The organism is Micrococcus sp. Mcc28, assembly GCF_024519775.1.
GTDB classification, from domain to species: domain Bacteria; phylum Actinomycetota; class Actinomycetes; order Actinomycetales; family Micrococcaceae; genus Micrococcus; species Micrococcus luteus.
This window is the reverse complement of sequence record NZ_JALJRH010000003.1, coordinates 55,443-113,113: the sequence shown is the minus strand read 5'-3', so window position 1 is coordinate 113,113 and position 57,671 is coordinate 55,443. Positions and strand designations below refer to the sequence as shown.

The following is a 57,671-nucleotide window of genomic DNA, read 5'->3' as shown; positions in this document are numbered from 1 at the left end:
GTGAAGACGGGCACGAGCATGAAGTGCTGGTGCACCATGCCGATGCCCGCGCGCATGGCCTCGCCGGGGCCGGAGAACCGGACGGGCTCGCCGTCGAGCAGGATCTCCCCCTCGGTGGGCTCGTAGAGCCCGAAGAGGACGTTCATCAGGGTGGACTTGCCGGCGCCGTTCTCGCCGAGGAGGGTGTGCACCCGCCCCGACTCCACGGTCAGGTTCACGTCCTCGTTCGCGGCGAACGAGCCGAAGCGCTTGGTGATCCCGCGCAGTTCGAGCCTCATCGAGGGCCTTCCGTCTGGTCGATGCTCGTGGTGCCGCGCTCGGCGGCGGGGGCGGGCCGGGCGCCCGCGCGCCGCGGGGCCGGTCCGGAGGGGTCCGGGCCGGCCCTGCGGCGGTGGCGAGGCGGGTCAGGCCTCCGGGGAGTACTCCGAGCCGACCTTCAGCTCGCCCGAGACGATCTTGGCCTCGAGGTCCTTGAGCTCGTCCTTGAGCTCCTGCGGCACCGTGTCCTCGAAGTCGTGGAACGGGGCCAGCTCGACGCCCTTGTTCTCCAACGTGCCCACGTAGGGCTCGGCCGAGAACTCGTCCTTCAGGTCCGCGGCGATCACGTCGGCGACGGACTGGCCCATGTTCTTCTTCACCGAGGTGAGGATCAGGTTGCCGTCCTTGGTGGACTCGTAGCCGTCCGAGTCCGGCCAGATGACCTTGACGTCCTTGCCGCCCTGGTTCGCCTCGCGGACGGCGTCCAGGGTGCCCAGGCCCACGGGGCCGGCCACCGGCATCACGATGTCGGCGCCCTCGTTGATGAAGTTGGCGGTGTTCGTCTTGCCGTTGGCCACGTTCTTGAAGTCGCCCGTGAAGGAGCCGGTCTTCGCGTCCTTGTCCCAGCCCAGGACCTTGACGTCCTTGTCCTTGACCTCGTTGTAGTGCTCCACGCCGCGGGCGAAGCCGTCCATGAAGATGGTGACGGTGGGGATCTCCATGCCGCCATAGGTGGCCACGGTGCCGGTCTCGGTGGTGCCCGCCGCCAGGTACCCGGCCAGGAACGCCGCCTGCGCCGTGTCGTAGGTGAGCTTCTGGAAGTTGTCGGAGAAGCCCTCCGCGGTGACGTCCACGCCGAAGAAGTGGGTGTCCGAGTGCTGCGCGGCGATCGGCTTCATGGCGTCGCCGAGGAGGAAGCCCACGCCGATGACGGCGTCGCAGTCGGCGTTGACCATGGCGGTCACGTTCGGGGTGAACTCGCTGGGCTCGTTCGACTCGGCCTCGCTGGTGGTGATGCCGTAGGCCTTCTCGGCGGCCTTGAGGCCCTCGTAGGAGGACTGGTTGAAGGAGCGGTCGTCGAAGCCGCCCTCGTCCGAGACGATGCAGGCCTTGTAGTCGTTGTTGTCCGAGCCGACGCCGTCCACGGTGGCGATGGCCTCGCTCTCGGCGGCGCCGGAGCCCGAGGCCTCGGACTGCTCCGGCGGGGCGCCGCACGCGGTCAGCAGCAGGCCGGAGACGCCGAGCGCGGCGACGGGGAGCAGGAGACGACGACGGCGCGCGGCCGACGGGGTGGCGATGCCCATGGGGTCCTCATTTCGGAAGGCACGGTGCGAGGCCCGCGGCCGGTGGCCGCGGAAAGACGGGGCCCGTGCGGGCGGCCCCGTCCGGATGAGCGCGAGTCTACCGAACGGTGGGCCCGTCCCCTCCGGCGGGTGCGGGCGGCGGGGTCAGTGGTGGTCCTCGCCCGTGAGCACCTGCAGCGCGGCGGCGGTGAAGACCCGCATGCCCACGCCGATGGCCCGCTCGTCCGGCGCGTAGTCCCCGCGGTGCAGATCGTAGATGGGGCCACCCGGGGACCGGGTGCCGAGGCGCAGCATGGAGCCGGGCACCTTCTGGGTCATCCAGGCGAAGTCCTCGCCGCCCATCGACTGCGGGGTCAGGACGATCGCCCGCGAGCCGAGCTCCCGCCGCGCCGCGGTCTCGATCAGCGCCGTCTCGCCCTCGGTGTTGTGCACCGGCGGGACGCCGCGCACGTGCTCGAGCTGCACGTGCACGCCGTACGGCGCGGCCACCTGCCGGACCACCTCGTCGAGCAGCGCACCGGCCTCCTCCCACACGTCCGCGTCGAGGCAGCGCATGGTCCCGGCCAGGTAGCCGGTGTTGTCGATCGCGTTGGGCGCGCTGCCGGCGGCGATCTGCCCCCACACCACCGAGACGGCCGAGCGCACGTCGATCCGCCGGGAGAGCACGGCGGGCACGTTCACGGCGATCTGGGACAGGGCGAAGACCATGTCCTCGGTGAGGTGGGGCCGCGAGGTGTGCCCACCGCGTCCGGTGAGGGTGATCCGGATCGTGTCCGCCGCCGAGGTGATGGCGCCGATGCGGGTGCCGATCGAGCCGACGTCGACCTGGGGGTCGCAGTGCGCCGCCAGGATGCGGGGCACGTCGTCGAGGATCCCCTGGCGCAGCACGGCCAGGGAGCCGCCGGGCAGCCGCTCCTCCGCGGGCTGGAAGATGACGCGGACCGTGCCGTGGACCCGCTCGCCGGCCGCGCGCAGGTCGGCGTCGGCGGTGGCCCCGCGGAGGATGCGGCCGAGGGCGACGGCCACACCCGCCATGACGGCGGTGTGCATGTCGTGGCCGCACGCGTGCGCGACGCCGTCATTGACGGACACGTAGGGCAGGCCGGTCTCCTCCTCGACCGGCAGCGCGTCGATGTCCGCGCGCAGGGCCAGCACCACCGGCCCCTCCCCGACGTCCACGTAGGCGCCCGTGGACTCCATCCGCACGGGCGAGAGCCCGTAGCCGGAGAGCAGCTCCACGATGCGGTCGGTGGTGCGGTACTCCTCATAGGAGAGCTCGGGATGCCGGTGCAGGTCCCGGCGGAAGGACACGATCTCGTCCTCGAGCTCGGCCACCACGGGGCCCACCGAGGGGACGGAGGTCGGACGGGGCCCGGTCAGCACGGAGTCGGAGGTGGTCATGGCCCAGCACCCTACTCCGGGGGTGCCGGTCGGTGCGGGCCGGACCCGGCCCAGGGCGCGGTCAGAGGACCTCGTCCACGCCCTCCGCCTTGAGCGCCTCAACGGCCTTCTTGACCTCCTGGGCGTGCTCCGTGGTGGTGACCAGCAGCGCGTCCTCGGTGTCCACGACGACGACGTCCTCGATGCCGATCAGCGCGATGACGCGCTTCGTGTCCGTCACCACGACGCCGGACGCGTCGTCCGAGTACACGCGCGGAGTGTCGCCGATCACCGTGATGCCGGAGGCGTCCCTGACCGGGTTCAGGCGGGCGATCGCCGCGAAGTCCCCCACGTCGTCCCACGTGAAGGAGCCGGGGATCACGGCCACGTCGCCGACGGCGGCGGCGGGCTCGGCCACGGCGTAGTCGATGGCGGTCTTCGTCAGCTCGGGCCACACCCGGGCCATGACCTCGTCCCGCTCCGGCGTCTCCCACGCGCGGGCGATCTCCATCAGGCCGGCGTGCAGCGCGGGCTCGTTCTCCTCGAGGTGGGCCAGCATGAGGCCCACGGGCGCCACGAACATGCCCGCGTTCCAGAGGTAGCGGCCGGACTTCACGTACTGCTGGGCGACCTTCAGGTCCGGCTTCTCCACGAACGCGGCGACGTCGTGCGCGTCCGGGGCGCCGGCCACGCGGAGACGGCGGCCCCGGCGGATGTAGCCGAAGCCCGTGGCCGCGTGCGTGGGCTCGATGCCGATGGTCACGATCCGGCCCGTGGCCGCCGTCTCGACGGCCTGCCGCACCGCGTCCTGGAAGACCTCCACCGGGGAGATCACCTGATCCGCCGCGAACGAGCCCATGATCGTGTCCGGGTCGCGCAGGGAGAGGATCGCCGCGGCCAGGCCGATGGCGGCCGCGGAGTCCTTGGGCGAGGGCTCGAGCACCAGATCCGTCTCCGCCAGGGCCGGCAGCTGCGTGCACACCGCCTCCCGGTGGGCCTCCCCGGTCACCACGAGCATGCCCGCGGCCAGGGGCGCCAGACGGTCCCACGTGGCACGGATCAGGGTCTGGCCCGAGCCGGTGAGGTCGTGGAGGAACTTCGGCGCGGCGGCCCGCGAGAGGGGCCACAGGCGGGTGCCCACGCCCCCGGCGGGGATCACGGCGTGGAAGCGGGACAGGGCCGTGCCCGGCGCGGCCTCGCGCGGGGCATCGGTCAGGTTCGGATCGGTGCTCACCGGGCCAGACTACGGAACCGTCCGGACGGGGGACCACTCGACGCGTCCCAGGCGGGGCACAGCCCAGACCGAACAGGACGGCGGCGGGGCGCCGCACGCGTCACAGTGGTCGCCCGGGTCCCGGTCGGGCACGGAGGCGCGGGAAGGGTCTACCCTAGGTGGAGGAATCCACTCGCACACGCCCCTGCCCGTCGTCGTCCCACGGCGGAGGACCGGGATCGTGCATTCCCCCTGGAGGTATCAACCGTGTCTAGCGCCACTGCGCAGGCCCCGGCCAAGAACGGCCGCGGAACCCTGTACCGGGGCCACGGCGGCATGTGGTCCTGGGTGGGCCACCGCGTCACCGGCGTCGTCATCTTCTTCTACCTGCTCGTCCACGTGCTGGACACGGCCCTGGTCCGGGTCTCCCCCGAGGCCTACAACGCCGTGATCGGCTCGTACAAGACGTGGTACTTCGCGCTCGGCGAGGCCGGCCTCGTCGCGGCGATCATCTTCCACGCCCTGAACGGCCTGCGCATCATCCTGGTCGACTTCTGGAAGGGCGGCACCCAGCACCACAAGACCCTGCTGTGGATCGTGCTGGGGCTGTGGGTCGTCCTGACCCTGGGCTTCGCCATCCGTCACTTCAGCCTCGCACTCGGAGGTCACTGAGCCATGAGCACCACCGCTGAGACCACCATCGCGGCGCCCCGCAGCCGCCGTCTGGACCCCAAGTACACGCGCGACGGCGGCGGCCGCGGCAACTTCGAGATGCTCGCCTGGCTGTTCATGCGCATCTCGGGCGTCTTCCTCGTCGTGCTGATCGCCGTGCACCTGACCACCAACCTGCTGGTGGGCGACGGCATCCACGCCATCGACTTCGGCTTCGTGGCCGGCAAGTGGGCGCACCCGCTGTGGCAGTTCTGGGACCTGGCCCTCCTGTGGCTGGCCATGCTGCACGGCGCCAACGGCGTGCGCACGATCATCAACGACTACACCCGTCGCGGCAGCGCCCGCTTCTGGCTGACGATGATCCTGTACATCGCCACGGCCGTGATCATCATCCTCGGCACCCTGGTGATCTTCACCTTCGATCCCTGCATGGTGGACGCCTCCGGCGCCCTGCTCGAGGGCTCCCCGGCCTTCTGCGGCTGACCTCGGAAACGCTCACCCTGCGGTGCGGCCGGCCCGAGCGGCCGCCGCGTCACAGACACCCAGAAAGAGAGACCTGAATGCAGGTGCACAAGTACGACGTGGTGATCGTCGGCGCCGGCGGCGCGGGCATGCGCGCGGCCATCGAGGCCGGTCAGCGCGCGCACACCGCCGTCCTCACCAAGATCTACCCCACGCGTTCCCACACCGGCGCGGCCCAGGGCGGCATGTGCGCGGCCCTCGCCAACGTCGAGGAGGACAACTGGGAGTGGCACACGTTCGACACCGTCAAGGGCGGCGACTACCTCGTGGACCAGGACGCCGCGGAGGTCATGGCCAAGGAGGCCATCGACGCGGTGCTGGACCTCGAGAAGATGGGCCTGCCCTTCAACCGCACCCCCGAGGGCAAGATCGACCAGCGCCGCTTCGGCGGCCACACCCGTGACCACGGCAAGGCGCCCGTGCGCCGCGCCTGCTACGCCGCGGACCGCACCGGCCACATGATCCTCCAGACGCTGTACCAGAACTGCGTCAAGCACAACGTGGAGTTCTTCAACGAGTTCTACGTGCTCGACCTGCTGCTGGTGGAGGAGGACGCCGTGCGCGAGGACGGCACCGCCTACAAGCAGAAGCGCACCGCCGGCGTCGTCTCCTACGAGCTGGCCACCGGCGAGATCCACGTCTTCCAGGCCAAGTCGGTCATCTTCGCCACCGGCGGCGCCGGCAAGGTGTACAAGACCACCTCGAACGCCCACACGCTCACCGGAGACGGCATGGCCATCGCCTACCGCGCGGGCCTGCCGCTGGAGGACATGGAGTTCGTGCAGTTCCACCCGACCGGCCTGGCCGGCCTGGGCATCCTGCTCTCCGAGGCCGCGCGCGGCGAGGGCGGCATCCTCCGCAACGCGGACGGCGAGCGCTTCATGGAGCGCTACGCCCCCACCATCAAGGACCTCGCCCCGCGCGACATCGTGGCCCGGTCCATGGCCGAGGAGGTCCGTCAGGGCCGCGGCGCCGGCCCCAACAAGGACTACGTGCTGCTCGACCTGACGCACCTGGAGCCCTCGCACATCGACGAGAAGCTCCCGGACATCACCGAGTTCGCCCGCACCTACCTGGGTGTCGAGCCCTACACGGAGCCGGTGCCGGTGTTCCCCACCTGCCACTACTTCATGGGCGGCATCCCCACGAATATCAAGGCCGAGGTCCTCCAGGACAACGACACCGTCGTGCCGGGCCTGTACGCCGCCGGCGAGGTGGCCTGCGTGTCCGTGCACGGGTCCAACCGCCTGGGCACCAACTCGCTGCTGGACATCAACGTGTTCGGCCGCCGCGCCGGCATCTACGCCGCCGAGTACGCCGTGCAGGCGGACTGGGTGGAGCTGCCCGAGGGCGGCGAGCTGCCGACCGTGGAGCACATCGAGAACCTGCGCTCCGCCACCGGGTCCGAGCGCGTCGCGGACATCCGCGCCGAGCTCCAGGAGTCCATGGACGCGGACATGCAGGTCTTCCGCGACGAGGACTCGATCCGCCGCGCACTGGCCAAGATCGAGGAGCTGCGCGGCCGCTACGAGAACGTGTCCGTCCAGGACAAGGGCCACCGCTTCAACCTCGACCTGCTCGAGGGCATGGAGCTGGGCTACCTCCTGGACATCGCCGAGGCCATGACCCTCGCGGCCCTGGGCCGCAAGGAGTCCCGCGGCGGGCACTACCGCGAGGACTACCCCGACCGCGACGACGAGAACTTCATGGCGCACACCATGATCTACCGTGACGAGACCGCGGAGATGGAGGGCGTCAAGGGCATCCGCTTCGAGACCAAGCCCGTCGTCGTGACCCGTTACCAGCCGATGGAGCGTAAGTACTGATGAGCCACTCAGCAACCGAGACCGAGGCCCCCGTGGCCCAGGCGCAGACCCAGTCCGCCGGTGGCGGCGCAGGCGAGGTCGAGAGCTTCGACATCGTGCTCAAGGTCCGCCGCTACCTCCCGGAGTCCTCCGAGGAGTCCTACTGGGACGAGTGGCGCCTGACCATGTACGGCACCGACCGCGTGCTGGACGCCCTGCACAAGGTCAAGTGGGACCACGACGGCACCCTGTCGTTCCGCCGCTCCTGCGCCCACGGCGTGTGCGGCTCCGACGCCATGCGCATCAACGGCCGCAACCGCCTGGCCTGCAAGACGCTCCTGAAGGACCTCGACCTGTCCAAGCCCATCCTGGTGGAGCCCATCAAGGGCCTGCCGGTGGAGAAGGACCTGATCGTGGACATGGACCCGTTCTTCCAGTCCTACCGCGAGATCATGCCGTTCCTGGTCGCCGAGGGCCACGCGCCCACCAAGGAGCGCTACCAGTCCCAGGCCGACCGGGCGATCTACGACGACACCACGAAGTGCATCCTGTGCGCCGCGTGCACCTCGTCCTGCCCGGTGTTCTGGACGGACGGCCAGTACTTCGGCCCGGCCGCCATCGTCAACGCGCACCGGTTCATCTTCGACTCGCGTGACGAGGCCGGCGACATGCGCCTGGAGATCCTGAACGACAAGGAGGGCGTGTGGCGTTGCCGCACGACCTTCAACTGCACCGACGCGTGCCCCCGCGGCATCCAGGTGACCAAGGCGATCTCCGAGGTGAAGCGGGCCATCCTGGCCCGCCAGTTCTGATCCCCCGCACCACGACGGCGGCCCGTCTCCTCGCTCGAGGAGGCGGGCCGCCGTCGTCGTGGAGGGGTGCCCCTCCCGCCGAGGCCCGCAGACGCGCCGTCACCGGCCCGGTGTAGCGGCGTGTCTGCGGGCCTCGGCGTGGGGACGGGGGCGGGACCGGAGGCGGAGGCGGTCCGAGCTCAGACGTCGAAGGCGTCGCGCGTCTCCCGCCGGTGCGCCACACGCAGCCACACCGCGCTGGACACGAGCATCCCGACGACGGCACCCAGCACGACCGGCCCCCCTCCCCCGTCCTGCACCATCCGTCCACCGTCGACCATCCAGAAGGCCGCCGTGAGCATCCCCAGCACCACGAGCACGCTCCCCACGGGGCGCACGGCCCGGATGCGGCGGGTGATGCCGGCCAGGAGCACCAGGGTCAGGACGACCACCGCCGCGGCGGCCACCGGCCACGCCCCCGCCGGGGTGAGGAACGCGGCGACGTCGGCGTCGGTGACCTCGCTCGCGCCCCAGGAGCGCGCCTCCAGCACGGCGCGGGCGTAGCCGGGCGTCGACTGCAGCGCGAGCACGCCCCCCACGCCGGCCGCGCTCAGTGCGCCCGTGACGGCCGTGACGGTCTGGAACAGGCGCAGGGGACGCAGCGACGCGAGATCGGGGGCGGGGTCCGTGGTCTCGTGGGGATCGTCGTCGAGGGGGTGCATGCCCCCATCATGCCCGGCGGCGCAGGAAGGTCGTTGCGAGGCCCGGGTTGAAGGCGCACACGAGCCAGGCCGCGTTCACGAGCGCGAACAGCCCGCCCAGGACCAGGGGCAGCACCACGTCCCCGGCGGGGAAGACGAACAGGCGGATGGCCCCCAGCAGCGTCACGAAGATGGCGATCGAGGCGAACAGGGCACCCATGATGCGCGCCGTGTTGCTGTGCCGGGTCAGCCCGACGAGGACGATCGCGTAGACCGCCAGACCCAGCAGGGTCGCGAACCAGGCACTGCCGGTGAGGGCGCCCTCGATGGCCTCGGCGGTCATCGCGGGCGACTGCGCGCCGCCCTCGGGCAGCGAGTCCGCGATGTCCTGGGCCGCGCCCGGGAGGAGGTTGCGCAGGATCGACGCGGCATAGAGGACCGCGGATGCCACCGTCAACCCGAGCAGCGCCCGGAACACGCCGGGGGTGCGGGCGTCGGGGCGGATCAGCGGGCGGGCGTCCGGGCCGGAGTGCCCGGCGATGCGCCGCCGCGCCTCATCCGGGCCCACCACGGGCCGCCCGCCGCCGTCCAGGTCGTCGGGGTGGGGGGACACGGGATGCGGGGGTCGATGATCGGAGGCCATGTCGCCATGGTCTCCGCTGGCCGACGCCGGGGCGAGGGCTGGCGACCCAGGACTCGCCGCCGGCGAACGGCGTCGGGGTCAGGCGCGGCGGCCCTGACGGGTGTAGGCCGCGACCTGCGGGTTGAAGGCCTTGACCAGCCACAGGATGTTCACGATCACCAGCGCCAGGCTGAGCACGGAGGCCAGCACGCCGCCGATGCCGGGGTAGGTCACGAAGGAGAAGATGCCGCCGACGGCGCTGAGGGTGCCCAGGATCCCGACGACGATGCCGAGGATGCGGGCCCAGTTCTTGGCCCCGCGGAGGTTGAAGTACACCAGGGCGTACAGGGCCACGCCGATGAGCAGGACGATGATCGTGCCCACCGTCACGGAGGCGCCCACGACAGGCGCGATCTCCTCCACCTGCTCGGGGGTGAGGCCGCTCTGGCGAAGGGAGTCCCGCATGCGTTCGATGCTCTCCTCGCCGCCGAACAGGGCCGGCAGGGAGGACAGCACGTACAGCGCGAGCGACGTGAGCGTCAGCGTCAGGAGCGCGGGGAACGCGGCCGGCTCCGGGACGATGCCGTACGGGCTGCCCGGCTGGGCGCCGTAGCCCGGGGCCGCGTAGGGCTGCGTGCCGTAGCGGGAGCCCACGGCGGGCTGCTCCGGGTTCGGGTCCGGGTTCGGTCGATCGGTGGTCATGGTGAGCTCCTCGGTGTCGTGGGTGACGGTGATGGTGATGACGGGCGCGGCGGCAGGATCACTCGTGTCGCAGTGCCTCGATGGGATCCTTCCGGGCCGCACGCAGGGCGGGCAAGGTGCCGGCGATGAACGCGATGGCCACGATCAGCAGCAGGATCAGCAGCAGGGCGAGGGGGTTGACCGCGAACAGGACCAGGCCGGTGACGCCGCTGAGGGGGCCGGTGGTCAGCACCTGGTTCGCGATGAGTCCGACGGCGACGCCCAGGCCGATGCCGATCAGCGAGCCGAGCAGGCCGATCACGACGGCCTCCATGGTGAACAGGCCGAAGATCTTCCCGCCGGTCATGCCGAGGGCCTTCATGAGGCCGATCTCCCGGGTGCGCTCCTGCACCGCCATGAGCAGGGTGTTGATGATGCCGAAGCTGGCGGCGAGCAGCGCGATGAGCGCGAAGCCGGTGAGCACCCACGTGACGGCGTCGATGATGCCGCGGATCACGCCGAGCTGCTCCTCGAGGGTCTGCGCCAGCAGGCCCTGGTCGGCCAGCGCCTGCTTCACGGCGTCCTCGTTCGCCTCCGGGTCCTCCACGATCGCCGTGGCCTGGAAGTAGGTGTTCCGCTGCGACTCCGGCAGGCCCTCCGTCGTGATGTCGTAGATCTCCTGCTCGAGCGACTCCGACGGCGTCGGGGCGGTGCCCGCACCGGACGCGGCCGCCTTCGTCACACCGACCACGGTGGCCGTCACGGACTTGTGCTCCTGCAGCGGGGTCGCCGCCACGACGGTCAGCTCCGTGCCGACCAGGTCCTCGGCGTCGCCGGCGCCCAGGTCCTCCACCCACGACTCGGGCATGACGATCTCCGCGGCGCCGGCCTCGGGGGCACGGCCGGCCGAGAAGGTGAGCATGTCGATCTCGCCGGAGCTGCCCATGAAGCCGGTCTGCCACTTGCGGTCGTCCGGGCCCTGGATGTACTCCGGCTCGGCCACCCGATAGGTCTTCACCTCGGTGACGTGCTCGGTGTCCTCGATCGCGGCGAGGTCCTCCTGCGTGAGCAGCGGCATGCCGAACATCTCGCCGCCGGCGGCGTCCTGCTCCGTGTACTCCTGGGGCGAACCGCTCGCCGCACCGGCCGAGGACATGTCCTGCTGCTTCATCACGGTCAGCTCGCCGGGCTTGCCGAAGCCCTCGACCACGTTGTCCACGTACTTGTTGATGCCCGCGCCGAGCCCCGTGGTGAGGGTCAGCGTGAATGCGCCGATCACGATCGCGACGACGGTGAGGAAGGTGCGCAGCTTGGAGCGCATCGTGTTGGCGAGCGCCGTGCCCGCGACGTCGGTGGCCTTCATGCCCGCGCTCCGTCCCGCTCGGTGCCGACGCGCTCGTCGGCGATGACCACGCCGTCCTGCAGCTCGACGCGACGGTCACACTTCGCGGCCAGGTCGTCGTCGTGCGTGACCACCACGAGGGTGATGCCCTCGTCGCGGTGCAGGCCGAAGAGGATGTCCTCCACGGCCGCCGAGGTGGCGGAGTCCAGGTTGCCCGTGGGCTCGTCCGCGAACAGCACCGTCGGGTTGTTCACGAGCGCACGGGCGATGCACACGCGCTGCTTCTGGCCGCCGGAGAGGTCCGTGGCCTTGTTCTGCGCCTTGTCCGCGAGCTCGAGCCGCTCGAGCACCGCCATGCCGCGGCGGGTGCGCTGGGCCCGGCCCACGCCGGCGATCTTCAGCGGCAGCACGGTGTTCTCCAGGACCGTCTGGTTCGGGTTCAGGAAGAACTGCTGGAACACGAAGCCGAACCGCTCGTTGCGCAGCTGGGAGATCTCCGCGGCCTTGAGCTGGGAGACGGGACGGCCGTCCATCGCGACGACGCCGGCGGAGGGCTGGTCCAGCAGCGCCAGCAGGTGCATCAGGGTGGACTTGCCGGAGCCGGACTTGCCGACGACGGCCAGGGACTCGCCGCGCTGGATCTGCAGGGTGATGCCCTTCAGCGCGTCGAAGCGGGACGCCCCGCGACCGTAGACCTTGACGAGGTTCTCCGTCTCCAGGACGGGTTCGGCGCCGGGCGGGACCTCGGCGACGGCGGGGATGGGGACAGCGGTGGACATGGCTCCGGCACTCCTCTGTCGGTGGGGCTCGCCCCCGCTGCGGCAGGAGCGGAGGCGGTGCCTCCATCCTGACAGCCGCGCACGCACCGCCGCCTCCACCTCGAGTCGGAGAAACACGACGGCCCGCGCCCCCACAGGTCGGGGGCGCGGGCCGTCGTCGGGGGGCCGGTGCGGCCCTGCTCAGCGCAGCGGCGGCAGGAAGCCGACCTTGGCGTAGACGTCCTCGAGCACGGGCGTGGCCACGGCGCGGGCCTTCTCGGCGCCGGCGGCGAGGATGCGGTCGAGCTCGGCGGGGTCGTCCAGCAGCGCGAGGGCGCGCTCACGCACGGGGGCCAGGCGCTCGACGACGGCGTCCGCCACCGCGACCTTGAGGTGCCCATACATCTTGCCGACGAACTCCTCCTCGAGCTGCGGGATCGGTGTGGCGGACACCGCGGAGAGGATGGTCAGCAGGTTGGAGACGCCGGGCTTGGCCTCGCGGTCGAAGCGCACCTCAGTGCCGTCGTCGGTGACCGCGGACTTGATCTTCTTGGCGGTCTTCTTCGGCTCCTCGAGGATGTTGATGAGCCCGTTCGGGGACGCCGCGGACTTGGACATCTTCGACGTGGGGTCCTGCAGGTCGTAGATGCGCGCGCCGGTCTCCGGGTAGAAGCCGGTCGGGACCACGAACGTCTCGCCGTAGCGGTGGTTGAAGCGCTGGGCGAGGTCGCGGGTGAGCTCCACGTGCTGGCGCTGGTCGTCGCCCACGGGCACGCCATGCGGCTGGTAGAGCAGGATGTCCGCGGCCATGAGCATGGGGTACGCGAGCAGGCCGACCCCGGCCGCGTCCGCGCCCTGCTTGGCGGACTTGTCCTTGAACTGGGTCATGCGCATGGCCTCGCCCATGCCGGTCATGCAGGTCAGCACCCAGGCCAGCTGCGCGTGCTCGGGCACCTGGGACTGGACGAACAGCGTGGAGCGCTCGGGGTCGATGCCGCCGGCGATGAACTGCGCGGCGGCCACCCGCGTGCGCTCCGCGAGCGCGGCCGGGTCCTGCGGCACGGTGATGGCGTGCAGGTCGGGGATGAAGAAGAACGCCTCGAAGTCGGCCTGGGTGCGCTCCCAGTTCACGAGGGCGCCGAGGTAGTTGCCCAGGTGGAGGGAGTCCGCCGAGGGCTGCATGCCGGAGAGCACGCGGTGCCGGGCGGACGCGCCGGCCAGGTGGGCGGTGGCGGCGGCGTCCTGGGCCAGGACGTCCTGCACGGAGTTCTTCTTCATGGTCATCTCAGCCTCGGGTCTCTCCTGCACGGTCAGAACTGGTAGTCGACCACGAGCGGGGCGTGGTCGGAGAAGCGGGTGCCCCAGCTGGGGGCGCGGTCCACGACGGCGGTCGTCGCCCGCTCGGCCAGGCCCGCGGTCGCCATGTGGTAGTCGATGCGCCACCCGGCGTCGTTGTCGAAGGCCTTGCCGCGCATGGACCACCACGTGTACGGGCCCGGCACCGGCCCGGCGAGGGCGCGGTGCACGTCCGTGAAGCCGAGCTCGCCGAAGAACCGGTCGAAGTAGGCGCGCTCCTCGGGCAGGAAGCCGGCCTTCTTCACGTTGCCCTTCCAGTTCTTGATGTCCAGCTCGGTGTGGCCCACGTTGAGGTCGCCCGTGACGAGGGCGTGCCCCTCCCCCGCAGCCAGCTCGGAGAGGCGGCGGACCATCTCGTCGAGGAACCGGTACTTGTCCACCTGCTTCGGGGTGTCGACCTCGCCCGAGTGCACGTACGCGGAGACCACGGTCAGCGGCGAGCCGTCCGGCAGGCGCAGGTCGGCCTCGATCCAGCGGCCGGCGTCGTCGAAGTACCCGTCGGCGTCGGCGATGCCGGTGCGGACCTCGCCGAGCGGGAACCGCGAGGCGATCGCAACGCCGGCCCGCCCCTTGGCGGCGGCCACGGCGTCCGCCAGGTGCACCTCGTCCCAGTCCTCGCCCACGATCTCGCGGACCAGCTGCGCCGTGACGTCCGCGGGGGCGCGCACCTCCTGGAGGGTGAGCACGTCCACGCCGCGGCCGGCGAACCACTCCCGCATGCCCTTGCGGTGCGAGGCGCGGATGCCGTTGACGTTCACGGTGGCCACGCGCACGGCGCCGTCGGCCTTGGGCGCCCCGGCGTTGGCGTGCACCACGGGCTCGCCCTCGGCGGGCTCGGGGTACTTCCCGGTGACGGGGTCCTTCTCGGGCAGCGCCGTCATCAGCCGATCACCGTCCCGCTCACCGGGCCCTCGGCGCCGCCGGCCCGGGACTCCTTGATCATGTCGCGGGCGTTGGAGGCCGTGATGTCGATGGTCTCCAGGGCGCGGTCCACCATCTCACGGTCCATGCCCTGGCCCGCGGCGAGCTGCTCGCGCACGACGCGCACCTGCACCTGGGCGATCTTGAACGAGTGGTCCAGCTTGGTGTCCCGCAGGGGGTCCGCGGCCGGTGCCGGCGGGACCACCGCGGGGGCGGCGGCGTCGGCGTCGCGGCCGCGCAGGGCGGCGACGTCGGCGCGGGCGTTCTGCATGGCGGTGTCCACCTTGCGGCCCGCGGCCTGGACGCCACGGCGCATCTGCAGGTACACGACCACCGCGAACACGAGCCAGCCGGCGGCGACCGCGACCACGAGCCACCCGATCACGTCGTTCTGGTTCGCGGCGAAGATGATCGCCACGATCAGGATGACGATCATCGCGACGAAGCCGAGCGATCCCACGCGCAGGCCGGCGCGGGGGCCGCGGCGCGCGCCGTCGGGACCGGGGGTCAGGGACTGGGACATGGGTGCTCCTCCGGAGGGGCTCGTGGGGTCTGCCCTCCATCATCCCGCATCGCGGGGTGCGCTCCGAATCGGGCGGCCCGCGTCGGTACCTATCCTGAGGCGATGACCCCCCGCCCCCCGCACCCCGCCGACCCCGCGTCCGGGGCCTTCACCCCTGACCAGCGCCGCATCCTCACCGCACTGCTCATGCCGCTCTTCCTCGCGCTGATGAGCGTGTCCGTGGTGAACGTGGCGCTGCCGGCCATCGAGTCGGGCCTGGACGCCACGAGCGCGGATCTGCAGTGGGTGCTGGCGGGGTACACGCTGACGTTCGGCACCGTGCTCGTGGCCGCGGGCCGCGCCGGCGACCTGTGGGGCCGCAAGAGCCTGTTCCTGGCGGGCATCACGCTGTACATGCTCGGCTCCCTGCTCTCCGGCCTGGCCGGGGACACTCTGCTGCTCAATGCCGGGCGCCTGCTCACGGGCCTGGGCGCGGGCGTGTTCAACCCCCAGGTCATCGGGTTCATCCAGTCGAACTTCCACGGCCGCGCCCGCGGGCGGGCCTACGGGCTCTTCGGCACCGTGGTGGGCCTCGGCGTGGCCGTGGGGCCCCTGCTCGGCGGGCTGTTCCTCGGCGCGTTCGGCCCCGAGTGGGGCTGGCGCTCCACGTTCCTCATGAACGTGCCCGTGGGCCTGGCCGCCGTCGCGATGGGCGCCCTCTGGCTGCCGCCGCCCACCCGCGTGCACGGCCTGCCCCCCGCCCCCGGACCACGCGGGATCGCCGCGCTCGACCCGGTGGGCGCCCTGCTGCTCGGCGCCGGCGGGGTGAGCCTCATGGTGCCGTTCATCGTCCCGGGCACCGCCTGGCTGCTGGTGCTCGCCGCCGCGCTCGTGACGGCGTGGTGGCTGTGGGAGAAGCGCGTGAAGGCCCGGGCGTCGGCCACCGGCGTGCAGCCCATGGTGGACCCGGCACTGTTCCGGCGGCCGTCCTTCACGATCGGCGCGCTCGAGTCCACCATCTACCTGGCCACCATGCCGGCGGTGTTCGCGATCGTGGCGATCTTCCTGCAGCGCGGCATGGGGTTCACGCCGCTCGAGGCCGGCCTCGTGGGTCTGCCCGGCGCCGTCGTCGTGGCCTCCCTGTCCCCGTGGGTGGGTTCGATGGTGCAGCGGCGGGGGCCCGTGCTCGTGCTGCTCGGCGCTCTGGCGGGCCTCGTGTCGCTGGGGGTGCTCGCGCTCGCGTTCGAGCGCAGCGCGGCCGGCGCGTGGTCGCCGTGGATCGTGGGGGTGGGGCTGATCGTGCAGTCGGCCTCGCAGGCCCTGCTGCTCACCAGCACGCAGGTGCTGATGATGGACGACGTCGCCGGCCACGAGGCGGGGGCGGCCGGCGGCGTCGCCCAGACGGCGCAGCGTCTCGGCACCGCCCTGGGCCTGTCCGTGGTGACGGGCGCGTTCTTCGCGGCCCTGGCCGGCGCCGCAGCCGAGAGCGCCGGTCCGCCGTCGGCCGCGGCGTACGCGCACGCGGCCTCGACCGCCATGGGCATGGTGGCCGTGTGCTGGGCGCTCACCGCCGCGGTCGCGGCCCTGGACGTGGTCCGGCGGCGCCGCGCCGCGCGCGCGGCCTGACCGGCCCGCGGGGGCCTCAGCGCAGGAACAGCGCGCCGAGCCGGCGGGCGGCGAGCCACACCCCGACGCCGGCCATCACCACGAAGTAGAGGACGTGGCCGGCGGTCGCCCAGCTCAGCACGCCCACCGCGAGGGCGCGCATCATCTCCACGGCGTGCCACAGCGGGAACACGCGGATCACCCACTGGATCGGCTCCGGGTAGACCGCGAGCGGGAAGAACGTGGCCGAGAACAGGAACATGGGCATCAGCACGATCTGGACCCAGTCCATGTGCTGGAACGTCTTCATCCAGCTCGTCACCGCCATGCCGAGGGAGGCGAAGCCCAGCGCCACGAGCAGGGCGCCGGGGATCATGAGCAGCGCCGTCCACGAGGTGACGAGCCCGGCCACGGTCATGACGATCAGGAAGCCGACCGCGTAGATCAGCCCGCGCAGCAGCGCCATCGCGATCTCCCCGAGCGCCACGTCCAGCGGGCCCAGCCGCGTGGAGAGCATGGTCTGGTACGTCTTCGCGTAGCGCAGCTTGAAGAACACGTTCCACGTGGAGTCGTAGATGGCGCCGTTCATCGCCGAGACCGCCAGCAGTGCGGGGGCGAGGTACATGCCGTACGGGACGGGGGTGCCGTCCGGGCCGGCCACGTCGCCGACCAGCGCACCGAGACCCAGTCCCAGGGAGGCCAGGTAGAGCACGGGCTCGAAGAACCCGGAGAAGAACACCACCCAGTTGTTGGACTTCAGGGAGAGGAACGCCCGCTCCATCACCGCGCGCACGTTGCCCGAGTACGCGCCGGCCAGCGGGCCGCGGCGCACGGGGATCTCGGGCATGGGCGGCACGGCGACGGCGTGTTCCCGCACCACCGACGACGACGGCGCGGCCGGGCCCGCCTGCGCGGTGGCGGGTGCGACGTCGGCGCGGGCGGCCCCGGTGCGCGCGGCACGGCGGCCCAGGCGCGGGGCACGGTCCCGACCGGCGGCCGTGGCGGCGTCGCGGTCCGGGGTGCCGCGGACCCAGCCGAGGCGGCGCGTGTAGATCCGCACCGCGAGCCAGGCCCCGCCGAGCGCGAGGGCCAGCAGGAACGCCACGTGCAGCACGGTGAGCCAGGCCGGCTCGGTCATCCCGTAGGAGAGCACGCGGCCGAGCTGGGCGGCATGCCACTGCGGCGAGAGCCAGCCGATCCAGCGCAGCCACACCGGCAGCGCCTCGAGCGGGTAGAAGGTGGCGGAGAACAGGAACAGGGGCATGACCACGAGCCGCTGCAGGGTGGCGAACTGGCCCTTGTCCTCCTTCAGGGAGGCCGCGAACGCCATGATCGGCGCGCCGACGGCGAGCCCGCCGAGCGTGGCGGTGAGGACCTGCACCCACGCCCACGGGCTCGAGACCACGCCGAACGCCAGCATCACCAGCAGGAACACGGCGGCCTGGAACACGAACCGCAGGCTCACGGCCGCGAGGTGGCCCAGGGCGATCTGCGCCGGAGACAGCGGAGTGGCCTGCGCCGCGTAGTACGTGCGCTGCCATTGGAACCCGCCCATCACCGGGTAGGAGAACTCGACGGACGCGGTCATCAGCGCGCCCGAGGCCAGCAGCGCCGGGGCGATGAACGCGACGTAGGAGACCCCGCCCAGGGCGTCCTGCGGCATCCCGCCGCCCATGAGCTGGGCCAGACCCAGGCCCATGGCCAGCAGGTAGAGCACGGGCTCGCCGAGCGCCCCGACGAGCAGCACCGCGCCGTAGCGGCGCATGTTCCGCAGCTGGTGCTCGGCGTAGAGCAGGACGCCGCGGCGCTTCACGCGCTCCGCGGACGCCGCCGCGGTGACCGGCGGGCGCAGCGGCTCGGCGGGCGAGGCGGGGCCGGGGGCCGTCGTCGTGGTGGGGGACGGCACGGGTCAGTCCACCAGGGTGCGGCCGGTGAGGATGAGGAACACGTCCTCGAGGCTCGCGCGGCGGGTCAGCGTGGTGACGGGGGCGGGCAGGGCGCCCTCGTCGACGAGGCGCTGCACGACGTCGTGCAGGTCGTCCGCGCGTCGGGCGTAGACGAGGACGCGGTCCGGGAGGACCTCGACGCGGTGCACGACGCCGTCACCCGCGTGGGCCTGGACGGTGCGGGCTGCGGCCTCGTTGCGGTCCGCGCCGAAGCGCGCCTCGAGGACCTCGCGGGAGGCGTGCTCGCGGATGAGCTCGGCGGGGGTGCCGGCGGCCATGATCTCGCCGCCGTCGACCACGACGAGCCGGTCGCACAGCTGCTCCGCCTCGTCCATGTGGTGCGTGGTCAGCAGCAGCGTGGTGCCGCGTTCCTTGAGTCGGTAGAGGCGGTCCCACAGGATGTGGCGGGCCTGCGGGTCCAGGCCCGTGGTGGGCTCGTCGAGGAGGAAGAGGGCCGGCTCGTTGACCAGGGCGCGGGCGATCACGAGCCGGCGCTTCATGCCGCCGGAGAGGTCGGTGACCTTGGCGTCCGCCTTCTCGGTGAGCTGGGCGAAGGCCAGCAGCTCCTCGGCCTTGGGCCGCAGGTACGAGTAGGGCAGGCCGAAGTAGCGGCCGTAGATCAGGATGTTCTCCCGGGCGGTGAGCTCCTCGTCCAGGTTGTCCTGCTGCGGCACCACGCCCAGGCGCGCACGGACGGCCGGCCCGTCCTCCTCCGGGTCGATGCCCAGGATGGTCAGCTCGCCCGCGGTGCGCTGCGAGGTGCCCGCGAGCATGCGCATGGTGGTGGACTTGCCCGCGCCGTTGGGGCCGAGCAGGCCGAAGCACTCGCCGGGACGCACGTCCAGGTCGATGCCCTTCACGGCGTGGAACTCGCCGTACTGCTTGCGCAGCCCACGGGCACGGATGACGGAGGCGTCGCCGGGGGACGCGTGCAGAGTGGTGTGACTCACAAGGCGACAGCATAGGCGCACCACCCGCCCGGACGCGCGCCGCCCCCTCGGCGACGAACCCTGCGATATGGCCCCCATCCGGGGTGGATGGGGGCCATATCGCAGGGTTGGTCGCGGGAGTGGGAGAGGTCAGGCTCCGGCCCGCTCCCCGGCCCAGTCCTCGCCGTCGGCGGCACGCTCGGCGGCCTCGACGACGTTCGCCAGCAGCATGACGCGGGTCATCGGCCCGACGCCGCCCGGGTTCGGCGCCATCCAGGCCGCCTTCTCCTTCACGGCCGGGTCCACGTCGCCCAGGACGCGCGACGTCCCGTCCTCCCCGGTCACGCGGGAGACGCCCACGTCCAGGACGATCACGCCCTCCTTGACCTGCTCCGGCTTCACCATGTGGGCGGAGCCGGCGGCGGCGATCACGACGTCGGCGCTCGCCAGCAGCTCGTCGAGGTTCGTGGTGCCGGTGTGGGCCAGGGTCACGGTGGCGTTGACCTCGCGTCGGGTGAACACGAGGCCGGCGGGCCGGCCGATGGTCACGCCGCGGCCGATCACGAGCACGTGCTTGCCGGCCAGCCCCACACCGTGGTGGCGCAGCAGCTCGACGCAGCCGGCCGGGGTGCACGGCAGCGGCGAGTCCAGCTCGCCGCCGACCGAGGCCACGAGCCGCCCCAGGTTCATGGGGTGCAGGCCGTCCGCGTCCTTGTCCGGGTCGATGGCCTCGAGCACCTTCTGGGTGTCCACGTGCTTCGGCAGCGGCAGCTGGACGATGTAGCCCGTGCAGGCCGGGTCCTCGTTCAGCTCGCGCACGACGTCGAGGATCTGCTCCTCCGTCGCGTCCGCGGGCAGCTCACGCTGGATGGACTCGATGCCCACCTCGGCGCAGTCGCGGTGCTTGCCCGCCACATACTTCTGCGAGCCGGCGTCCTCACCCACGAGCAGGGTGCCGAGGCCGGGGGTGTGCCCGCGCTCGGCGAGGGCGGCCACGCGGCCGCGCAGCTCCTCCTTGATCGCGGCGGCGGTGGCCTTGCCGTCCAGGACCTTCGCGGTCATCGCCGGCTCACCAGCCCTCGAGGCCGTCGTACAGCGGGAAGTCCTCGGTGAGCTTCACGACGCGGGCGCGCAGCGCCTCCACGTCCGGGCTCGGCTTCAGCGCCTCGGCGATGACGTCGGACACCTCGCGGAACTCGGCCTCGCCGAAGCCGCGGGAGGCCAGCGCGGGGGTGCCGATGCGCAGGCCGGAGGTGGTCATCGGCGGACGCGGGTCCCACGGCACCGAGTTGCGGTTCACGGTGATGCCGACCTCGTGCAGGATGTCCTCGCCCTGCCTGCCGTCCAGCTGGGACTCGCGCAGGTCCACCAGGACGAGGTGCACGTCCGTGCCGCCGGTGAGCACCGAGATGCCGTGCTCGGCCATGTCCGGGGCGGTCAGGCGCTCGGCCAGGATCTGCGCGCCGGCCAGGGTGCGCTCCTGCTTCTCCTTGAAGTCCGCGGAGCCGGCGATCTTGAAGGCCACGGCCTTGCCCGCGATCGCGTGCATCAGCGGGCCGCCCTGCTGGCCCGGGAACACGGCGGAGTCGATCTTCTTCTTCAGCTCCTCGGTGGAGAGGATGAAGCCCGAACGGGGGCCGGCGAGGGTCTTGTGCACGGTGGAGGAGACGACGTCGGCGTGCGGCACCGGGTTCGGGTGCAGGCCGGCGGCCACGAGGCCGGCGAAGTGGGCCATGTCCACCCAGAGCCGGGCGCCGACCTCGTCCGCGATCGAGCGGAAGGCGGCGAAGTCGAGCTGACGGGGATAGGCGGACCAGCCGGCCACGATCACCTTCGGCCGGGCCTCGAGGGCCTTCTCGCGCACCTTGTCCATGTCGATGCGGTGGGTGTCCGGCTCCACCTCGTACGCGGCGATGCTGTAGTTCTTGCCGGAGAAGTTCAGCTTCATGCCGTGCGTCAGGTGGCCGCCGTGCGCCAGGGACAGGCCCATCATCGTGTCCCCGTGGTCCAGCAGCGAGGTCATCACGGCCACGTTGGCCTGAGCGCCGGCGTGCGGCTGGACGTTGGCGTGCTCGGCGCCGAACAGGTCCTTGGCGCGCTGGATGGCCAGGTTCTCGGCCACGTCCACGAACTCGCAGCCGCCGTAGTAGCGGCGGCCCGGGTAGCCCTCCGCGTACTTGTTGGTCAGCACCGAGCCCTGCGTCTCGAGGATGGCGCGCGGCACGAAGTTCTCCGAGGCGATCATCTCGAGCGTGCCCCGCTGGCGGCCGAGCTCGTCCGCGAGCGCCGCGGCGATCTCCGGGTCCACCTCGGCGAGGGGCTGGGTGTTGATGTCGGGCGTCTGCGTCACGGGGGTTCCCTTCGAACGGGGGTCTGTGCGGCCGGAAGGCTCCGGTGCCCTCCATCCTAGTGACCAGGCGCCGTCGTCGGGCCTGCGCGACGGCGGCCCGCGGCCCCGGCGACCGACCCCGGCACCCGGTTCTTTTGACTGATTCAGAAATATGCCAAGATCGGGGATGACGCCGCCCACCGCACCGATCGGTGCGCGGCCGACGTCGATCGACGAAGGAGAGTTCCATGACGGAGTACCAGAAGACGACCCCGCACGCGACCGGTTCCACCCGCCAGAACGGCGCCCCGGCCGTCAGCGACCGCCAGTCCCTGACCGTGGGCAGCGAGGGGCCCATCGTCCTGCACGACACCCACCTGCTGGAGACCCACCAGCACTTCAACCGCATGAACATCCCGGAGCGCCGCCCGCACGCCAAGGGCTCCGGCGCCTTCGGCGAGTTCGAGGTGACCGAGGACGTGTCGAAGTACACCAAGGCCCTCGTGTTCCAGCCCGGCACGAAGACCGAGACCCTCCTGCGCTTCTCCACCGTGGCCGGCGAGCTCGGCTCCCCGGACACCTGGCGCGACGTGCGCGGCTTCGCACTGCGCTTCTACAGCGAGGAGGGCAACTACGACCTCGTCGGCAACAACACCCCGATCTTCTTCCTGCGCGACCCGATGAAGTTCACCCACTTCATCCGCTCGCAGAAGCGTCTGCCGGACTCCGGCCTGCGCGATGCCACCATGCAGTGGGACTTCTGGACCAACAACCCCGAGTCGGCGCACCAGGTGACCTACCTGATGGGCCCGCGCGGCCTGCCCCGCACCTGGCGTGAGATGAACGGCTACGGCTCCCACACCTACCTGTGGGTCAACGCCCAGGGCGAGAAGCACTGGGTGAAGTACCACTTCATCTCCCAGCAGGGCGTGCACAACCTCTCGAACGACGAGGCCACCAAGATCGCCGGCGAGAACGCCGACTTCCACCGCCAGGACCTGTTCGAGTCCATCGCCAAGGGCGACCACCCCAAGTGGGACCTCTACATCCAGGCGATCCCCTACGAGGAGGGCAAGACCTACCGGTTCAACCCCTTCGACCTGACGAAGACGATCTCCAAGAAGGACTACCCGCGCATCAAGGTCGGCACGCTGACCCTGAACCGCAACCCGGAGAACCACTTCGCGCAGATCGAGTCCGCCGCGTTCAGCCCGAGCAACACCGTGCCGGGCATCGGCCTCTCCCCGGACCGCATGCTCCTGGGCCGCGCCTTCGCGTACCACGACGCACAGCTGTACCGCGTGGGCGCCCACGTGAACCAGCTGCCGGTGAACCGTCCCAAGAACGCGGTGCACAACTACGCCTTCGACGGCCAGATGTGGTACGACCACACCGGCGACCGCTCCACCTACGCGCCGAACTCCAACGGCGACTCCTGGTCGGACGAGACCGGCCCGGTGGACGACGGCTGGGAGGCCGACGGCACCCTGACCCGCGAGGCCCAGGCCCTGCGCGCGGACGACGACGACTTCGGCCAGGCCGGCACCCTCGTCCGGGAGGTCTTCTCGGCCCAGGAGCGCGAGGACTTCGTGGAGACCGTGGCCGGCGCGCTGAAGGGCGTCCGCCAGGACGTCCAGGCCCGCGCCTTCGAGTACTGGAAGAACGTGGACACCGCGATCGGCCAGCGCATCGAGGACGAGGTCAAGCGCCACGAGGGCGACGGCATCCCGGGCGTCGAGGCCGGCGGCGAGGCCCGCATCTGACGGCTCCCTCCCCCGGCGGGCGCCCGCGCGAGCTCCGCTGAACGCACGGCGGCCGCTCCCTCACACGAGGGGGCGGCCGCCGTCGTCGTGGGGCGGTTGTTCAGGTCAGCGCTTGCCCCAGCGGCGCTCCTGCGCCTGGGCCAGCTTGTCCTTGACCACCTTCACGGCCTTGTCCTTGGCGGGCACGGCCACGTTGTCCCGCAGCGGGATGGCGACCTTGTCACGCACGGTCTCGAACGCGGAGGCCGCCACGGCGCCGGCCTGGGCCAGCTTCGACTCGCCCTCGGCGTCCGAGCCTCGGGTCTCGTCGCGGTCCGCCCGCAGGTCCGGGAGGGCGGCGCCCTCGGTGTCGTCCTCGGCGGGCTCCTCATTCGTGGGGGCGGAGGAGGTGGAGGTGTCCGGGGCCACGGTCGTGGGCGTCGACGACGTCGGCGCGGCGGTCCCAGCCGTCCCGGCGGTCGCAGCCGTCCCGGCGGCTGCCGCCGACTGGGCGGCGCGGGCCTCGCGGCGGGTCGCCGGGGTGGCGTCCTCCGCACGGCCGGACGAGGCCGCGGTCGGATCCAGCTCCGGGGCGCCGCCCAGGGGCGTGGCCGGCGTGGTGCCGGCGTGGGTCTCCGGGGCCTCGGCCCGTCGGGTGGCCGGGGTGGCCTCGAGGGACGGGCGCTCGGCCGCGGCCTCGAGGGACGGGCGCTCGGCCGCGGGCTCGACCGCCGCCGGCTGCGCGGCGTCCGCGCGGTGGTCCTCGGTGCGCGCCGGCTCGCGGCCCGCCTCGGCCACGCGACCGGGCACGCCGGGCGTGCCGTCGATGCGCAGGGATCCGGCGGCCGAGCGCTCAGCGCCGTCGGCGTCGTTCTGCCGGGTCTGGTCCGACTCGGCGGCCACGACCGTGACCGAGCCGTGCGCGGTGGTGGCGACCGTGTTCGTCTCGAGGTGCTCGCCCTGCGCGACGGGGATGGCGTCCGTGGCGAACTCCTTGGTGGGGGTGTGCTCGGCGGCGACCTCCTCGGCGGGGACGGTCCCGTGCACGTGCTCGGGAGCCGGGGTGAGGTGGCTCCTGTGCTGCGGAGCCTCGGCGGCCGGTGCCGCCGGGGCGGGGGTCTCGGTCACCGGGGACGGGGAGGCCGGGGCCGCCGCGACGTCCGCCGCGGGCGTCTGCTCGTCCAGGGTGATGCCGGAGCCGCCGGCCACACCGGCCGCGCCCAGGCCCACGGTGTCCGCTTCGCGCGCCGTGCTCGGCGCCGCCGCGGCGGGGCGCAGCGTGCCCCGGGTGGTCGGAGCCGCGGTGGGGCGAGAGGTCTCAGCGGTGGCGTCGGTGCGCGGGGCGTCCTGCTGGTCCACGGTCACCCCCGCACCGCCGGCCACGCCGGCCACGGACTCGTCAGTCTCGCGGCCCGCCGCGGCGGTCTCGGACGCAGCCGGACCCCCGGCGGGCTTCACCGCGGCCGCGGGGCGCGCGTCCTGCTCGGCCGCCACCTCGTCCAGGCGGGAGAGGCGGGTCGGGGCCGCGGGGGCGGCCGCCTGCTCACCCGCGGTGTCCGCGGTGTCCGCGGTGGTGCCGCGGCGCTCGAGCCGGGTCTCGGCGGCCTCGGCCTCGGCCTCACGACGACGGCGGGAGGCGATCACCGAGAGGATGATCAGGATCAGCAGCACGACGATGATGGCCGCGATGATCCAGTAGAGGGTGGACTCTGGCATGGGGTGCTCCTCGGTCGTCTGGGGCGACCGGCCGGGCCGGGCGCCGCGTCTTGCTTCCCGCGCCGCCGCGCGGCGGGGAACCTGGTCTTGAGAATGACACGGGGCCCGGCCCCCCGACCAGGGATCAGCCCCGTCATCCCGCGGTTCCGCGCGGCCGGCACCGCCTACCATCGACGCCATGGACACGGCAGCCCTCTCACTCAGCCCCTCCCCCGCCTCCGGCGCGGAGCACGCCCACGTGCTCACGCTGGCCTGCACGAACCGCAAGGGCATCGTGCACGCCGTGACGGGCGCCTTGCTGGGCGTGGAGGCGGACATCACCGAGTCGCAGCAGTACGGCTCCCCGGACACCGGCGACTTCTTCATGCGCGTGGAGTTCATGACCCCGGCCGTGCGGGAGGACATCGAGCAGGCGCTCGCGCCGGTGCGCGAGGAGTTCGGCATGCGCATGGGCCTGTGGGACGCGGCGCACCGCATGCGCACCCTCGTGATGTGCTCCAAGGACGGGCACACCCTCAACGACCTGCTCTTCCAGCAGCGCGCCGGCACCCTGCCGATCGAGATCCCCGTGGTGGTCTCGAACCACCTGGACCTGCAGCCGCTCGCCTCCTTCTACGGCGTGCCCTTCATCCACGTGCCCGTCTCCAAGGACCCCTCGAGCCGGGACTCCAAAGAGGCCGCGGAGGACCGGCTGCGCGACCTGATCGCCCAGTTCGACATCGAGCTGGTGGTGCTGGCCCGCTACATGCAGATCCTCTCGGACGAGCTGTGCCGGGACCTGGCCGGGATGGCCATCAACATCCACCACTCGTTCCTGCCCTCCTTCAAGGGCGCCCGCCCCTACCACCAGGCGCACGAACGCGGCGTGAAGCTCATCGGCGCCACCGCCCACTACGTGACCGCCGACCTGGACGAGGGCCCGATCATCGCGCAGTCCGTGCAGCCGGTGACCCACGCCCAGACCGCCGCCGACTTCGTGGCCCGCGGCCGCGACGTCGAGGGCTCCACGCTCGCGCAGGCCGTGCGCTGGCACGCCCAGCACCGCGTCCTCACGGACGGCCGGCGGACCGTCGTCTTCAGCTGAGCCCGGGACGACGGCGCCACGCGGCGCCGTCGTCCGGCCCGCCTAGGCTGGTGGCATGGCCCACATCATCACCGTCGCGGGTGCCACCCCGCGCATCCACGAGTCCGTCTTCCTCGCCCCGACCGCCGCGATCACCGGCGACGTCGAGATGGCCGAGCACTCCTCCGCGTTCTACGGCGCCTCCGCCCGCGGCGACTCCGCCCCCATCCGCGTCGGGGCGGGCACCAACCTGCAGGACAACGTGGTGCTGCACGCCGACGAGGGCTTTCCGTGCACCCTCGGCGCCGGCGTCTCCGTGGGCCACTCCGCCGTGGTGCACGGGGCCACCGTGGAGGACGACTGCCTGATCGGCATGTCCGCCACGGTGATGAACGGCGCGGTCATCGGCGCCGGTTCGCTCGTGGCCGCCGGCGCCCTGGTGCTCGAGGGGACGCAGGTCCCGGCCGGCTCGCTCGTGGCGGGCGTCCCCGCGAAGGTCCGCCGCCCCCTCACGGACGAGGAGCGGGAGGGCCTCAAGAAGAACGCGGCCACCTACCTGCGGCTGTCCGCCGCGCACCGGGACGCCGTCGCCGGCTGAACCAGGCCCGGAGGATGTGGGACGGTGGGCACCATGCCCACCACTTCCACTCTCCCCCGCACCCGACCCGACGACGTCCCCGAGCGCCTGCTCATCCTCCCCGCGGCGCAGGACGTCGCCGACACCCCCTACGCCCACGCCCGGCGGCTGGCCGAGCAGGCCGTGGCCGACGTCGGCGGCACCGCCGTGGCCGAGGGCGACACCTCCGCCACGGCCCTGCTGATGGTCCGCCCGATCCCGGTCGATGCGCTCGCCGCGGCCCTGGCCGCCCACCCCCACGTGAGCTGGGTGCAGCTCCCGTTCGCCGGGATCGAGCCGTTCGTCCCCCTCGTGCGCAGCCGCCCGGACATCGTGTGGACGTCCGCCAAGGGCACGTACGCGCCGCCGGTGGCCGAACACGCGCTGCTGCTCACCCTGGCCCTGCTGCGGGACCTGCCCGCGCGCGTCCGCGCCACCACATGGGGCCCCTCCTCCGGTCGCACCCTGAACGGCCTGACCGCCGTGGTCGTGGGCGGCGGCGGGATCGCACAGGAGTACATCCGCCTGCTCAAGACCTGGGACGTGCACGTCACCGCGGTCCGCCGACGCGCGGGCGACGTGCCCGGCGCGGACCGCACCGTCACGACCGACCGCCTCGACGAGGTCCTGCCCGGCGCGCAGGTCGTGATGATCGCCGCGGCGGCCACCGAGGAGACCCGCGGCATGTTCGACGCCGACCGCCTCGCCCTCCTGGACGAGGACGCCGTGCTCGTGAACGTCGCCCGCGGGGCGCTGGTGGACACGGACGCCGTCGTCCAGACCCTCGCGGCGGGCCGGCTGCACGGCTACGGCACGGACGTCACCGACCCCGAGCCCCTCCCGGACGGCCACCCGCTCTGGACCGAGGAGCGCGCCCTCATCACGCCGCACACGGCGGACACCCCGGAGATGTGCGTCCCGCTGCTCCACGCGCGGGTCGAGCGGAACCTGCGGGCCCGCGCGGCCGGGACGGAGCTGGAGGGCCTGGTGGACGCCGAGGGCGGATACTGACCCGCCCCCGGCGTCCCGCGGCGCCGGCTCAGCGGCGCGGCGCGTCCGCCTCGTGCTCGGCGGCGTCACGCTCGGCCGCCATCTCGATCTGGCGGCGGCGCTCCTCGCCGGCCCGGCGGGTCAGCTCGGCGCCGACCTCCGGGTCGCGGGTGAGGTTCTCACCGGTCGTCGGGTCGAACAGGTGCACCCGCGTGGTGTCCACCCACAGGCGGGTCGGCGTGCCCGGCCGGGCGCGGGACTCGCCGGAGAGGGTGGCCACGACGACGGGGCGCAGCTCATCCGCATCCAGGTCCTTGGCCAGCGCGGAGAGCATCTCGGCCACGGCCGGGTCCGGCTCGAACTCGATGTAGCCGTACTGCTCGTGGCCCAGCCACTCCAGGTGCGTGAGCGTCGCGTCGAAGGTGGAGCCCCGGTCGCGGCGGCTGTCCTCCACCAGCTCGGCGTCCTCGAAGAACTCCGGCCGCAGGCCGAGGAACACGATGTCCCGCCCCTCGGCGGCGCGGGCCTTCTCGGGCGGCACCGGGATGTCACCGATCGGCGAGGACAGCACGTGGCCGCCCTCCTTCTGCTTCAGCGAGGCGGGCAGGAAGTTCATCGACGGCGAGCCGATGAAGCCGGCCACGAACAGGTTGAGCGGCTGCTCGTAGAGCTCGCGCGGGCTGGCCACCTGCTGCAGCTCGCCCTTCTTGAGCACGGCCACCCGGTCGCCCAGGGTCATGGCCTCGGTCTGGTCGTGCGTCACGTAGACGGAGGTCGTGGCCAAGCGGCGCTGCAGCTGCGAGATCTCCGCGCGCATCTGCCCGCGCAGCTTGGCGTCCAGGTTGGACAGCGGCTCGTCGAAGAGGAACGCGTCCGCCTCGCGCACGATCGCCCGGCCCATGGCCACACGCTGACGCTGGCCGCCGGAGAGGTTGCCGGGCTTGCGCTCGAGGTGGTCCTCGAGCTCGAGCACGCGGGCGGCGTCGCGCACCTTGCGGTCGATCTCCTCCTCGGAGGGCTTGTTGTCCTTGATCAGCCGCAGCGGGAAGGCGATGTTCTCGTACACCGTCAGGTGCGGGTACAGCGCGTAGTTCTGGAACACCATCGCGAGGTTGCGGTCCTTGGGGGCCGCCTCGTTCACGCGGCGGCCGTCGATCAGCATCTCGCCGTCGGTGATGTCCTCGAGGCCCACGATCATGCGCAGCAGCGTGGACTTGCCGGAGCCGGAGGGGCCCACGAGGATGACGAACTCGCCGTCCTCGATCTCCAGGTTCACGTCCTTGATGGCGTGGAAGCCGTCGTCGTAGGTCTTGTCGATGTGGTTCAGGGTGATGGAGGCCATCGGGGGGTCCTTTCAGGAGGTCTCGTGTGCGGGCCTCAGCCCTTCACCGCGCCGTTGGTCAGGCCGGCCACGATCTGACGCTGGAACGCCAGCACCAGGATCACGATCGGGATGGTCACGATGATCGCGGCCGCCGAGATGGCCCCGGTCGGCGACTCGAACTGCGAGGCGCCGGTGAAGAAGGCCAGGGCGGCGGGCACGGTGCGCGCGGTCTCGGTGGAGGTCAGGGAGATGCCGAACACGAAGTCGTTCCAGGCGATGAAGAAGGCGATGATCGCCGTCGTGAAGACGCCGGGGGCGGCCAGCGGGACGATCACCTTGCGGAACGCCTCGAGCGGGGTGGCGCCGTCCACCTGCGCGGCCTGGTCGAGCTCCCACGGGATCTGGCGGAAGAACGCGGCCAGGGTCCAGATGGAGATCGGCAGGGTCAGGGACAGGTAGGGGATGATCAGGCCGACCCACGTGTCGTACAGCCCGAGGGTGCGCCACATGTTGAACAGCGGCGTCACCAGGGAGATGACGGGGAACATCGAGACCATCAGGGACACCGTGAGCACGATCCGCTTGCCCGGGAAGTCCAGGCGGGCGATCGCGTAGGCGCACAGCGTGGCCAGGATGACGGCGATGATCGTGGCGATCACGGTGATGCCGATCGAGTTGCGCAGCGCCGTGAGGAACAGCTCGCGCGAGCCGCCCACGAAGATCTCCTCGTAGTTCACCGTGGACCACTGGGTGGGCAGCAGCTTGCCGTTGGCGAGGTCGGCGGGCGTCTTGAAGCTGGTCGCGAAGATCGAGAACAGCGGGAAGAGGCACCACACGCCGATCACGACGGTGAGGATCCACCACAGTGCGGTGGCCTTCCCGGTGCCGCGACGGTGGGGCGCGCGGCCCTCAGGCGCACGGCCCTCGGGGGCGGGAGCGGATGCGGCGGTGCTCACTTGGAACCTCCTCGGTCGGCCAGGTCCACCTTGAAGCCCTTGACGGCGATGACCGCCATGAGGGCCACGCACAGGAACAGGATCACGGAGACCGCCGAACCCATGCCGATCTCGAGCCGGCCGATGGACGTGCGGTAGGCCAGCAGCGAGAGGACCTCGGTGCCGTAGGCGCCGTTGGTCATGATGTAGATGGAGTCGAAGATGCGGAACGCGTCCATCGCGCGGAACAGGACGGCCACCATGATCGAGGCCTTCATGTTCGGCAGGATGACCAGCTTCATCCGCTGCCACCACGAGGCGCCGTCGACGGAGGCGGCCTCGGTGAGGTCGCCCGGCACCTGGGCCAGGCCGGCCAGCAGGAGCAGGGAGATGAACGGGGTGGTCTTCCAGATCTCGGAGAGCATGATCACGAACAGCGCGGTGCTGCCCTGCGCGAACCAGTTCAGGTCCGCGTCGACGCCCGGCAGCCACTCGAACCAGGCGTTGATGTAGCCCGAGTCGATCGAGAACATGTAGAACCACGCGAACGCGGAGACCACGGTGATGATGCCGTACGGCACCAGGATGATCGTGCGGATCAGGCCGCGGGTCTGCTTGATGGCGTGGTGCATGGCCAGGGCCAGCAGGAAGCCGAGGATGAGCTCGACCACCACGGTCACCACGGTGATCAGCAAGGTCACCCCGAGGCCCTTCCAGAACACGGGGTCCGTGAGGATCACGCCGTAGTTGCCCAGGCCCACGAACTCGCGGTCGCCCGGCGCGGTGAGCCGGTACTTGAACAGCGAGTCGTAGAGGGCCTGCAGGATCGGGTACAGGACCACGAACAGCATCACGAAGAACGCGGGGCCGGCCAGGAGCCAGCCGAGACGCGCCTCGGACTTCGCGCGCTGGGACTTCACCCGGCGGGGGCGGCGCCCCTCGGCGGCGCGCGGGGTGGATGCGGCGGGTGCGGTGTCGACGTGGCTCACAGCAGACGCTCCCCTCTCAGGACTTCCTGGATGAAGTCGTCGGTCTCGGCCGGGGTGGACTCGGTGACGCCCGACGGCGGCGCGTAGCGCTGCTGGATCGCGGTGGAGACCTCGTTGTAGTACGGGGTCTGCGGACGCGGGGCGCCGAGATCGAGGGACTCCCGGATGGTGTCCGCCATGGGGTACTTCTCGGCGACCTCGGGGGCGTCGTAGGCCGCCGGGTCGGCGGGCGGGTTGCCGTTCTCGACGAAGTACTGGCTCTGGTGCTCGGTGGTGGTGATGCAGGAGATCGCGTCCCAGGCGAGGTCCTGGTGCTCGGACTTCGCGCCCACCCCCAGGTTGATGCCGCCCACGGGCGGCGCGGCGTCCTTGCCCTCGACGGTGCGGGGGTAGACGGCCCAGCCGATGTCCTCGGGCAGGTCCTCCGGCAGCGAGCCCTCCTCCACGGAGCCGAGGGTGGCCGGCCAGACGAACGGCCAGTTGACCATGAACGAGCCGTTCTTGCCCTGGAAGAGCAGCATGGAGGCGTTCTCGTCCTGCGTCGGCAGGCCGGCGCTGCCGAGACCCTCCTTGCCGATCGTGGAGATGATCCGGGCGGCCGTGCGGCCGGCCTCGGAGTCGAGGTTCGTGGTGACCTCGTCCGTGGGCGCCTCGGCGTTGGGGACGATCTGCTCCCCGCCGCCCTCGATGAGCGCGTTGAGCCACACGGTCATGGACTCCGCACGGGCGCCCTGGACGGCCAGGTCCTTGTCCTGGCTGCGGGCGGCCTCGATCAGCTGGTCCCACGTGACGGGCTGGGACATGTCCAGCCCCGCGGCCTCGGCGACCGACTTGCGGTACCAGAGCAGCTGCGTGTTGGCCCAGAACGGGACCGTGACGATCTCGTCCTTCCAGCTGGCGGCCGCGAGGGCGCCCTCCAGGGCGTTGTCCTTCGCGTAGGCCTGCATCTCCTCCGGCACGGGGGCCAGGAAGCCGGGCTCGGCGAGCTCGGGGACGAACGGCGGGTCGAGGGACATGATGTCCATCGACGTGTCGCCCGCGGCGAGGCGGCGGGTCAGCTGCTCGCGCTGGGAGGCGGCGTCCGTCGGAAGCATGGACGTCTCGACTCTGTACCGGCCGTTCGCGGCGTCGGTGCACTGGGCGGCGATCTTCGCCTGCCCGCCGTCGTCGGGGTTGGTGTACCAGGTCAGGGTGGGCGTCTGCTCGGCCGGAGCACACCCGGCCAGGATCAGCGCGCCCGCGGCGACGGCGCCGGCCAGCGTGGCCCGGCGCCGTTGACGTGCCCGCGTGTCGTGTCTCACAAGTGGAACCTCAATCGATGCGAGTCGGATGTGACGGCCATCATCACGCATCACAGCGATTCCTGCACGTTTCGCGGACCCCTTTCTCAGCGGGCGCGGCGGTTCGTCCGGGCGGTCGGCTCCGCGGCGGCGGGATCCTCGGGCCACGGGTGCTTGGGGTATCGCCCCCGGTTCTCAGCGCGGACCTGCGCGTAGGGGCCGGCCCAGAAGGAGGGCAGGTCGGCGGTCACGGCGAGCGGGCGACCTGCCGGGGAGAGCAGGTGCAGGACCACCGGCTCACGACCGTCCGCGACAGCGGGGGTGACACGCGCCCCGAAGAACTCCTGCAGCTTGGCGGCGACCACGGGCGGGGTGTCCTCGTGGACGGCCGGATAGTCCACGACGACGGCGCGCCCGCTCGGCACGGGCAGACGCTCGGGGGCGAGCTCGTCCAGCCGCCCCGCCTCCGGCCACGGCAGGGCGCCGCGCAGCAGCGCCTCGGCGTCCAGGCGCGTGAGGGGCCGTCCTGCGGCCAGGTCGGCCGCGAGCCCGTCGACCAGCGCGTCCAGGCCGGGCAGCCCCGCGTCCGAGAGGTCCGGCCACGGGGCGCCGAGGACGCGGTGGAGCAGGTGCACCCGGCGGCGCAGGCGTTCGGTCCGACCGCTCGGGTCGAACCGGGCGAGGCCGTCGGCGGCGAGTGCGGCGCGCACGGCCTGCGCGGCGGCGTCGGGGGCGACGGGGGCCGGCGTCTCCGCCAGCACGAGCGCGCCCAGCCGGTCCACGCGGCGGCCGGTGAGCCGGTCCCCGCGCCAGTCGGCGGTGTCCTCGGTGCGCCGCAGGCCCGCGCCGGCGAGCTCGGCGAGCGTCCGGTCGATCGGCGCGGCCGCGCGGATCGCGGCACCCGTGCCGGCCGCGTCCCCGGCCACGCGGGCGACCTCGGCCACGGCCAGCCACTCCTGCCCCGTCAGGTCGCCGCCGGCGGCGTCGCGGGGCAGGGCCGCGCGGGTGCCGGAGGCGAGCAGGTACGCGCCCGCCTCCCCCGCGCGTCGGGCGATCCACGCGGGGAAGGCCAGGGCGGCCACGAGGCCGGCGGGGTGCCGTCGCACGGTCGCCGCCGCCTCGGGCCCGGGCTCGCCCGGGGCGTGGTGCGCGTGCCGACGGGCGAGGCGTTCCAGTCGGTCCGCCTCCCGCCGCCAGCGCCCGGCCTCCGGGTGACGGCCGTCCCGCACGGCCGCGACCAGCGCCTCGAGGTCGGCCCCGGGGGCGCGCAGGTCCAGGGCGAGGGCCGCCGTCGCCTCGGCCGCGGGGCGGGGCCCCGTCCACGGTGCCGCGCGCAGGAGGGCGTGGCCGAGGGGCGGGTCCAGGGGCAGCTCGGCCAGGACGGCGCCGTGCGGGGTGATGCGCCCGTCCGCGTCCACCGCGTCGAGGGAGGCGAGCGTGCGCTCGGCGGCGGCCATCGCGTCGGCCGGCGGGTCCTCGGGCAGGGTCAGCCCGCGGCCGCCCGGGGCGCCCCACGCCGCGAACGCCAGGGCCACCGGTGCGAGGTCGACGACGGCGAGGGCCGGCGTGGGGGCTGCGGGCGCGGTGCCCAGGGCCGCGGCGGTGTGGCAGCGGACCACGGTGCCGGGGCCGAGGCGGGCGGCGCGGCCCGCGCGCTGGCCGGCGGCCGCGCGCGAGGCCTGGACGGTGACGAGCCCGGCCATGCCGCGCCCCCGGTCCCGGCGCGGCTCGCGGGCCAGGCCCGAGTCGATGACGAGGCGCACCCCCGGCACGGTCAGCGAGGACTCGGCGACCGCCGTCGCGACGACGACGCGCGGCACGGCGGGGTCGGCGCGGCCGGCGAGCGCGGCGTCCTGGTCGGCGGGTTCCTGGCGGCCGTGCAGGACGCGGACCTCGGTGTCCGGGGCGAGCGCGGCGACGCGCCCCGCGACGGCCTCCACCTCGGCCACGCCGGGCAGGAAGACGAGGGCGTCCACGGTCGGGTCGGCGTCGAGCGCCTCGGCGTGGGCGCGTGCGGCCGTGGCCGCGACGTGGTCGAGGAAGGCCCGGTCCACGCGGCCCTCGGCCGTGAGGCGGTGGCCGCGGAAGGGGGTGTGCTCCTCGCGCAGCGGGTGCAGCACGGCCGGGGTGGAGACCACGGGCAGGGGCGCGTCCTCCCCCATGCCGCGGGCCCAGCGGGCGGCCAGGGCCGCCGCGTCCACGGTGGCGGACATGGCCACGAGCGCCAGCTCGGGACGCAGCTGCCGCAGGTCGGCGAGGAGGGCGAAGAGCACATCCGTGTCCAGGTCCCGCTCGTGGACCTCGTCCAGGACCACCGCGCCCACGCCGTCGAGCCCGGGGTCGGCGAGGAGGCGGCGCAGCAGCAGGCCCGGGGTCACGAACTCGACGGCCGAGGCCCCGCCGCCCGCCGCGTCGCCGCGCACGGCGTACCCGACGGCGGCGTCCCCGAGCCGAGCCTGCGCGTCGGGGTCGGCGCCGGGCTGCGCGTCGGCCGCGGCGGCCAGCACCGCCGTGCGCAGCCGCCGCCACGCCGCGCGCACCGCGACGCGCCGCGGCTGCGTGACCAGGACGCGCCCACCGCCGTGGTCCGCGAGCCGGACCGCGAGCGCGGGCGGGACCACGGTGGTCTTGCCCGTGCCCGGGGGCGCCTCGACGACGGCCGCCCCGCGCGCGTCCAGCGCCGCTTCGAGGTCGGGCAGGGCGGCGGCGAAGGTCAGGCCAGCGCTGAGGCGGCCGAGGGCGGCGGAGAGGGCGGAGGGGACGGAGACGGGATCGACGGGGGTGGGCATCGGGACCCATTGTGCCCGCCTCCGCCACGCTGTCCCGGGACCGTCCCACTGACTAGGCTGTGACCCATGACCACACCCGTCCAGGAGCACCTCGATCGCCTCACGTCGGCCCACGCGGGCGAGGGGGAGGTCCCGGACGGGCTGGGCGTCGCGATGCTCCTGGTGGACGGGCACCGCTACGTCTCCGGATCCATGACGCCCGTGCCGCTCGCCACGCTCGCCTCTCCCCTGTTCCACGCGCAGGCCCTCGAGGACCTCGGCGCGGTGCGGGTGGGCGAGCGCGTGGGAGCCGCCCCCGTGCGCGACCTGGACCACCGGGTCGAGGTGGACGCCGTCACGGGCCTGCCGCACAACCCGCTGCAGAATGCGGGGGCGGTGGCCACGGCCTCCCTGGTGAAGGGCCGCGGTGGCCGCGACCGGACCGCACGCATGATGCAGCTGCTCTCCGCCCTGTTCGACCGCGAGGTCACCGTCACGGAGTCGGCCGCGCGTGCGGAGAACCGCGCCCAGCACCACACCCGGTCGGCTGCGTGGCTGATGAAGTCCCTCGACACCCTGGACGCCGATCCCGAGACGCTGCTCGAGGACATCGCCACGGTGCGTGCCGCCGCCGTGACCGTGGAGGACCTCGCCCTGCTCGCCGGCACCCTCGCGCACGGCGGCGTCCACCCCGTCACCGGGGACCGCGTGCTGAGCGAGGAGACGGTCCGTGGCGTGCTCTCCGCGATGGACTCCTGCGGCATGGACACCCGGGACTCCCGGTGGGCGTACGACGTCGGCCAGCCCGGCTGGGCGTCCACGCGCGGCGGCACGGTGCTCGTGGTGGTGCCGGGCCACCTCGGTCTGGCACTGCAGTCGAACACGACGGACGAGAACGGGCTCGGCGCCGCGGCGATGACAGCCCTGCGGACCATCGTCGAGGACTTCGAGCTGCACCCGTCGGTGGTCACCGGTTCCCCGCGCGCGGCCCTGCGCACCCACTACCGGATCGATCAGGCGCCCTCGGGCACGGTGCGCAGCGCCGTCGTCCTCGAGGCGCTCGGGCGGTTCGCGGACACCGTGCACGTCATGGAGCTGGGCGGTCACCTCGGCTTCAGCCAGGTGGACGCGATCGCCCGCGTCAGCCGCGGTCTGCCGGAGGCCCTCGAGACGCTCGTGGTGGACATGCGCTCGGTCAGCTCCATCTCCCGTCCGGCCCGCCTGCTGGTGGCCCAGTGGTTCGCCCGCGCGCTGGGCAACGGGCTCGACGTCGTCGTCGTGGACCGGGACGCCGCCGAGATGAAGGAGCTGATGTCGGCCGTCGAGGAGTCCGTGGAGGTGGACCTGCCCGAGCCGCTGCAGGATGAGGCCGAGGGGGTGGACCCCGCCGCCGAGGGCGCGCAGTTCGTGTTCTTCGACTCCCGCTCGCGGGCCGCCCAGTGGGCCGAGCAGCGGCTGCTCTCCCGGCACGCCCCCCACCTGCTGCCGCGGGACGCCCAGGAGGCGGCCCTAGCACCCCTGCTGCAGCACCTCTCCGCGGACGACGCGCGTCTGCTCGAGTCCATGATGGACGAGCGGGTCTACTCGGACGGCCAGATCATCCGCCGCGCCGGCCAGCCGTTCGGCGGCATCTACGTGATCGTCTCCGGCACCGTGGAGCTCTCGGGTCAGGGCACGGGCAGCCGCCGCGTGCGCCGCACCCTGCTCACCCCGGGGATGACGTTCGGCGAGATGGCCCTGGGCCAGCCCGGCCGCCAGCCCTCCACCGTCCGCGCGCGCGGGCCGGTCACGGCGCGAGTCCTCACCGCCCAGGTGATGGTCGCGCTCCAGGAGGGCTTCCCCCAGCTGGCCCTGGCCCTGTGGGAGGCGCTGGCCCGCGACGCGTTCACCGCGCTGGGCCAGCTCATCCGGGAGACCGGCGCGCTGCAGGACTGACGACCCGCGGGGGCAGCGTCCCCGTGGGACGCTGCCCCCACCCCCGTCACCGCCCGAGGACGTGGCGCAACGCGCCCTCCAATTCGGGGTCGCGCATCTGGTAGCCGGAGGCGACCAGCCGGTCCGCCAGGACCTTCTGGTCGGCCGCGACGGTCTCCACCCGGCCCTCCTCGCCCAGCAGCAGGCGCGGCCCGGCCTCGGGCACCGGGATGAGAGCGGGCCGGCGCAGCACCCGCCCGAGCACGGTGGCGAACTCCTTCGCCGTGACTGGCTCGGGCGCCACCGCGTTGACCGGGCCGGTGACGCCGTCGTCGAGCACCGCGTGGGCGAAGGCCTCCGCGATGTCATCCGCGCCGATCCAGCTCAGCCACGGGCTGCCGTCGTGGCTCTCCCCGCCCGAGGTCGCGACCGGGCCGCCGAGACCCGCGAGGAACAGTGGCAGCACCTGCTGCAGCATGCCCCCGGCCGGGCTCAGGACCACACCGGTCCGCAGCATCGCGACCCGGATCCCGGCCGCCTCGGCGCGCCGGGCCTCCGCCTCCCAGTCCGCGACGACCTCGGCGAGGAAGTCGTCCCCGGGCTCCAGATCCTCGACGAGGCCGCTGCCGAACGGGCCCGTGCCCGCGTCCGCCCCGTAGTACCCGATCGCCGAGCCGTTCACGAGTGCCCGCACCCGCGCGTCGTCCCCCTCCCGTGCGGCAATCCGGGCGAGCGCGTCCACGAGGGTGCGCGTGCCGCGTACGCGCGAGTCGTGCACGGCCTCCTTGTGCGCGTCCGAGAACCGGCCGGCGATGGGCTCGCCCGCCAGGTTCACGACGACGTCGGCCTCGGCCAGGGCGTCCTCGTCCACGGTCTCCCGGCCGGGGTCCCACAGCGCCGCGTCCAGCGCGCCGGCCTTCTTCGGGCTCCGCACGAGCCGGATGACGCGGTGGCCGCCGGTGGTGAGCAGGGCACAGAGCTGCCGGCCGATCAGTCCGCCGGACCCCGTCACGGCGACCGTGCGAGCCGGCCCGCCGACGAGGGGGCCGGGATGGGCGGCGTGGAAGTCCAGGTCATCGGCCATCACGCGGGCCCGATAGGCGAACTGGCGGCCCAGCTCCGCCTCGAAGGCCTCGTGGGTGCGGCGCGAGGCCGCGGCGCCCAGACCGGGCACGCGGGACACCAGGGACTCCCCCGGCAGGGCGTACTCGATGTGGTCCGTCACGACCGTGCCCCGCCGGCCGTCCGCCATGTCCGCCTCACCGGGCGCAGCGTCGTCGAGCAGGTGCGTGTGCCGCCAGGAGGCGAGAGGGCCGGAGACCATCTCGTCCCGGAACATGCGGCCCTCCTCGTAGGCCGTGTGGCGGGCCCGCCACGGCACCGCGGGCGCGGCCCCGCCGGGCAGGCGGGAGGCGACGGCGTCCGGCAGCAGGCCGGTGAGCATCCCGTGGGCCGCGCCGGCGAACAGGCCGGCCGCCCCGGGGGCCTGGATGCGCAGCCGCGACTCGGAGCCCACGCGGAGGCCGTCCGTGGGTCCCTGGACCACCTCGCCCGCGAAGGGCGGGGTGAGCCGCTCCAGCGCGCCGGGGTTCTCCAGCCAGCGGAAGACCACCTCACGCGGGTGGCGCAGGAGGGTGCGATGCTCGAAGACGCGGATCTCGGTCATGGACGCCAGCCTGACACAGGGAGGGGACGCGCGAACACCTGTCCGGGCCGGGCCGTGCAGGACAATGAGGGGATGGACCTGCTTCCCGAGCTGCGCTGGACCGCCGCCGCCCTGCCCGCCACCGAGCTCACCCTCGTGGCCGTCTTCTCCCCCGAGGACCAGACGGTGCGCGCCTCCGGCGTGGCCGTGCCGGAGGACTCGGAGCCCCCCGCCGCCGCGATCGGGCGCCTCCTCGAGACGCTCATGGACCGGCTCGTGGCCCTGGACCCGGAGACCGCCGACCGCGAGATGAACCCGCGCCCCGTGGAACCGCGTCCGGGTGTGTCCCAGCCCGTCGCCGACGCCCTGGCCGCCTACGCCGCGGGGGACGTGGCCGCGCTGGACGCCCTCGACGTCACCCAGCCGGGCACCGCGTTCCGGCAGCGGGCGTGGCGGGAGCTGCGCGGCATCGCCCCCGGCTCCCCCGCCACCTACGGCGGCCTGGCCGAACGGTGCGGGGCCCCGCGGGCCGTGCGCGCCGCCGGCGGGGCGTGCGCCGCCAACCTGGTGGCCGTCGTCGTGCCCTGCCACCGCGTGGTGCGCGCCGACGGCGCCGCCGGCCACTACCTCTACGGCACCGACGCGAAGCAGGCCCTGCTGGCCCACGAGGCGGCCCACGCGGGCTGACCACCCCCTCCCCACGGCAACGTCGGTTGAGTTGTCACGGGTCCGGGGCACGCACACCCGTGACAACTCAACCCGCGTTGCGGGCGGGGAGCCGTCTCGGGTGGGCGGGGGCCGGCGTCGGGCGCCGGGGAACGAGAAGGGGCCGGGCCGCGCGCTCCACGCACGCGACCCGGCCCCAGGCGCTCAGATGCTCAGACGGAGAGCTTGTCCACGATCGCGTTGAGCGTCGCGGACGGACGCATCACCGAGGTGACCTTCTCCATATCCGGCGCGTAGTAGCCGCCCAGGTCCACCGGGGAACCCTGCACGCCGTTGAGCTCGGCCAGGATGGTCTCCTCCTGGGCCCCCAGCTCCTCGGCGATCGGCTTCGCCGCGGCCGCCAGCTCGGCGTCCTCGGTCTGCTTCGCCAGCTCGCGGGCCCAGTACAGCGCCAGGTAGAAGTGGCTGCCGCGGTTGTCCAGCTCGCCGACCTTGCGCTTCGGGGACTTGCCCTCGATCAGCAGGGTGCCGGTGGCGGCGTCCAGGGTGTCCGCCAGGACCCGCGCGCGGTGGTTCTCGTTCGCGACCGCCTCGTGCTCGAAGGACACGGCCAGCGCGAGGAACTCACCCAGGGAGTCCCAGCGCAGGTGGTTCTCCTCCACCAGCTGCTGCACGTGCTTCGGCGCGGAGCCGCCCGCACCGGTCTCGAACAGGCCGCCGCCGTTGAGCAGCGGGACGACCGAGAGCATCTTCGCGGAGGTGCCCAGCTCGAGGATCGGGAACAGGTCCGTGTTGTAGTCACGCAGCACGTTGCCGGTCACGGAGATGGTGTCCTCGCCGCGGCGGATGCGCTCCACCGAGAGCTTGGCGGCCTCGACCGGGGAGAGGATGCGGATGTCCAGGTCCTCGGTGTCGTGCTCCTTGAGGTACTCCTCGACCTTCTTGATGAGCTCGCGGTCGTGGGCGCGGGTCTCGTCCAGCCAGAACACGGCCGGGGTCTGGGACGCGCGGGCGCGGGTCACGGCCAGCTTCACCCAGTCGCGCACCGGGACGTCCTTGGTCTGGCAGGCGCGCCAGATGTCGCCGGCCTCGACGTCGTGGGAGAGCAGGGTCTCCCCGGCGGAGTTCTTCACGGCCACGGTGCCCGCGGCGTCCATGATGAACGTCTTGTCGTGCGAGCCGTACTCCTCGGCCTTCTGCGCCATGAGGCCCACGTTCGGGACGGTGCCCATGGTGGTGGGGTCGTAGGCGCCGTTGGCCTTGCAGTCGTCGATCACGGCCTGGAAGACGCCGGCGTAGGAGGAGTCCGGGATGACGGCCAGGGTGTCCTGGGTCTGGTCGTGCTTGTTCCACATGCGGCCGGAGTTGCGGATCATGGCGGGCATGGAGGCGTCCACGATCACGTCGGAGGGCACGTGGAGGTTGGTGATGCCCTTGGCGGAGTTCACCATGGCCACGTCCGGGCCGTTCTCGTAGGCGGCGGCGATGGCGGCGCGCACACCCTCGGCGGTCTCGGCGTCGAGCTTGTCCAGGCCGCCCTCGATCGCGGCGAGGCCGTTGTTCGCGGACAGGCCGGCGGCGGCCAGCTGCTCGCCGTACTTCTCGAACAGCTCGGAGAAGTAGGCCTTCACGACGTGGCCGAAGATCACCGGGTCGGAGACCTTCATCATGGTGGCCTTCAGGTGCGCGGAGAAGAGGATGCCCTCCTCCTTGGCGCGCTTGACCTGCTCGGCGAGGAACGCGTCCAGGGCCTTGGCGGACATGAACGTGCCGTCCACGACCTCGCCCTTGAGGACCTTCAGGCCCTCCTTGAGCACGGTGGTCTCCCCGTCCTCGTCGGTGAACTCGATCGTCAGCACGTCGGCGGCCGGCAGGGTCACGGACTGCTCATTGGCGCGGAAGTCGTCCGCGCCCATGGTGGCGACGGCGGTCTTGGAGTCCGGGGTCCACTCGCCCATCGAGTGGGGGAAGCGCTTGGCGTACGCCTTCACGGCCTTCGGGGCGCGGCGGTCCGAGTTGCCCTCGCGCAGCACCGGGTTCACGGCGGAGCCCTTGACCGAGTCGTAGCGCGCCTTCGCGTCCTTCTCCTCGTCGGTCTTCGGCTCGTCCGGGTACTCCGGCAGCGCGTAGCCGTCCGCCTGCAGCTCCTTGATCGCGGCGCGCAGCTGCGGCACGGAGGCGGAGATGTTCGGCAGCTTGATGACGTTCGCCTCGGGGGACTTCACGAGCTCGCCGAGCTCGGCGAGGGCGTCCGCGGTGCGCTGCTCCTCGGGCAGGACGTCCTTGAACGCGGCGAGGATGCGGCCGGCCAGCGAGATGTCACGGGTCTCCAGCTCCACGCCGGCGGTGCCCGCGTAGGCGCGCACGATCGGCAGCAGCGACGCGGTGGCCAGCATGGGCGCCTCGTCCGTGAGCGTGTAGATGATCTTCGACATGCGGATGATCTCTCCTTCTGGCCGCACTCGAGACGCGGCCCTCGTCGGCAGGGAACGGGTGACTCGCCGCCAATCTACCCGGCGTCTCGGACGCGCCACACCGTGTGTGGCTCGGCGTCAGCGCCCCCGGCCGTCGCCGGTGCCCTCGCCGGGCCGGGCGGGGTCGCCCGGGTACCAGGGGGGCGTCGGGTCGGCGGGGGCGCCCCCCGACGACGGCGTCGTGGGTCGTGGCCGGCTCAGATGCCGAGCACGGCCTGGGCGATGAAGAAGTAGACGACCAGGCCGAGGGCGTCCACGAGCGTCGAGATGAACGGGTTCGAGAACACGGCGGGGTCGGCGCCGATCGTGCGGGCCGCCAACGGCATGAGACCGCCGACGGTGGCGGCGAAGGCGCACACGGTGAACAAAGTCGCCCCGATCACGAGACCGACGGGCCACGAGAACACGAGCCCGGCGAGCACGAGGCCCAGCAGGCCGATGCACCCGCCCAGGGCCATGCCGACGCGCAGCTCGCGGAACATCACGCGCGGCGCGTCGCGGGGCCGGACGTCGTCGAGGGCGAGCGCCCGGGTGACCGTGGTGGCCGCCTGGTTGCCCGTGTTGCCGCCGGTGCCGATGATCAGCGGGATGAACAGGGAGAGGACGACCATCTCCTCGAGCGTGTCCTCGAAGACGCCGAGCACCTGCACGGTGAGGGTGGCCCCGATCGCGAGCACGAGCAGCCACGTGATCCGCGAGCGCATCAGGCTCAGGACGGAGGTCGCCAGGTAGGGACGACCCAGCGGCTCCACGCCGCCGGCGCGGGCGGAGTCCTCGGTCGACCCCTCGTCGAGGACCTCGAGGGCGTCGGCCACCGTGAACACCCCGATCAGGCGACCCTCCGAGTCCGTCACCGGCACGGTCCACAGACGGCGGTCCGCGCAGAGCCGGGCCACCTCCTCGGCGTCCTCGGTGGCGACGGCGGACACCGGTTCCCGCATGATCTCCGAGACTCGCGCATCGAGCGGCTGTGTGACCAGCACGGAGACGTCGACGACGCCCGTCAGACGCGCCTGGGGACTGACCACCGGCACGGAGACGATGGCGGCCTGCTCCTGCCCCCCGTGCTCCCGGAGGTTCTCGAGCGCGGTGGACACGGTCCAGTCCTCGCGCAGGCGCACGGGCGCCATGCGCAGCCGCCGTCCCACCGAGTCCGCCGGGTAGCCCAGGAGCCGGCCGGCCTTGCCGCTCGCCTCCGCGTCGAGCCCGGCGAGCATCTTGCGGGCCACGTTGGCCGGCATCTCGTCGAGCAGCCGGGCCTGGCCCGAGACCCGCAGCTCGGCGAAGAGGTCCTGGACCTGACCGTCCTGGAGCTTGCGCACCAGGTCGGACTGCTGGCCCGTCTCCATGGCCGCGAAGACCTGGACCGCCGTCGTCTTGTCCAGGAGGCGGAACAGCATCGGGGCCATGCGCGGCTCGGAGCGGTCCAGGAGGTCGAGCGCGTCGCCCGGGGACAGCGCGCGCAGCAGCTCGACCGCGCTGTCGAGGTCGTCCCTGCGCAGGTGCTCACGGATGCGGTCCTCGACGCTCTCGACCTCGCGGCGGGTCATCGCCTCGTCACCTCCTGGGGGTCGCGGGGGCCCGGTCCGGGCCCCCGTCCGGCAGCGGCGCGCCGCGCTCAGCCGTGGAAGAAGTGGCGCGCCCCGGTCAGGTACAGGCTCACGCCGGCGGCCTCGGCCGCGGCCACGACCTCCTCGTCCCGGACGGAGCCGCCCGGCTGGACGACGGCCTTCACGCCGGCGTCGATGAGGATCTGCAGCCCGTCCGCGAACGGGAAGAACGCGTCCGAGGCGGCCACGGACCCGCGGGCCCGCTCGGGGGCGCCCTCCCCGGAGACGTTCTCCGCGCCGCCGGCGCTGCTCACGTCCTGCCCGCCGGTCTGCGCGGCGCCCAGGGTGTTGGCGCGCTCGACGGCCAGGCGGCAGGAGTCGAGGCGGTTGACCTGGCCCATGCCCACGCCGACCGTGGCGCCGTCATGGGCCAGCAGCACGGCGTTGGACTTGGCCGCGCGCACGGCGCGCCACGCGAAGGCCAGGTCGGCCAGGACGGCCTCGTCGGCGGCCGGGCCGGCGGCGAGGGTCCAGGTGGCCGGGTCGTCGCCGTCCGCGTCCACCGCGTCCGCGATCTGCAGCAGCATGCCGCCCGAGACCTGCTTGGCCTCCACCGCATCCCGCAGGAAGCCCTCGGGCAGGCTCAGCAGACGCAGGTTCTTCTTGGCGGAGAGGATCTCCAGGGCCTCGGGCTCGAACGCCGGGGCCACGACGACCTCCGTGAACACGTCCTTCACCTGGGCGGCCATGGCGGCGGTGACCGGGCGGTTGGCCGCGATCACGCCGCCGAACGCGGAGACCGGGTCGCACGCGTGGGCCTTGGCGTGCGCCTGCGCGATGTCCGTGCCCTCATCCGTGACGGCCAGGCCGCACGGGTTGGCGTGCTTGACGATCGCCACGGCCGGGACCGGGTGGTCGAAGGCGGCGCGCACCGCGGCGTCGGCGTCCACGTAGTTGTTGTAGCTCATCGGCTTGCCGTGCAGCAGCTCGGCCTGCGCGATGCCGGGGGCCGCCGAGGAGTCCAGGTACAGCGCCGCGGGCTGGTGCGGGTTCTCGCCGTAGCGCAGGATCTGCGCGCGCTCGAGGGAGAAGCCGGCGTAGGGCGGGAACACGGGGATCTCGTCCGCGTCCGTGTCCTCGCCGAAGTGGGCGGCGGTCCAGGCGGCCACGGCGTTGTCGTACCCGGCGGTGTGGGCGAAGGCCAGGGCGGCCAGGCGCCGGCGGGCGCGCAGGTCGAAGCCGCCGGACTGCGCGGCCTGGACCACCTCGCCGTAGCGGGCCGGGTCCACCACGATCGCCACGGACGCGTGGTTCTTCGCGGCCGCGCGCACCATGGACGGCCCGCCGATGTCGATCTGCTCGACGACGGCGTCCTCCGCGGCGCCCGAGTTCACGGTGTCCACGAACGGGTAGAGGTTCACGACGACGAGGTCGAACGGCTCCACCTCGAGCTCGCGCAGCTGGGTCACGTGGTCCTCGCGACGACGGTCGGCCAGAATGCCCGCGTGCACGCGCGGGTGCAGCGTCTTCACGCGGCCGTCCAGGCACTCCTGGAACCCGGTGACCTCGGCGACCTCGGTGACGGGCACACCGGCGGCGGCGATGCGCTGGGCGGTGGAGCCGGTCGAGACGATCTGCACGCCCGCGGCGTGGAGCCCGGTGGCGAGCTCCTCGAGGCCGGTCTTGTCGTACACGGAGATCAGGGCCCGCTTCAGGGGCACCGTGTCCAGGACGGTGGTGGTGGGCTGGGCAGAGGTCACGAGGGGGCGCTCCTTCGAGGGGGTCCGGGTGTCCTCCAGCATAGGCCGGGCCGCATAATGGCCCAGGCGTCCGCGTGACGGACCGCCCCCCACTCCACCCGACGAACGGGAGCCGACCATGTCCTCCGCCACCCCGCCCCGCCCCAGCGCCGACGGCGCGCACCCCGGGCCCGCGCCCGACGTCGTCGCCCCCGACGCCGCCCTGCCCACCGGTGAGGCGGTCGTCCAGGAGCTGCCGTGGCGCTGGTCCGTCCAGGGCCGCATCTTCCTGATCGGCGGCCTGGGCTTCATGTTCGACGCGTGGGACGTCACGCTCAACGGCGTGATGATCCCGCTGCTGCGCGAGGAGTGGGCCCTGGACAAGGCCGACGCCGCGTGGATCGGCACCGCCAACCTCATCGGCATGGCCGTGGGCGCGTTCCTGTGGGGCACCATCGCGGACCGCATCGGCCGCAAGGCGGCGTTCGCGTGGACGCTGGCGATCTTCTCCGTGTTCACGATCGCGGGCGCGCTGACCGACTCCCTGCTGTGGTTCGCGCTGTTCCGGTTCGTGGCCGGCATGGGCCTGGGCGGCACGATCCCCGTGGACTACGCGCTCGTGGGCGAGTTCACCCCGCGCCGGCTGCGCGGTCGCGTCCTGGCCGCGATGGACGGCTGGTGGCCCGTCGGCGCCGCGCTGTGCGGCCTCGTCTCCGCCTGGCTCGTGGGCACGTGGGGCGACTGGCGCCTGCCCCTGCTGGCCATGGTCCTGCCGGCCCTGCTCGTGTTCGTCGTGCGCCTGGGCATCCCCGAGTCCCCGCTGTTCCTGATGAGCCGGGGCCGCGAGGCACAGGCCCGCGCCGTCATCGACCGCATGGTGGCGGCCACCGGCGCGCCCCGCCGGCCCTACACGATGCCCCCGGCCGAGCCGGCCCGCTCCGGCGGCGTCGGCGCGCAGCTCGCCGCGGTCTGGCGGTTCTCCCCGCGAATCACCGCGGTCGCCTGGGCCCTGTTCGTGGCCATCATGCTCGTCTACTACATCGCGCTGCAGTGGCTGCCGTCGTTCCTCATCGACGCCGGCTACGCGGAGGGCCGCGCCTTCATCATGACCTCCGGCATGGCCGCGGCCGGCCTGCTCGGCGTGGTCGTGGCCACCGTGTTGATCGAGGTCACCGGCCGCCGCTGGCTGCTGGCCGTCAGCGCCGTCGTCGCGAGCGCCCTGACCGTCTGGCTGGCGAGCGTGCTGGACGTGCCCGCCGCGGTGCTGCCGCTCGTGCTGGCGTTCGGCTTCGTGGTGCAGGTCGCGATCCCGGTGCTCTACACGTACGTCTCCGAGCTGTACCCGACGACGCTGCGCGCCTCCGGCTTCGGCTGGGCGTCGGCGGCCTCGCGGGTGGGCGCGGGCCTGGGCCCGCTGCTCTTCGTGGGCACGCTGGTCCCCGCCCTCGGGCTGCCGGCGGCGTTCGCCGTCACCGGCGGGCTCGTGGTCCTGGCCTGCGCGGCGATGCTGGCGCTGGCCCCGGAGACCCGCGGCCGCGCCCTCGAGGTCAGCGCCGACTGAGCTCGCCGAGCACGCGCAGCAGCAGGGCCCGCTCCTGGACCTTGATGCGCTCGTGCAGCTCGGCCTCGGTGTCCGTGTCCAGCACGGGCACCGCGGCCTGCGCGAGGATCGGGCCGGTGTCCACGCCCGCGTCCACCACGTGCACGGTGCAGCCGGTGACCTTCACCCCGTGCGCCAGCGCGTCCCGGACGCCGTGGGCCCCCGGGAAGGAGGGCAGCAGGGCGGGGTGGGTGTTGAGGATGCGGCCGTCGAACCGCTCGAGCAGCGGGGCGCCCAGGATCCGCATGAATCCGGAGCACACCACCCAGTCCGGCGCGTAGGCGGCGACGGCGTCCGCGAGCGCCTCGTCCCACGCGCGCCGGTCCGCGTGGTCCTTCGGGGACACCACGAACGTCTCGATCCCGTGGGCGCGGGCACGCTCCAGGCCGCCGGCGTCGGCGACGTCGGCGCCCACCGCGGCGATCTCCATGTCCAGGGCGCCGGAGGCGACGGCGTCGAGGACGGCCTGCAGGTTGGTGCCGGAACCGGAGACGAGGGCAACGATGCGCATGCGCCCATCGTAGGGTGAGGGGGTGTCCGCCCCCGTTCCCTCCTCCCCGCCCCGCCCGCCGCAGGGCGCCCCGGACCCCGGCCGCGTCCGCACCGGTCGTGCCCTGCTGTGGCAGTCCGTGGCGCTGCTGGGGATGGTGCTCTCCTTCTCCCTCGTGCTGCCGTGGAAGCTGATCGCCCTCGCGCTGGGGCTGGTCGCCCTCGTGCTCGGCGTGCGCGTGTGGGTCACGAGCCGCGGCGCCGAGCGCTCGGGGCTGCCCCGCGCGGTGGCGTCCGCCGGCATGGCGATGGCGCTGATGGGCATGACGACGGCGGCGCTGCCGCTGCTCGCGTGGGACGCGACGGTCCAGCTCGAGCAGTGCGGCGCCTCCGCGCTCACCGTGCGGGCGCAGCAGGCGTGCGCGGACGAGTTCACCCGTCAGGTGGAGGAGCGCACGGGGGTGCCCCAGCTGCGGCCCTGAGCCGCGGGCGTCAGTCCCGCGCCCGGCGCGGGGACGGCCGGTCGCGCAGGCCCGAGGCGCGGTCGCCGGACCGCGGCACCGACGTCGTCCCGTCCCGGTGCCCGGTCACGGCCAGGGCCGTGAGGTAGCCGGCCGCGCAGCCCAGCGCGACCCACCCGGCGACGGCGGCGCACACCGCCCAGACGTGGGAGCCGATGTCCGTCAGCGCGCCGAGCCCGAGCGTCCCGGAGGTGAGGGCCAGCGGCACGAGCAGCAGCAGCCCCGTGAGCAGTCCGGTGAGCACGGCCAGGGCCAGCGTGGACAGTGTCAAGGACACCGCGCGGCTGCCGTGGCGGGTGTGCAGCCAGTCGTCGAGGTGGTTCTCCCCCTCCCGCAGCAGCCACACGCCGGCCACGGCGCCGGCGCCGATCGGCACGGCCAGCAGGAGCAGCTGCCACGGCGACCACGTCCCGGGCAGCGCACCCAGCGCCGGGAGGGCGGGCGCGGTGGCCGGCGTCGCGCCGAACACGGAGTAGAGGCTGTCCGCGCCCACGGAGAACCCCGGGCCCGCCGTCCACGCGATCGACCACGCGGTGAACGTGGGCAGCCAGCCGATCTGCAGCAGCGCCAGGAGCAGGCCGCCCAGCGGACCGCCCCCGATCGCCTCGGCCACGGTGACGACGGCGGTCCACTCGACGGCCAGCCGCCCCGCCACGAGCAGCGCGTTCAGGCCCGTCAGGGCGAGCACGGCGAGGACCGCGGCGCGCACCACGGACCAGGCGTACGAACCGGCCCAGCGTTCGTACTGCGAGCGCCGCGAGATCCGCTCCGTGAGGTCCAGGCCGATCAGGTGCGCCCAGGTGCCGGCCTCGCGCCGCGCCCCCGCGAGGGCGGCGACGCCGAAGAGCAGGGCGGGCAGCAGCGCCGCCGGGGCGGGGTGGGCCGTCAGCTCGTCCGTGCCGGGCAGGAACGCGACGGCCAGCCCCACCAGGGCGTAGGCCCCCACCGCGCCCACGAAGGCCTGCCACGCCTGGTCCCGGTAGGACGCGCGGGCCAGGCGCCGGCCGGCCCGCCAGGACAGCGCGAGCGGGAGCAGGGTCAGGCCCCACGGCACGAGCCACGCCGTGCCGGTGATGAGGTGGTCCGGCGCGGTGGGCATGGCCGTGGTCACGGTGACGGGCACCGCGTGCAGGGCCAGCCACAGGACGCCGCCCACCTGGACGGCGCCTTCGATGGTCGGCCGCTCGAACCCGCCGGTGGCCCACACCGCGAGGGTGGGGACCATGACCGCGAGCAGGCTGATCATCGCCGTGACGAGCGCCTCGACCACCCCCTGCAGCCACAGCGGCAGGGGGACGGGGCGCAGCAGACGGGGCGCAGCGGGGCGGGAACTCACCCGTCCATGGTGCCACCCGACTCCGGGCGGCGCCTGGACGGGGGCGGGCCGCGCGGGCCGGTGCGACGACCGTCACGCGCCCCGAGAGTTCACCGCGGGGTCACCGGGCCGTCGTCGGCGGGTGTCCCGGCCGTGGTCCGGGGTCCTTAGCGTCGGCCACGTGCGTGTCGTCGTGGTCGCCGAATCGTTCCTGCCCCACATGAACGGGGTCACCAACTCCATCCTCCAGGTGCTGCGGCACCTGCGGGAACGGGGCGACGAGGCGATGGTGGTCGCCCCGGCCGCCTCGTGGTCCGCCGGGTGGACCCAACGCGCGGGCGCCGGTGAGGCCCCCCGCGAGGTCGAGGGCTTCCCCGTGCGCACCCTGCCCTCCGTGCCCCTGACCGGGTACACCTCCGTGCGGGTGGCCGCCGGCACGGTGGGCCGGCTGCGCGGCATGCTCGCCGACTTCGCCCCGGACGTGGTGCACATCGCCTCCCCCTTCGTGCTGGGCTGGCGCGCGGTGCAGGCGGCCGAGGAGCTCGGCATCCCCTCCGTGGCCGTCTACCAGACCGAGGTCCCCGGCTACGCGGCCCGGTACGGCGCCCCGTGGCTGGAGGACGTCCTGTGGAGCCACGTGGCGCGCCTGCACAACATGGCCACGCTGACGCTCGCGCCGTCGTCGTTCACCGTCCGGCAGCTGCACCGCCAGGGGGTGCGACGCGTGCACCTGTGGGGCCGCGGCGTCGACTCCCGCCGATTCCATCCCGCCAAGCGGGACGAGGCGCTGCGCGCCGAGCTCGCCCCGAACGGCGAGAAGCTCGTGGGCTTCGTGGGGCGGCTGGCGCACGAGAAGCAGGTCGGGGACCTGCGGGTGCTCTCGGACCTGCCGGGCACCCGCCTCGTGGTCATCGGCTCCGGGCCGCTGCGCGAACAGCTCGAGCGGGAGCTGCCCGGCGCGCACTTCGCCGGCTTCCAGGGGGGCGAGGACCTCGCGCGCCACGTGGCCAGCCTGGACCTGTTCGTGCACCCCGGCGAGTCCGACACCTTCGGCCAGACGCTGCAGGAGGCGATGGCCTCGGGCGTGCCCGTCGTCGCCGTCGGCCGCGGCGGCCCCCTCGACATCGTGGACGCCTCCCGCACCGGCTGGCTCTACCCGCCCGGCGAGCTGGACGAGCTGCGCCGCCACGTCGCGGACCTCGTGTACGACGACGTCAAGCGGGCCGCGTTCGCCGACGCGGCGTGGGCGTCGGTGCAGGGCCGGACCTGGCCGGTGCTGTGCGAGCAGCTCGTGGGCTACTACGAGAAGGCGATCGCGGTGCAGGAGCGCCGCCGCGTGGAGCTGGCCCGCCGGCTGCTGACGGCGCCGTCGCTGCTGGCCGCGCGCGTGTTCGGCTGAACCCCGGGCCGGACGCCGGGCGGGCGCCCGGCGGTCCGGGTCTCGCGTCCGGAGCCGTGGCTAGGGTGGCGGGCATGGACGCCACCCCGCACCCCCGACCCGCCGAGCCCGGCCCCCTGCCCGATCCCGCCGCGCTCCGCCGCCTCGCCGGCAAGGACGTGCACCCCGTCGGCCTCGGGTGCATGAACATCGTGCACGGCTACTCCGGATTCCTCGACGACGACGCCGCCGTCGACCTGCTCACCCGCGTGCTGGAGGACGGCACCGACCACCTGGACACCGCCACCCTCTACGGCGGCGGCCGCAGCGAGGAGCTCGTGGGGCGCGCGCTCGCCCGGGCGGGGTCGGACGTCCGCGAGCGCGTGCTGCTCGCCTCCAAGGGCGGGCTCGTGCGGGACGGGCAGCGGCGGATCGACGGCCGCCCGGAGACGCTGCGCGCGCACGTGGACGCCTCCCTGAGCCGGCTCGGCCAGGACCGGATCGACCTGTACTACCTGCACCGGCTGGACCCGGAGGTCCCCGTCGAGGAGTCCGTGGGGGCGCTCGCAGAGGCCGTCACGGAGGGCAAGATCGGGGCGATCGGCCTGTCCGAGGTCTCGGCCGTCACCCTGACCCGGGCCGTGGCCGTCCACCCGATCGCGGCCGTGCAGTCCGAGTACTCCCTCGCCACCCGCAACCCCGAGTGGGGCGTGCTCGAGGCGTGCCGCCGCCATGGGACCGCCTTCGTGGCCTTCTCCCCCGTCAGCCGCGGCCTGCTCACGGACGCGCCGCCGCGGCTGGGCGGGCTGGACGCGGGAGATCTGCGGCACCGGCTGCCCCGCTTCGCCGAGGGCCACTACGAGGCCAACCTGACGCTGCGCGAGGCGCTCTCGGCCGAGGCCGTCCGGCTCGGGACGAGCACGGCGGGGCTCGCCGTCGCCTGGGTCCTGGCCCAGGGCAAGGACGTCCTGGCGATCCCGGGCACCACCTCGTGGGAGCACTGGCTCGAGGACCGGGGCGCGCACGAGGTGCGGCTGACCCCGGCCGACGTCGCCCGGCTGGACGACCTCGTCAACGACGCGACCGTGGCGGGCCCGCGCTACAGCGAGAGCCAGCAGGCCAGCATCGACACCGAGGCGGCGCCGCCGCGCTGAGCCGAACGCGGGGCCCGGGGTGGCCCGCGTCTCATTTCGGCAACAGAGCGCACTCCCTGTCAGGATGGGCGTCAGGCACCGCGGCCTCCTCCGACCGCGGCGCGCCACGGCGGGGGCACCGCGGGGCGTCTCTACCCCGACGTCCGAGGAGGACACCATGAATGAGTCTCTGGAGACCCTGCGCGACGAAGTGTTCGCGCGCAACCCCGGCGAGGCCGAGTTCCACCAGGCGGTGTCCGAGGTGTTCGAGGCGCTGGGGCCGGTGGTGCAGCGCCACCCCCAGTACGTCGAGGCCGGGGTCATGCACCGCCTCTGCGAGCCGGAGCGCCAGATCATCTTCCGCGTCCCGTGGATCGACGACGCCGGCGTCGTGCAGGTCAACCGCGGGTTCCGCGTGGAGTTCAACTCGGCGCTCGGCCCGTACAAGGGCGGGCTGCGCTTCCACCCCTCCGTGTACCTCGGGATCGTCAAGTTCCTGGGCTTCGAGCAGATCTTCAAGAACTCGCTCACCGGCATGCCGATCGGCGGCGGCAAGGGCGGCTCGGACTTCGACCCCGCCGGCAAGTCCGACCGCGAGATCATGCGGTTCTGCCAGTCCTTCATGACGGAGCTGCATCGCCACATCGGTGAGCACACGGACGTGCCGGCCGGTGACATCGGCGTGGGCGCCCGCGAGATCGGCTACATGTTCGGCCAGTACAAGCGACTGACCAACCGCTTCGAGGCCGGCGCCCTCACCGGCAAGGGCCTGACGTGGGGCGGCTCGCTGGTCCGCACCGAGGCCACCGGCTACGGCGCCGTGATGTTCGTCGACTCCATGCTGCGCACGCGCGGCGAATCCATGGACGGTCAGCAGGTGCTGATCTCCGGCTCCGGCAACGTGGCCATCTACGCCGCGGAGAAGGCCGCCGCGCTCGGGGCCACCGTGCTCACCGCGTCCGACTCCTCGGGCTACATCGTGGACCCGGACGGCCTCGACCTGGACCTGCTCAAGCAGATCAAGGAGGTCGAGCGTGCCCGCATCTCCGAGTACGCCGAGCGCCGCGGCGGGCGGTCCCGCTACGTGACCGGCGGCAGCGTCTGGGACGTCGAGGGCACCGTGGCCCTGCCGTGTGCCACCCAGAACGAGCTCGATGAGTCCGCCGCGCGGACCCTGCTGAAGAACGGGGTGAAGGCCGTGGCCGAGGGCGCGAACATGCCCTGCACCGAGGCGGCCGCCCACCTGTTCGTCGACTCCGGGACGCTGTTCGGCCCGGGCAAGGCCGCCAACGCGGGCGGCGTGGCGACGTCGGCGCTGGAGATGCAGCAGAACGCCTCGCGGGACTCGTGGAGCTTCGACTACACCCACGACCGGCTCGAGCAGATCATGCGCGACATCCACGACCGCTGCGTGGAGACCGCCGAGGAGTACGGCACGCCCGGCAACTACGTGGCGGGGGCGAACATCGCCGGGTTCATCAAGGTCGCCGACGCGATGATCGCCCAGGGCGTGGTCTGAGGCCCGGCCCTGTCCCTTCCGTGATCCTCCGCCGCCCTGCGACATCACCGCCGTTCTGACGCGCGGTGATGTCGCAGGGCGGCGGTCGCTCAAGGGCGCCCGGCTCCTGCACAGGCCCCCCGACGTCGGGTGCCCTCCACCGCCGGCGCGGCCGACCCGTCGCGCCCCCGACGGGCCCACGAGACTGGGCCGCATGACCCTGCTCTCCGACCACTCGCGTGCGCTGCTCCCGGGACGCGGGCCCCTGCTCAGCGCGGCGGACCCTCACGACGGGGCGGCGCGGCGCCGTCTCGAACGCGCCTGGACCCGCGGGGTCCTCGTGCGGCTCTGCCCGCGCGTCTACATCAGCGTCAGCGACTGGGCCGCGCTGCGTCCGTGGGACAGGGCGGTCGTGTCCGCCGTCGCCCTCTCGATCGCCCGCCCCGCGACGGTGTTCACGGGCCTGACCGCGGCCCGGTTGCACGGTCTGGGGCCGGCCGTCGAGCCGCCCGTGCTCGAGCTGCGCGCCCCCTCGCCCGGGCATCACGGCGCCGGTCCGCTGACCCGCCGTCCCTTCGCCCCCTCCGTGGTGGCCCACGATCGCCGGCTTCCCGTCCCGCCGCGCCTCAGCCGGTCGAGGCCGTCCTGTCGGACGGGCAGAGCCTGGGAACCGTCCTGGCGGATCCGCTGCCCACGGTGCTGCTGGTGCTGGGGGCGGCCACCCCGTTCCGCGACGCCGTGGCCCCGCTGGACGCGCTCGTCCGAGCCCGGCCCGAGGAGGCCGCACGCTGGGCGAGGCAGGCGGAGAGCCGACTCAAATCCGCGGCCGCCCTCCGCCGATTCGAGCGGGCCTGGCACTTCGCGGACGCGCGGGCGGAATCCGCCGGCGAGTCCTACAGCCGGGCCAGCATCCACGAGCTCGGCTTCGTCCCGCCCACGGCGCTGCAGCATCGCCACCGGGATGCGAACGGACGCGAGGTGGCCCGCACGGACTTCTGGTGGGAGCAGGTGCGGGTGTACGGGGAGTTCGACGGGCTGGGCAAGTACGACCTGTCGTTCTTCGACGGTGACGACACGGCCCGCCGCGCCAGCATCCGCCGGGAGAAGGAACGGGAGGTGGCCCTGCAGCTGGTCACCCGGGCGGGCGCGCATTGGACGTGGGGAGACCTCCTGCGGCCGGACCGGCTGGCGCGGATCCTCACCGCCGCGGGCGTCCCCCGCTCGGTCTGATCCACGGCCGTCCCACGGGCCCGGTCCCGACCTCCGCGAGCCCGAGCGTTCGACCTCCGCTCTGCGACATCACAGCCGTGCTGCACGGCGGTGATGTCGCTGGGCGGCTGCCGGGCAGTCAGCAGCCCACATCAGCCTGCCTCAGCCGGCCAGCGCCGCCCGCTGCTCGGGGCTGATGCGCACGGGGCGGCCCGTCTGCCCGTCGACGAACACCATGACGGACGTCGCGGTGGCGCAGAGGGTGTCGTCGACGCCGTCGTGCAGGGCGTAGCCCACGTGCACCGAGGCGGCCTTCACGGCGTCCACGCTCACCACCACGCGCAGCGGCACGGGGCGGTAGGGCATCTGGGCCCGGTACTTCACAGTGTGCTCGGAGATGAACGTCCGCACACCGGGGGCCACCCCCTCGAGGAGGTCGATCGGCGGGGCCTGCCCGCCACCGGCGCCGGTGTTCGCGGGCACGCCGAAGGCCGCCACGCGGGCCTCCTCCAGCAGCTGCACCACGGCGATGTTGTTCACGTGGCCGTAGGCGTCCATGTCCGCCCAGCGCAGCGGGATGCGGACCTCGACGGAGCGCGAGGCGGTCATCGGGCGGCCTCCTCGTCCGCGGGCCGGCCGTCGCGCTGCCCCGGGGCGTCGAGGGTCGCCGGCGCCTCGTCGTCACCGAGGATGTCCTCGCGCCAGGCCTCGGGCTGCACGTCCACGAACTCGACGGGCAGGATGCCCAGGTCCTCGAGCTGATTGGACAGCGTGGCCCCGTCCGGGCCGTAGCACCACGGGATGCCCGGGGTGGAATGGCGGGTGTCCTCCGCCCGGCCGCCCGCGAGCAGCGCCTGCGAGGGGGTCAGCTGCCGGATGACGATCGCCTTGACCCGGTCGGGGTGGCGCTGCGCGAACTCGGCGTAGATCTCGGGGTCGTGCTGGCCGTCGTCGCCCACCAGGATCCACTGGATGTCCGGGAACTGCTCGGCGAGGCGCTCGAGCTGGACCCTCTTGTGCTCCTGACCGGAACGGAACCAGCGGTCCCTCGTGGGCCCCCAGCTGGTCAGCAGCAGAGCGCCGAGCGGGTAGAGGTTGCGGCCCAGGAAGCGGGTGAGGGTCTGCGCCACGTTCCACGCGCCCGTGGACAGGTACAGCACGGGGGCCTTCGGCTCGAGCTCGGCGATCCGGCGCAGCAGCACGGCGATCCCCGGAGTGGGCGTGCGGGCGTGCTCGTCGATCACGAACGAGTTCCAGGCCGCCAGCAGGGGGCGGGGCAGCGAGGTGACCACCACGGTGTCGTCGATGTCCGAGACCAGGCCGATCCGCGCGCCCGGCTCGCAGATGTACAGGTCCATGACGGCGTGCTCCTCTTGGCCGCCGACGTGGAGGGTGGCGGTCTGCCAGCCGGGCTCCAGCTCGACGTCCAGCACGACGTCGACGACGCCCATCCGGTCCGTGCGCACCGTGGTGCGCAGGTCCCCCACCTGCACCTCCACCTCGGCGTAGGCCATGGGCGGGGCCACGAAGTTGCGCCAGCCGCGCACGCCGTCCGCCACCACCTTCGACAGCCGACGGCCGTTCATGAACTCCTCGTCGGAGGCGATCACCACACGGGAGAGGATCCGCACCCAGCTGGTGCTGCCGTAGCCCGTGAACGCCATGACCGTCGGCACGTTGCCGGCACGCAGCGCGCGGGCGCGGTGCCAACGGTTCCACCCCTCCTGCAGGTGCGTGGCGACGTTCTCCACGGGAGTGGGGTCACCGGAAGGGGCCAGGCGGCCGCGCCGGGGCGCGGGCGTGGGGGCGTCGGAGGCTGCGGGCATGCGCCCAGTATTCCGCACCGTGCGCTCTCAGCGGATCTCGGGGACCAGCGCGGTCAGGCGGTCCAGCATGCGGCCGACCTTGCCGTTCTCGATCGCGGCGGCCACGTGCCCGTCCGCGAACCGCTCGCCGCGCACCAGGTAGGTGAACAGCGTGCCGAGGTCGGCCAGGGACGCCTCGGCGATGCCGGCCTCGCTCACCCGGTCCACGTTCCGCAGGTAATCGACGTCGATGCCGGCCAGCTCCTGCGCGGCCACGAGGCCGGGGAACACGCGGTCGTCGTAGTCCGGGTAGACGCCGCCGAGGGTGCCGGGCGCGGGGGCGCCGTACGAGGCGATGGGCCGGGCCTCGGTGCCGTAGCCGGCGGCGAGCAGCTCGCGCAGCGCACGCACGGCGGCCACGCGCTGGGGCGTGGGGGTCTGCGGGCCGGTGAGGGTGGCGTCGTCGTCGGGGGTCGGGAGGGGGTGCTCGGTCATGGCGGCTCCTCTGCTCGGTAGGTCGGCCCCATTGTCTCGCGTGCGGTCTGGAGTGTCCGGACCCCCGCCTAGGTGTAGGAGGGCATGACGTTGTCGACTCGGGTCGGTGCCAGTGAGGCCGGAGGAGCGTCTCCGCAGGAGGTATGAGGCCGATGGTAGTTGTAGTGGTTCACCCACACCTGCAGGGCCTCACGCCGAGCTTGCTCTGAGGAGTACGGGCGGGCGTAGAGGACCTCATCGACCATCAGCCGGTTGTACCGTTCGACCTTCCCGTTATGGCGCGGGGTGTAGGGGCGGATCCGGTGGTGCCGGCCCCCGAGCGAGACCACCTTCGCGGTGAAGTCCACGGCCCGGTAGTTGTTCCCGTTGTCCGTGACCACCCGGTCCACGGTGATGCCGTGGGCGGCGAAGAACGCCCGCGCCCGGCAGTAGAAGCTCACGGTCGTGGCCGCCCGCTCATCCTCCAGCGCCTCCGTGTACGCCAGGCGGGTGAACCCGTCGATCGCCGAGTGCAGATAGGTGTAGCCGACCCGCTGGCCAGACCCGCGCTTGGAAGCACGCCCCGCCTCACTGTCTCTTCCGTGGGCGCGCCAGCCTCCCCCTTCAGGGATGCGTCCGATCTTCTTCACGTCCAGGTGCACCATGTGCCCTGGCCCCCTCGCGGTGATCCTCCGGGCCGGCTGCCGGCGGAGGTCTTCTCCGGCTGGGGTCAGGTCCCGTAGGCGGGAGATCCCGGCCCGGTGCAGCCATCGCCCCACGGTGCGAAGACACACCTGGTGGCCCTCGCCGACCAGATGGTGATGGATGCGCCGGGCGGACCACTTCTCGGCCCGGCGCAGGGCCTCCAGCTCGGCCACGATCGCGGGGTCGAGCCGGGCAGGTGAGCGATGGGGCCGGCTCGAGCGGTCTTGCAGTCCTGCCTCGCCTTCGGCACGGTAGCGGGCGACCCAGGTGGCCACCGTGGGCCGACTGACGCGGAACTCCGTGGCCACGTGGGACTGCGGGATCCCGTCGTTCAGGTGGCGGTGGACCATGCGCAGCCGGCCGGTGGGGGTCAGAGGTGCGTTAGCGTGAGTCACGAGCGGGCTTCCTTCCGCGGATGAGTGGATGTCGCAATTCCCATCCTGCGGGGCGGAGCCCGCTCGTCTCATCTCAGCCCGTGCCTCGTGTCAAGAACCTC

49 protein-coding genes (1 of these 49 only partly in view) are annotated in these 57,671 nt (G+C 73.1%); 17 read left to right on the top strand and 32 right to left on the bottom strand.

Features of this window, described 5'->3' with window-relative positions:
* From NR073_RS02395 to NR073_RS02380, 4 genes are all read right to left on the bottom strand, one after another.
* Window positions 1-278: the start of an ABC transporter ATP-binding protein gene (locus NR073_RS02395; RefSeq protein WP_036313325.1), read on the bottom strand. 1,321 nt of this gene lie to the left of the window's left edge; only the first 278 of its 1,599 coding nucleotides appear in the window; the start codon lies at window positions 276-278; the stop codon falls past the left edge of the window.
* A gap of 126 nt (window positions 279-404) precedes the next feature.
* The gene (locus NR073_RS02390; protein WP_159227963.1) at window positions 405-1,562 is read right to left on the bottom strand and encodes a BMP family protein; all 1,158 of its coding nucleotides are present in this window, start codon (window positions 1,560-1,562) and stop codon (window positions 405-407) included.
* A gap of 144 nt (window positions 1,563-1,706) precedes the next feature.
* Entirely contained in the window at window positions 1,707-2,963 is a 1,257-nt protein-coding gene (locus tag NR073_RS02385) for an amidohydrolase (RefSeq protein WP_061866929.1), read from the bottom strand.
* A 61-nt stretch (window positions 2,964-3,024) separates the two neighbouring features.
* Window positions 3,025-4,176, bottom strand: coding sequence for a mannose-1-phosphate guanylyltransferase (locus NR073_RS02380; RefSeq protein ID WP_044659646.1), 1,152 nt, complete (start codon window positions 4,174-4,176; stop codon window positions 3,025-3,027).
* Between the two features lie 246 nt (window positions 4,177-4,422).
* Here NR073_RS02380 and sdhC point away from each other — a divergent pair, with 246 nt between their 5' ends.
* From sdhC to NR073_RS02360, 4 genes are all read left to right on the top strand, one after another.
* Window positions 4,423-4,827 (top strand): succinate dehydrogenase, cytochrome b556 subunit, encoded by a 405-nt coding sequence (gene sdhC, locus NR073_RS02375; protein ID WP_078025777.1) that lies wholly within the window; start codon window positions 4,423-4,425, stop codon window positions 4,825-4,827.
* Window positions 4,828-4,830: 3 nt separating this feature from the next.
* A complete protein-coding gene (locus tag NR073_RS02370) occupies window positions 4,831-5,310 on the top strand; it encodes a succinate dehydrogenase hydrophobic membrane anchor subunit (RefSeq protein ID WP_036314556.1) in 480 nt (159 codons plus the stop codon).
* Window positions 5,311-5,387: 77 nt separating this feature from the next.
* Window positions 5,388-7,175 (top strand): succinate dehydrogenase flavoprotein subunit, encoded by a 1,788-nt coding sequence (gene sdhA, locus NR073_RS02365; protein ID WP_036340055.1) that lies wholly within the window; start codon window positions 5,388-5,390, stop codon window positions 7,173-7,175.
* Window positions 7,175-7,966, top strand: coding sequence for a succinate dehydrogenase iron-sulfur subunit (locus NR073_RS02360; protein WP_010079347.1), 792 nt, complete (start codon window positions 7,175-7,177; stop codon window positions 7,964-7,966). The genes sdhA and NR073_RS02360 overlap by 1 nt, the downstream gene beginning before the upstream one ends.
* Before the next feature lie 179 nt (window positions 7,967-8,145).
* On the opposite strand, the gene NR073_RS02355 is transcribed toward NR073_RS02360, so the two are convergent.
* The 8 genes from NR073_RS02355 to NR073_RS02320 form a co-directional block, all read right to left on the bottom strand.
* Window positions 8,146-8,667, bottom strand: a complete 522-nt coding sequence (locus tag NR073_RS02355) for a hypothetical protein (protein WP_044659647.1) — start codon at window positions 8,665-8,667, stop codon at window positions 8,146-8,148.
* A gap of 7 nt (window positions 8,668-8,674) precedes the next feature.
* The gene (locus NR073_RS02350; protein ID WP_036314561.1) at window positions 8,675-9,259 is read right to left on the bottom strand and encodes a hypothetical protein; all 585 of its coding nucleotides are present in this window, start codon (window positions 9,257-9,259) and stop codon (window positions 8,675-8,677) included.
* A 108-nt stretch (window positions 9,260-9,367) separates the two neighbouring features.
* Window positions 9,368-9,970: a hypothetical protein gene (locus NR073_RS02345; RefSeq protein WP_020624727.1), complete on the bottom strand. Its 603-nt coding sequence runs from the start codon at window positions 9,968-9,970 to the stop codon at window positions 9,368-9,370.
* Between the two features lie 58 nt (window positions 9,971-10,028).
* The gene (locus tag NR073_RS02340; protein ID WP_044659648.1) at window positions 10,029-11,312 is read right to left on the bottom strand and encodes an ABC transporter permease; all 1,284 of its coding nucleotides are present in this window, start codon (window positions 11,310-11,312) and stop codon (window positions 10,029-10,031) included.
* Window positions 11,309-12,070: an ABC transporter ATP-binding protein gene (locus NR073_RS02335; RefSeq protein WP_020624729.1), complete on the bottom strand. Its 762-nt coding sequence runs from the start codon at window positions 12,068-12,070 to the stop codon at window positions 11,309-11,311. Before NR073_RS02335 ends, NR073_RS02340 begins: the two co-directional genes overlap by 4 nt.
* A 180-nt stretch (window positions 12,071-12,250) precedes the next feature.
* Entirely contained in the window at window positions 12,251-13,333 is a 1,083-nt protein-coding gene (gene trpS, locus NR073_RS02330) for a tryptophan--tRNA ligase (protein ID WP_044659649.1), read from the bottom strand.
* A 26-nt stretch (window positions 13,334-13,359) separates the two neighbouring features.
* On the bottom strand, window positions 13,360-14,286 hold the full coding sequence (locus NR073_RS02325; RefSeq protein ID WP_002856592.1) for an exodeoxyribonuclease III: 927 nt from the start codon (window positions 14,284-14,286) through the stop codon (window positions 13,360-13,362).
* The gene (locus NR073_RS02320) at window positions 14,286-14,849 is read right to left on the bottom strand and encodes a hypothetical protein (RefSeq protein WP_044659650.1); all 564 of its coding nucleotides are present in this window, start codon (window positions 14,847-14,849) and stop codon (window positions 14,286-14,288) included. The genes NR073_RS02325 and NR073_RS02320 overlap by 1 nt, the downstream gene beginning before the upstream one ends.
* A gap of 102 nt (window positions 14,850-14,951) precedes the next feature.
* On the opposite strand from NR073_RS02320, the gene NR073_RS02315 reads away from it, so the two are divergent.
* A complete protein-coding gene (locus NR073_RS02315) occupies window positions 14,952-16,454 on the top strand; it encodes an MFS transporter (protein WP_235281288.1) in 1,503 nt (500 codons plus the stop codon).
* Window positions 16,455-16,470: 16 nt separating this feature from the next.
* Here NR073_RS02315 and NR073_RS11145 read toward each other — a convergent pair whose 3' ends face one another.
* From NR073_RS11145 to glyA, 4 genes are all read right to left on the bottom strand, one after another.
* Complete coding sequence (locus NR073_RS11145; protein ID WP_207476494.1) at window positions 16,471-18,339, bottom strand: ABC transporter permease; 1,869 nt, start codon at window positions 18,337-18,339, stop codon at window positions 16,471-16,473.
* Between the two features lie 3 nt (window positions 18,340-18,342).
* Complete coding sequence (locus NR073_RS02300) at window positions 18,343-19,329, bottom strand: ABC transporter ATP-binding protein (protein WP_010079358.1); 987 nt, start codon at window positions 19,327-19,329, stop codon at window positions 18,343-18,345.
* Between the two features lie 129 nt (window positions 19,330-19,458).
* Window positions 19,459-20,370: a bifunctional methylenetetrahydrofolate dehydrogenase/methenyltetrahydrofolate cyclohydrolase gene (locus NR073_RS02295; protein WP_036338210.1), complete on the bottom strand. Its 912-nt coding sequence runs from the start codon at window positions 20,368-20,370 to the stop codon at window positions 19,459-19,461.
* A gap of 7 nt (window positions 20,371-20,377) precedes the next feature.
* Window positions 20,378-21,658 (bottom strand): serine hydroxymethyltransferase, encoded by a 1,281-nt coding sequence (gene glyA / locus NR073_RS02290; protein WP_010079361.1) that lies wholly within the window; start codon window positions 21,656-21,658, stop codon window positions 20,378-20,380.
* Window positions 21,659-21,885: 227 nt separating this feature from the next.
* Here glyA and NR073_RS02285 point away from each other — a divergent pair, with 227 nt between their 5' ends.
* A complete protein-coding gene (locus NR073_RS02285; protein WP_036338207.1) occupies window positions 21,886-23,400 on the top strand; it encodes a catalase in 1,515 nt (504 codons plus the stop codon).
* Between the two features lie 105 nt (window positions 23,401-23,505).
* On the opposite strand, the gene NR073_RS02280 is transcribed toward NR073_RS02285, so the two are convergent.
* Window positions 23,506-25,095, bottom strand: coding sequence for a hypothetical protein (locus NR073_RS02280; protein ID WP_036338202.1), 1,590 nt, complete (start codon window positions 25,093-25,095; stop codon window positions 23,506-23,508).
* A 178-nt stretch (window positions 25,096-25,273) separates the two neighbouring features.
* On the opposite strand from NR073_RS02280, the gene purU reads away from it, so the two are divergent.
* Genes purU through NR073_RS02265 form a run of 3 tightly spaced genes read left to right on the top strand, consistent with a single transcriptional unit; the run spans window position 25,274 to window position 27,785 of the window.
* Window positions 25,274-26,179, top strand: coding sequence for a formyltetrahydrofolate deformylase (purU, locus tag NR073_RS02275; protein WP_036338199.1), 906 nt, complete (start codon window positions 25,274-25,276; stop codon window positions 26,177-26,179).
* Between the two features lie 55 nt (window positions 26,180-26,234).
* Window positions 26,235-26,756, top strand: coding sequence for a gamma carbonic anhydrase family protein (locus NR073_RS02270; protein ID WP_036338196.1), 522 nt, complete (start codon window positions 26,235-26,237; stop codon window positions 26,754-26,756).
* Window positions 26,757-26,789: 33 nt separating this feature from the next.
* On the top strand, window positions 26,790-27,785 hold the full coding sequence (locus NR073_RS02265; protein ID WP_230956267.1) for a D-isomer specific 2-hydroxyacid dehydrogenase family protein: 996 nt from the start codon (window positions 26,790-26,792) through the stop codon (window positions 27,783-27,785).
* A gap of 28 nt (window positions 27,786-27,813) precedes the next feature.
* On the opposite strand, the gene NR073_RS02260 is transcribed toward NR073_RS02265, so the two are convergent.
* From NR073_RS02260 to hrpB, 5 genes are all read right to left on the bottom strand, one after another.
* Complete coding sequence (locus NR073_RS02260; RefSeq protein WP_041102958.1) at window positions 27,814-29,106, bottom strand: ABC transporter ATP-binding protein; 1,293 nt, start codon at window positions 29,104-29,106, stop codon at window positions 27,814-27,816.
* Window positions 29,107-29,141: 35 nt separating this feature from the next.
* Window positions 29,142-30,044: a carbohydrate ABC transporter permease gene (locus NR073_RS02255; protein ID WP_080695955.1), complete on the bottom strand. Its 903-nt coding sequence runs from the start codon at window positions 30,042-30,044 to the stop codon at window positions 29,142-29,144.
* Window positions 30,041-31,012, bottom strand: coding sequence for a carbohydrate ABC transporter permease (locus NR073_RS02250; protein WP_041102962.1), 972 nt, complete (start codon window positions 31,010-31,012; stop codon window positions 30,041-30,043). Before NR073_RS02250 ends, NR073_RS02255 begins: the two co-directional genes overlap by 4 nt.
* Entirely contained in the window at window positions 31,009-32,313 is a 1,305-nt protein-coding gene (locus NR073_RS02245; protein ID WP_242934128.1) for an extracellular solute-binding protein, read from the bottom strand. The genes NR073_RS02250 and NR073_RS02245 overlap by 4 nt, the downstream gene beginning before the upstream one ends.
* A gap of 86 nt (window positions 32,314-32,399) precedes the next feature.
* Entirely contained in the window at window positions 32,400-35,081 is a 2,682-nt protein-coding gene (hrpB, locus tag NR073_RS02240; protein ID WP_102708610.1) for an ATP-dependent helicase HrpB, read from the bottom strand.
* Window positions 35,082-35,147: 66 nt separating this feature from the next.
* On the opposite strand from hrpB, the gene NR073_RS02235 reads away from it, so the two are divergent.
* Complete coding sequence (locus NR073_RS02235; protein ID WP_250203063.1) at window positions 35,148-36,995, top strand: glutaminase; 1,848 nt, start codon at window positions 35,148-35,150, stop codon at window positions 36,993-36,995.
* Between the two features lie 46 nt (window positions 36,996-37,041).
* On the opposite strand, the gene NR073_RS02230 is transcribed toward NR073_RS02235, so the two are convergent.
* Window positions 37,042-38,640 (bottom strand): TIGR01777 family oxidoreductase, encoded by a 1,599-nt coding sequence (locus NR073_RS02230; protein WP_250203062.1) that lies wholly within the window; start codon window positions 38,638-38,640, stop codon window positions 37,042-37,044.
* 72 nt (window positions 38,641-38,712) lie between these two features.
* On the opposite strand from NR073_RS02230, the gene NR073_RS02225 reads away from it, so the two are divergent.
* Complete coding sequence (locus NR073_RS02225) at window positions 38,713-39,306, top strand: methylated-DNA--[protein]-cysteine S-methyltransferase (RefSeq protein ID WP_044659002.1); 594 nt, start codon at window positions 38,713-38,715, stop codon at window positions 39,304-39,306.
* Between the two features lie 191 nt (window positions 39,307-39,497).
* On the opposite strand, the gene NR073_RS02220 is transcribed toward NR073_RS02225, so the two are convergent.
* The 3 genes from NR073_RS02220 to purH form a co-directional block, all read right to left on the bottom strand.
* Window positions 39,498-41,720, bottom strand: coding sequence for an NADP-dependent isocitrate dehydrogenase (locus NR073_RS02220; protein WP_163721114.1), 2,223 nt, complete (start codon window positions 41,718-41,720; stop codon window positions 39,498-39,500).
* Window positions 41,721-41,956: 236 nt separating this feature from the next.
* Window positions 41,957-43,309, bottom strand: coding sequence for a magnesium transporter (gene mgtE, locus NR073_RS02215; RefSeq protein WP_049145605.1), 1,353 nt, complete (start codon window positions 43,307-43,309; stop codon window positions 41,957-41,959).
* Between the two features lie 68 nt (window positions 43,310-43,377).
* Complete coding sequence (gene purH / locus NR073_RS02210) at window positions 43,378-45,069, bottom strand: bifunctional phosphoribosylaminoimidazolecarboxamide formyltransferase/IMP cyclohydrolase (protein ID WP_256748568.1); 1,692 nt, start codon at window positions 45,067-45,069, stop codon at window positions 43,378-43,380.
* A gap of 118 nt (window positions 45,070-45,187) precedes the next feature.
* Between purH and NR073_RS02205 the strand changes: the two genes are divergently transcribed.
* Window positions 45,188-46,609, top strand: a complete 1,422-nt coding sequence (locus NR073_RS02205; protein WP_044659005.1) for an MFS transporter — start codon at window positions 45,188-45,190, stop codon at window positions 46,607-46,609.
* Here the strand turns inward: NR073_RS02205 and purN are convergent.
* Window positions 46,596-47,159 (bottom strand): phosphoribosylglycinamide formyltransferase, encoded by a 564-nt coding sequence (gene purN / locus NR073_RS02200; RefSeq protein WP_078025794.1) that lies wholly within the window; start codon window positions 47,157-47,159, stop codon window positions 46,596-46,598. The genes NR073_RS02205 and purN overlap by 14 nt on opposite strands.
* Before the next feature lie 22 nt (window positions 47,160-47,181).
* Here purN and NR073_RS02195 point away from each other — a divergent pair, with 22 nt between their 5' ends.
* Complete coding sequence (locus NR073_RS02195) at window positions 47,182-47,619, top strand: hypothetical protein (RefSeq protein WP_070709856.1); 438 nt, start codon at window positions 47,182-47,184, stop codon at window positions 47,617-47,619.
* A 10-nt stretch (window positions 47,620-47,629) separates the two neighbouring features.
* Here NR073_RS02195 and NR073_RS02190 read toward each other — a convergent pair whose 3' ends face one another.
* Window positions 47,630-48,994, bottom strand: coding sequence for a DUF6350 family protein (locus tag NR073_RS02190; protein WP_245231978.1), 1,365 nt, complete (start codon window positions 48,992-48,994; stop codon window positions 47,630-47,632).
* A 160-nt stretch (window positions 48,995-49,154) separates the two neighbouring features.
* On the opposite strand from NR073_RS02190, the gene NR073_RS02185 reads away from it, so the two are divergent.
* The 4 genes from NR073_RS02185 to NR073_RS02170 all read left to right on the top strand — a co-directional run bounded on the left by NR073_RS02185 (window position 49,155) and on the right by NR073_RS02170 (window position 54,212).
* The gene (locus NR073_RS02185) at window positions 49,155-50,372 is read left to right on the top strand and encodes a glycosyltransferase family 1 protein (RefSeq protein WP_061866968.1); all 1,218 of its coding nucleotides are present in this window, start codon (window positions 49,155-49,157) and stop codon (window positions 50,370-50,372) included.
* A 74-nt stretch (window positions 50,373-50,446) separates the two neighbouring features.
* Complete coding sequence (locus tag NR073_RS02180) at window positions 50,447-51,505, top strand: aldo/keto reductase (RefSeq protein ID WP_256748567.1); 1,059 nt, start codon at window positions 50,447-50,449, stop codon at window positions 51,503-51,505.
* A 157-nt stretch (window positions 51,506-51,662) separates the two neighbouring features.
* Entirely contained in the window at window positions 51,663-53,003 is a 1,341-nt protein-coding gene (gene gdhA / locus NR073_RS02175) for an NADP-specific glutamate dehydrogenase (RefSeq protein ID WP_020621604.1), read from the top strand.
* Window positions 53,004-53,678: 675 nt separating this feature from the next.
* Entirely contained in the window at window positions 53,679-54,212 is a 534-nt protein-coding gene (locus tag NR073_RS02170) for a hypothetical protein (RefSeq protein ID WP_228070727.1), read from the top strand.
* Window positions 54,213-54,353: 141 nt separating this feature from the next.
* Here the strand turns inward: NR073_RS02170 and NR073_RS02165 are convergent, their stop codons facing one another.
* The 4 genes from NR073_RS02165 to NR073_RS02150 all read right to left on the bottom strand — a co-directional run bounded on the left by NR073_RS02165 (window position 54,354) and on the right by NR073_RS02150 (window position 57,570).
* Window positions 54,354-54,800, bottom strand: coding sequence for a thioesterase family protein (locus NR073_RS02165; RefSeq protein WP_002853740.1), 447 nt, complete (start codon window positions 54,798-54,800; stop codon window positions 54,354-54,356).
* A complete protein-coding gene (locus NR073_RS02160) occupies window positions 54,797-56,017 on the bottom strand; it encodes an App1 family protein (RefSeq protein ID WP_061866956.1) in 1,221 nt (406 codons plus the stop codon). The genes NR073_RS02165 and NR073_RS02160 overlap by 4 nt, the downstream gene beginning before the upstream one ends.
* A gap of 27 nt (window positions 56,018-56,044) precedes the next feature.
* Complete coding sequence (locus NR073_RS02155) at window positions 56,045-56,491, bottom strand: DUF6508 domain-containing protein (RefSeq protein ID WP_020621601.1); 447 nt, start codon at window positions 56,489-56,491, stop codon at window positions 56,045-56,047.
* Window positions 56,492-56,559: 68 nt separating this feature from the next.
* Window positions 56,560-57,570 (bottom strand): IS481 family transposase, encoded by a 1,011-nt coding sequence (locus tag NR073_RS02150; RefSeq protein WP_256748566.1) that lies wholly within the window; start codon window positions 57,568-57,570, stop codon window positions 56,560-56,562.
* Window positions 57,571-57,671: the final 101 nt, after the last annotated feature.

Coding starts and splice junctions, on each gene's coding strand:
- NR073_RS02370 (WP_036314556.1), top strand. CDS start 4,831: ATGAGCACCACCGCTGAGACCACCATCGCGGCGCCCCGCAGCCGCCGT.
- NR073_RS02335 (WP_020624729.1), bottom strand. CDS start 12,070: ATGTCCACCGCTGTCCCCATCCCCGCCGTCGCCGAGGTCCCGCCCGGC.
- NR073_RS02160 (WP_061866956.1), bottom strand. CDS start 56,017: ATGCCCGCAGCCTCCGACGCCCCCACGCCCGCGCCCCGGCGCGGCCGC.
- NR073_RS02180 (WP_256748567.1), top strand. CDS start 50,447: ATGGACGCCACCCCGCACCCCCGACCCGCCGAGCCCGGCCCCCTGCCC.
- NR073_RS02325 (WP_002856592.1), bottom strand. CDS start 14,286: ATGACGGCGCTGCCCGAGAAGGACCCCGTCACCGGGAAGTACCCCGAG.
- NR073_RS02355 (WP_044659647.1), bottom strand. CDS start 8,667: ATGCACCCCCTCGACGACGATCCCCACGAGACCACGGACCCCGCCCCC.
- NR073_RS02235 (WP_250203063.1), top strand. CDS start 35,148: ATGACCACACCCGTCCAGGAGCACCTCGATCGCCTCACGTCGGCCCAC.
- NR073_RS02390 (WP_159227963.1), bottom strand. CDS start 1,562: ATGGGCATCGCCACCCCGTCGGCCGCGCGCCGTCGTCGTCTCCTGCTC.
- NR073_RS02360 (WP_010079347.1), top strand. CDS start 7,175: ATGAGCCACTCAGCAACCGAGACCGAGGCCCCCGTGGCCCAGGCGCAG.
- NR073_RS02295 (WP_036338210.1), bottom strand. CDS start 20,370: ATGACCGCGAAGGTCCTGGACGGCAAGGCCACCGCCGCCGCGATCAAG.
- NR073_RS02385 (WP_061866929.1), bottom strand. CDS start 2,963: ATGACCACCTCCGACTCCGTGCTGACCGGGCCCCGTCCGACCTCCGTC.
- NR073_RS02165 (WP_002853740.1), bottom strand. CDS start 54,800: ATGACCGCCTCGCGCTCCGTCGAGGTCCGCATCCCGCTGCGCTGGGCG.
- NR073_RS02265 (WP_230956267.1), top strand. CDS start 26,790: ATGCCCACCACTTCCACTCTCCCCCGCACCCGACCCGACGACGTCCCC.
- NR073_RS02230 (WP_250203062.1), bottom strand. CDS start 38,640: ATGACCGAGATCCGCGTCTTCGAGCATCGCACCCTCCTGCGCCACCCG.
- NR073_RS02315 (WP_235281288.1), top strand. CDS start 14,952: ATGACCCCCCGCCCCCCGCACCCCGCCGACCCCGCGTCCGGGGCCTTC.
- purN (WP_078025794.1), bottom strand. CDS start 47,159: ATGCGCATCGTTGCCCTCGTCTCCGGTTCCGGCACCAACCTGCAGGCC.
- NR073_RS02220 (WP_163721114.1), bottom strand. CDS start 41,720: ATGTCGAAGATCATCTACACGCTCACGGACGAGGCGCCCATGCTGGCC.
- gdhA (WP_020621604.1), top strand. CDS start 51,663: ATGAATGAGTCTCTGGAGACCCTGCGCGACGAAGTGTTCGCGCGCAAC.
- NR073_RS02260 (WP_041102958.1), bottom strand. CDS start 29,106: ATGGCCTCCATCACCCTGAACCACATCGACAAGACCTACGACGACGGC.
- NR073_RS02285 (WP_036338207.1), top strand. CDS start 21,886: ATGACGGAGTACCAGAAGACGACCCCGCACGCGACCGGTTCCACCCGC.
- NR073_RS02155 (WP_020621601.1), bottom strand. CDS start 56,491: ATGACCGAGCACCCCCTCCCGACCCCCGACGACGACGCCACCCTCACC.
- NR073_RS02225 (WP_044659002.1), top strand. CDS start 38,713: ATGGACCTGCTTCCCGAGCTGCGCTGGACCGCCGCCGCCCTGCCCGCC.
- hrpB (WP_102708610.1), bottom strand. CDS start 35,081: ATGCCCACCCCCGTCGATCCCGTCTCCGTCCCCTCCGCCCTCTCCGCC.
- trpS (WP_044659649.1), bottom strand. CDS start 13,333: ATGACCATGAAGAAGAACTCCGTGCAGGACGTCCTGGCCCAGGACGCC.
- NR073_RS02340 (WP_044659648.1), bottom strand. CDS start 11,312: ATGAAGGCCACCGACGTCGCGGGCACGGCGCTCGCCAACACGATGCGC.
- NR073_RS02345 (WP_020624727.1), bottom strand. CDS start 9,970: ATGACCACCGATCGACCGAACCCGGACCCGAACCCGGAGCAGCCCGCC.
- sdhA (WP_036340055.1), top strand. CDS start 5,388: ATGCAGGTGCACAAGTACGACGTGGTGATCGTCGGCGCCGGCGGCGCG.
- mgtE (WP_049145605.1), bottom strand. CDS start 43,309: ATGACCCGCCGCGAGGTCGAGAGCGTCGAGGACCGCATCCGTGAGCAC.
- NR073_RS02280 (WP_036338202.1), bottom strand. CDS start 25,095: ATGCCAGAGTCCACCCTCTACTGGATCATCGCGGCCATCATCGTCGTG.
- NR073_RS02320 (WP_044659650.1), bottom strand. CDS start 14,849: ATGTCCCAGTCCCTGACCCCCGGTCCCGACGGCGCGCGCCGCGGCCCC.
- purU (WP_036338199.1), top strand. CDS start 25,274: ATGGACACGGCAGCCCTCTCACTCAGCCCCTCCCCCGCCTCCGGCGCG.
- NR073_RS02205 (WP_044659005.1), top strand. CDS start 45,188: ATGTCCTCCGCCACCCCGCCCCGCCCCAGCGCCGACGGCGCGCACCCC.
- NR073_RS02270 (WP_036338196.1), top strand. CDS start 26,235: ATGGCCCACATCATCACCGTCGCGGGTGCCACCCCGCGCATCCACGAG.